This window comes from Caulobacter sp. GW821-FHT11A05, assembly GCF_058809015.1.
This window is the reverse complement of sequence record NZ_JBXASF010000001.1, coordinates 447,139-503,762: the sequence shown is the minus strand read 5'-3', so window position 1 is coordinate 503,762 and position 56,624 is coordinate 447,139. Positions and strand designations below refer to the sequence as shown.

General features: G+C 68.0%; 49 protein-coding genes and 1 tRNA gene (1 of these 50 running past the window's edge). 30 read left to right on the top strand and 20 right to left on the bottom strand.

Features of this window, described 5'->3' with window-relative positions; translation table 11 throughout:
- From AC1RSK_RS02280 to AC1RSK_RS02270, 3 genes are all read left to right on the top strand, one after another.
- Window positions 1-463 carry the end of a PAS domain-containing hybrid sensor histidine kinase/response regulator gene (locus AC1RSK_RS02280; RefSeq protein WP_492905141.1) on the top strand. Its footprint begins 1,508 nt before the window's first position, so only the last 463 of its 1,971 coding nucleotides appear in the window; its start codon lies beyond the left edge, outside the window; it ends in the stop codon at window positions 461-463.
- 573 nt (window positions 464-1,036) lie between these two features.
- Entirely contained in the window at window positions 1,037-1,288 is a 252-nt protein-coding gene (locus AC1RSK_RS02275) for an AbrB/MazE/SpoVT family DNA-binding domain-containing protein (RefSeq protein WP_492905140.1), read from the top strand.
- A complete protein-coding gene (locus AC1RSK_RS02270) occupies window positions 1,285-1,683 on the top strand; it encodes a type II toxin-antitoxin system VapC family toxin (protein ID WP_492905138.1) in 399 nt (132 codons plus the stop codon). Before AC1RSK_RS02275 ends, AC1RSK_RS02270 begins: the two co-directional genes overlap by 4 nt.
- A gap of 50 nt (window positions 1,684-1,733) precedes the next feature.
- On the opposite strand, the gene AC1RSK_RS02265 is transcribed toward AC1RSK_RS02270, so the two are convergent.
- Together AC1RSK_RS02265 and AC1RSK_RS02260 are read right to left on the bottom strand one after the other, a co-directional pair.
- Window positions 1,734-3,089 carry a hypothetical protein gene (locus AC1RSK_RS02265; protein ID WP_492905136.1) on the bottom strand — a complete coding sequence of 452 codons (1,356 nt, stop codon included), beginning with the start codon at window positions 3,087-3,089 and terminating at the stop codon, window positions 1,734-1,736.
- A gap of 103 nt (window positions 3,090-3,192) precedes the next feature.
- On the bottom strand, window positions 3,193-4,335 hold the full coding sequence (locus AC1RSK_RS02260; protein WP_492905134.1) for a diguanylate cyclase domain-containing protein: 1,143 nt from the start codon (window positions 4,333-4,335) through the stop codon (window positions 3,193-3,195).
- A 403-nt stretch (window positions 4,336-4,738) separates the two neighbouring features.
- On the opposite strand from AC1RSK_RS02260, the gene AC1RSK_RS02255 reads away from it, so the two are divergent.
- Entirely contained in the window at window positions 4,739-5,857 is a 1,119-nt protein-coding gene (locus AC1RSK_RS02255) for an NAD(P)/FAD-dependent oxidoreductase (RefSeq protein ID WP_492905132.1), read from the top strand.
- Between the two features lie 320 nt (window positions 5,858-6,177).
- Here AC1RSK_RS02255 and AC1RSK_RS02250 read toward each other — a convergent pair whose 3' ends face one another.
- From AC1RSK_RS02250 to AC1RSK_RS02240, 3 genes are read right to left on the bottom strand one after another with little or no spacing between them, the layout of a single operon-like run.
- Window positions 6,178-7,386 (bottom strand): PQQ-dependent sugar dehydrogenase, encoded by a 1,209-nt coding sequence (locus tag AC1RSK_RS02250; RefSeq protein WP_492905130.1) that lies wholly within the window; start codon window positions 7,384-7,386, stop codon window positions 6,178-6,180.
- A gap of 11 nt (window positions 7,387-7,397) precedes the next feature.
- Window positions 7,398-9,131: an asparagine synthase (glutamine-hydrolyzing) gene (asnB, locus tag AC1RSK_RS02245; RefSeq protein WP_492905128.1), complete on the bottom strand. Its 1,734-nt coding sequence runs from the start codon at window positions 9,129-9,131 to the stop codon at window positions 7,398-7,400.
- Entirely contained in the window at window positions 9,131-10,159 is a 1,029-nt protein-coding gene (locus AC1RSK_RS02240) for a glycosyltransferase (protein WP_492905127.1), read from the bottom strand. Before AC1RSK_RS02240 ends, asnB begins: the two co-directional genes overlap by 1 nt.
- Window positions 10,160-10,326: 167 nt before the next feature.
- Between AC1RSK_RS02240 and AC1RSK_RS02235 the strand changes: the two genes are divergently transcribed.
- Window positions 10,327-10,403 (top strand) — tRNA-Met (locus AC1RSK_RS02235).
- Between the two features lie 25 nt (window positions 10,404-10,428).
- Here AC1RSK_RS02235 and AC1RSK_RS02230 read toward each other — a convergent pair.
- Together AC1RSK_RS02230 and AC1RSK_RS02225 are read right to left on the bottom strand one after the other, a co-directional pair.
- Window positions 10,429-11,943: a response regulator gene (locus AC1RSK_RS02230; protein WP_492905125.1), complete on the bottom strand. Its 1,515-nt coding sequence runs from the start codon at window positions 11,941-11,943 to the stop codon at window positions 10,429-10,431.
- A 162-nt stretch (window positions 11,944-12,105) separates the two neighbouring features.
- Entirely contained in the window at window positions 12,106-14,970 is a 2,865-nt protein-coding gene (locus AC1RSK_RS02225; RefSeq protein WP_492905123.1) for a TonB-dependent receptor, read from the bottom strand.
- A 528-nt stretch (window positions 14,971-15,498) separates the two neighbouring features.
- On the opposite strand from AC1RSK_RS02225, the gene queE reads away from it, so the two are divergent.
- Both queE and AC1RSK_RS02215 read left to right on the top strand, forming a co-directional pair.
- A complete protein-coding gene (queE, locus tag AC1RSK_RS02220; protein WP_492905122.1) occupies window positions 15,499-16,131 on the top strand; it encodes a 7-carboxy-7-deazaguanine synthase in 633 nt (210 codons plus the stop codon).
- Window positions 16,132-16,166: 35 nt separating this feature from the next.
- A complete protein-coding gene (locus AC1RSK_RS02215; RefSeq protein WP_492905120.1) occupies window positions 16,167-16,538 on the top strand; it encodes a 6-pyruvoyl trahydropterin synthase family protein in 372 nt (123 codons plus the stop codon).
- Here AC1RSK_RS02215 and AC1RSK_RS02210 read toward each other — a convergent pair whose 3' ends face one another.
- The 3 genes from AC1RSK_RS02210 to AC1RSK_RS02200 form a co-directional block, all read right to left on the bottom strand.
- Window positions 16,539-17,042, bottom strand: a complete 504-nt coding sequence (locus AC1RSK_RS02210) for a response regulator (RefSeq protein ID WP_492905118.1) — start codon at window positions 17,040-17,042, stop codon at window positions 16,539-16,541.
- A gap of 121 nt (window positions 17,043-17,163) precedes the next feature.
- On the bottom strand, window positions 17,164-17,859 hold the full coding sequence (locus AC1RSK_RS02205) for a pirin family protein (RefSeq protein ID WP_492905117.1): 696 nt from the start codon (window positions 17,857-17,859) through the stop codon (window positions 17,164-17,166).
- Window positions 17,860-18,089: 230 nt separating this feature from the next.
- Window positions 18,090-19,016 carry a helix-turn-helix transcriptional regulator gene (locus AC1RSK_RS02200; protein WP_492905115.1) on the bottom strand — a complete coding sequence of 309 codons (927 nt, stop codon included), beginning with the start codon at window positions 19,014-19,016 and terminating at the stop codon, window positions 18,090-18,092.
- Between the two features lie 86 nt (window positions 19,017-19,102).
- On the opposite strand from AC1RSK_RS02200, the gene AC1RSK_RS02195 reads away from it, so the two are divergent.
- On the top strand, window positions 19,103-20,356 hold the full coding sequence (locus AC1RSK_RS02195; protein ID WP_492905113.1) for an NIPSNAP family protein: 1,254 nt from the start codon (window positions 19,103-19,105) through the stop codon (window positions 20,354-20,356).
- Between the two features lie 58 nt (window positions 20,357-20,414).
- Window positions 20,415-20,870, top strand: a complete 456-nt coding sequence (trxC, locus tag AC1RSK_RS02190; protein ID WP_492905111.1) for a thioredoxin TrxC — start codon at window positions 20,415-20,417, stop codon at window positions 20,868-20,870.
- Here the strand turns inward: trxC and AC1RSK_RS02185 are convergent.
- The gene (locus tag AC1RSK_RS02185; protein WP_492905109.1) at window positions 20,867-21,061 is read right to left on the bottom strand and encodes a hypothetical protein; all 195 of its coding nucleotides are present in this window, start codon (window positions 21,059-21,061) and stop codon (window positions 20,867-20,869) included. The genes trxC and AC1RSK_RS02185 overlap by 4 nt on opposite strands.
- 40 nt (window positions 21,062-21,101) lie before the next feature.
- Window positions 21,102-24,527, bottom strand: coding sequence for an indolepyruvate ferredoxin oxidoreductase family protein (locus AC1RSK_RS02180; protein WP_492905107.1), 3,426 nt, complete (start codon window positions 24,525-24,527; stop codon window positions 21,102-21,104).
- A 142-nt stretch (window positions 24,528-24,669) separates the two neighbouring features.
- Between AC1RSK_RS02180 and AC1RSK_RS02175 the strand changes: the two genes are divergently transcribed.
- Window positions 24,670-25,167, top strand: a complete 498-nt coding sequence (locus AC1RSK_RS02175) for an Lrp/AsnC family transcriptional regulator (RefSeq protein ID WP_271065916.1) — start codon at window positions 24,670-24,672, stop codon at window positions 25,165-25,167.
- Between the two features lie 42 nt (window positions 25,168-25,209).
- Here the strand turns inward: AC1RSK_RS02175 and AC1RSK_RS02170 are convergent, their stop codons facing one another.
- Window positions 25,210-25,431, bottom strand: coding sequence for a hypothetical protein (locus AC1RSK_RS02170; RefSeq protein ID WP_492905106.1), 222 nt, complete (start codon window positions 25,429-25,431; stop codon window positions 25,210-25,212).
- Between the two features lie 328 nt (window positions 25,432-25,759).
- Between AC1RSK_RS02170 and AC1RSK_RS02165 the strand changes: the two genes are divergently transcribed.
- The 4 genes from AC1RSK_RS02165 (at window position 25,760) to AC1RSK_RS02150 (ending at window position 28,866) form a co-directional block, all read left to right on the top strand.
- Window positions 25,760-27,058 (top strand): tetratricopeptide repeat protein, encoded by a 1,299-nt coding sequence (locus tag AC1RSK_RS02165; RefSeq protein WP_492905104.1) that lies wholly within the window; start codon window positions 25,760-25,762, stop codon window positions 27,056-27,058.
- A 49-nt stretch (window positions 27,059-27,107) separates the two neighbouring features.
- Window positions 27,108-27,677 (top strand): YbhB/YbcL family Raf kinase inhibitor-like protein, encoded by a 570-nt coding sequence (locus tag AC1RSK_RS02160; RefSeq protein ID WP_492905102.1) that lies wholly within the window; start codon window positions 27,108-27,110, stop codon window positions 27,675-27,677.
- Between the two features lie 46 nt (window positions 27,678-27,723).
- Window positions 27,724-28,617: a pirin family protein gene (locus tag AC1RSK_RS02155; protein ID WP_492905100.1), complete on the top strand. Its 894-nt coding sequence runs from the start codon at window positions 27,724-27,726 to the stop codon at window positions 28,615-28,617.
- 72 nt (window positions 28,618-28,689) lie between these two features.
- Window positions 28,690-28,866, top strand: a complete 177-nt coding sequence (locus AC1RSK_RS02150; RefSeq protein WP_492905099.1) for a hypothetical protein — start codon at window positions 28,690-28,692, stop codon at window positions 28,864-28,866.
- On the opposite strand, the gene pgsA is transcribed toward AC1RSK_RS02150, so the two are convergent.
- Window positions 28,867-29,436: a CDP-diacylglycerol--glycerol-3-phosphate 3-phosphatidyltransferase gene (gene pgsA, locus AC1RSK_RS02145; protein ID WP_492905098.1), complete on the bottom strand. Its 570-nt coding sequence runs from the start codon at window positions 29,434-29,436 to the stop codon at window positions 28,867-28,869.
- Between the two features lie 197 nt (window positions 29,437-29,633).
- Here pgsA and AC1RSK_RS02140 point away from each other — a divergent pair, with 197 nt between their 5' ends.
- The 6 genes from AC1RSK_RS02140 (at window position 29,634) to AC1RSK_RS02115 (ending at window position 36,150) form a co-directional block, all read left to right on the top strand.
- Complete coding sequence (locus AC1RSK_RS02140; RefSeq protein WP_492905096.1) at window positions 29,634-30,212, top strand: ANTAR domain-containing response regulator; 579 nt, start codon at window positions 29,634-29,636, stop codon at window positions 30,210-30,212.
- Window positions 30,213-30,217: 5 nt separating this feature from the next.
- Window positions 30,218-31,444, top strand: a complete 1,227-nt coding sequence (locus AC1RSK_RS02135; protein WP_492905389.1) for a CmpA/NrtA family ABC transporter substrate-binding protein — start codon at window positions 30,218-30,220, stop codon at window positions 31,442-31,444.
- A gap of 261 nt (window positions 31,445-31,705) precedes the next feature.
- Entirely contained in the window at window positions 31,706-33,103 is a 1,398-nt protein-coding gene (locus AC1RSK_RS02130; RefSeq protein WP_492905094.1) for an alginate export family protein, read from the top strand.
- 26 nt (window positions 33,104-33,129) lie between these two features.
- A complete protein-coding gene (locus AC1RSK_RS02125) occupies window positions 33,130-34,410 on the top strand; it encodes a CmpA/NrtA family ABC transporter substrate-binding protein (RefSeq protein WP_492905092.1) in 1,281 nt (426 codons plus the stop codon).
- Between the two features lie 26 nt (window positions 34,411-34,436).
- Window positions 34,437-35,342 (top strand): nitrate ABC transporter permease, encoded by a 906-nt coding sequence (gene ntrB, locus AC1RSK_RS02120; protein WP_492905090.1) that lies wholly within the window; start codon window positions 34,437-34,439, stop codon window positions 35,340-35,342.
- Between the two features lie 13 nt (window positions 35,343-35,355).
- Window positions 35,356-36,150, top strand: coding sequence for an ABC transporter ATP-binding protein (locus AC1RSK_RS02115; RefSeq protein ID WP_492905088.1), 795 nt, complete (start codon window positions 35,356-35,358; stop codon window positions 36,148-36,150).
- On the opposite strand, the gene AC1RSK_RS02110 is transcribed toward AC1RSK_RS02115, so the two are convergent.
- Complete coding sequence (locus tag AC1RSK_RS02110; protein WP_492905086.1) at window positions 36,151-36,816, bottom strand: TetR/AcrR family transcriptional regulator; 666 nt, start codon at window positions 36,814-36,816, stop codon at window positions 36,151-36,153.
- A gap of 118 nt (window positions 36,817-36,934) precedes the next feature.
- Here AC1RSK_RS02110 and AC1RSK_RS02105 point away from each other — a divergent pair, with 118 nt between their 5' ends.
- From AC1RSK_RS02105 to AC1RSK_RS02075, 7 genes are read left to right on the top strand one after another with little or no spacing between them, the layout of a single operon-like run.
- A complete protein-coding gene (locus tag AC1RSK_RS02105; protein WP_492905085.1) occupies window positions 36,935-38,464 on the top strand; it encodes an MBOAT family O-acyltransferase in 1,530 nt (509 codons plus the stop codon).
- A 2-nt stretch (window positions 38,465-38,466) separates the two neighbouring features.
- A complete protein-coding gene (locus tag AC1RSK_RS02100; RefSeq protein ID WP_492905083.1) occupies window positions 38,467-39,618 on the top strand; it encodes a hypothetical protein in 1,152 nt (383 codons plus the stop codon).
- Between the two features lie 50 nt (window positions 39,619-39,668).
- Window positions 39,669-40,547 carry a class I SAM-dependent methyltransferase gene (locus tag AC1RSK_RS02095; protein ID WP_492905081.1) on the top strand — a complete coding sequence of 293 codons (879 nt, stop codon included), beginning with the start codon at window positions 39,669-39,671 and terminating at the stop codon, window positions 40,545-40,547.
- Between the two features lie 9 nt (window positions 40,548-40,556).
- A complete protein-coding gene (locus AC1RSK_RS02090) occupies window positions 40,557-40,793 on the top strand; it encodes an acyl carrier protein (RefSeq protein WP_492905079.1) in 237 nt (78 codons plus the stop codon).
- Between the two features lie 2 nt (window positions 40,794-40,795).
- Window positions 40,796-41,230: a MaoC family dehydratase gene (locus tag AC1RSK_RS02085; RefSeq protein WP_492905077.1), complete on the top strand. Its 435-nt coding sequence runs from the start codon at window positions 40,796-40,798 to the stop codon at window positions 41,228-41,230.
- Window positions 41,227-43,137, top strand: a complete 1,911-nt coding sequence (locus AC1RSK_RS02080; protein ID WP_492905076.1) for an HAD-IIIC family phosphatase — start codon at window positions 41,227-41,229, stop codon at window positions 43,135-43,137. Before AC1RSK_RS02085 ends, AC1RSK_RS02080 begins: the two co-directional genes overlap by 4 nt.
- Before the next feature lie 44 nt (window positions 43,138-43,181).
- On the top strand, window positions 43,182-44,465 hold the full coding sequence (locus AC1RSK_RS02075) for an exo-alpha-sialidase (RefSeq protein ID WP_492905074.1): 1,284 nt from the start codon (window positions 43,182-43,184) through the stop codon (window positions 44,463-44,465).
- Here the strand turns inward: AC1RSK_RS02075 and AC1RSK_RS02070 are convergent.
- A complete protein-coding gene (locus AC1RSK_RS02070; protein WP_492905072.1) occupies window positions 44,413-45,432 on the bottom strand; it encodes a helix-turn-helix transcriptional regulator in 1,020 nt (339 codons plus the stop codon). The genes AC1RSK_RS02075 and AC1RSK_RS02070 overlap by 53 nt on opposite strands.
- Before the next feature lie 150 nt (window positions 45,433-45,582).
- On the opposite strand from AC1RSK_RS02070, the gene AC1RSK_RS02065 reads away from it, so the two are divergent.
- Complete coding sequence (locus AC1RSK_RS02065) at window positions 45,583-46,404, top strand: DUF2306 domain-containing protein (RefSeq protein WP_492905071.1); 822 nt, start codon at window positions 45,583-45,585, stop codon at window positions 46,402-46,404.
- Window positions 46,405-46,441: 37 nt separating this feature from the next.
- On the opposite strand, the gene AC1RSK_RS02060 is transcribed toward AC1RSK_RS02065, so the two are convergent.
- Both AC1RSK_RS02060 and AC1RSK_RS02055 read right to left on the bottom strand, forming a co-directional pair.
- Window positions 46,442-46,864, bottom strand: a complete 423-nt coding sequence (locus AC1RSK_RS02060; RefSeq protein ID WP_492905070.1) for a hypothetical protein — start codon at window positions 46,862-46,864, stop codon at window positions 46,442-46,444.
- A gap of 121 nt (window positions 46,865-46,985) precedes the next feature.
- Window positions 46,986-47,453 (bottom strand): OmpA family protein, encoded by a 468-nt coding sequence (locus AC1RSK_RS02055; RefSeq protein ID WP_492905068.1) that lies wholly within the window; start codon window positions 47,451-47,453, stop codon window positions 46,986-46,988.
- A 187-nt stretch (window positions 47,454-47,640) separates the two neighbouring features.
- Between AC1RSK_RS02055 and AC1RSK_RS02050 the strand changes: the two genes are divergently transcribed.
- Entirely contained in the window at window positions 47,641-48,147 is a 507-nt protein-coding gene (locus AC1RSK_RS02050) for a nuclear transport factor 2 family protein (RefSeq protein ID WP_492905387.1), read from the top strand.
- A 490-nt stretch (window positions 48,148-48,637) separates the two neighbouring features.
- The gene (locus AC1RSK_RS02045; protein ID WP_492905066.1) at window positions 48,638-49,249 is read left to right on the top strand and encodes a terminase small subunit; all 612 of its coding nucleotides are present in this window, start codon (window positions 48,638-48,640) and stop codon (window positions 49,247-49,249) included.
- A gap of 161 nt (window positions 49,250-49,410) precedes the next feature.
- On the opposite strand, the gene AC1RSK_RS02040 is transcribed toward AC1RSK_RS02045, so the two are convergent.
- Window positions 49,411-54,606, bottom strand: coding sequence for a M10 family metallopeptidase C-terminal domain-containing protein (locus AC1RSK_RS02040; RefSeq protein WP_492905064.1), 5,196 nt, complete (start codon window positions 54,604-54,606; stop codon window positions 49,411-49,413).
- 79 nt (window positions 54,607-54,685) lie between these two features.
- Window positions 54,686-56,572, bottom strand: a complete 1,887-nt coding sequence (gene uvrC, locus AC1RSK_RS02035) for an excinuclease ABC subunit UvrC (RefSeq protein WP_492905063.1) — start codon at window positions 56,570-56,572, stop codon at window positions 54,686-54,688.
- Window positions 56,573-56,624: the final 52 nt, after the last annotated feature.

The window sequence follows — 56,624 nt, the reverse complement described above, 5'->3', positions numbered from 1 at the left end:
GGCCGGTCAGGTCAGCGCGCCGGTCGAAGCGGCGGCCGGCGAGGCGGCGACCGAGGACCGCTGGCTGGAGGGCCTGCGGGTGCTGGTCGTCGAGGACAACCCGACCAATCGCCTGGTGGCCACGGGCCTGCTCGGCCAGCTGGGCGCGGTGGTCGAGACGGCCGAGGACGGGGCCCAGGGGGTGGAGGCGGTCGAGCGCGGCCACTTCGACCTGATCTTCATGGACATCCAGATGCCGGTGATGGACGGCATGGAAGCCACCCGCCGCATCCGCGCCATGGCGGCGCCGCGCTGCCACACTCCCATCGTCGCCACCACCGCCAACGTCATGCCGGCCCAGCTGGCCGCCTATCGGACCTGCGGCTGCAACGGCGTGGTCGCCAAGCCGATCTCGCCGGGGGCGCTGATCGCCGAGATCGCCCGCATCGCCGAGGACGGCGAGCCGGAGGCGGCGGTGGCGTGAGGCGGGCGGGCGCGAGGCGCGGCTCCTTGTCGGCTTATCGAAGCGGCCGACCATTATACCGCGCCGGGCTGGGCAGCGGGAAACCAACCAAAAATCCGGGCGATGCGTTCGCCGGCTCCGCTGGAGGGCTGAAACCCCGACCCGCGTGGGTTTTCCGGTGGGTCGGACGTGCTCGAAAGTGGGCTGGGGCGTTGGTCGGCAGGTTGGTCGAGGGTTGCCGAAAGTGGGCTTGTTTGTCTGCGCCGCGACCAACCGCGTTTGTCAGGGCGACGCGGCCCCTCGACGCCGCCGAAATGGATTTTTGAATCCAGGGTATGCTCGGGCCGTGATCACCGGCCGCTTGACTCCGTCACCACAAATGAGAACATTTCAGGAACATTGGAGCGCGCCATGTCGGCCCTGAACGACCCCGACCCCGAAACCCGCCGCCGCGTCCAACGCGCCGCCCTCGACGGCGGCGGTCGGGGCGTTGGGGGCGGTGGTGTGGATGATGGTGCGGGTGTGAGGGGGCGGCGGTGTCTTGAATGTAAGGGGATTTTGCCTTACATTGTGGGCGTTGAGGAAGGTTGTCCGATGAGCACGCTTACCGTTACGGCCAAGGGTCAGGTCACCCTCCGCAAGGATCTGCTCAAGCATCTCGGTGTCGAGCCGGGCGAGAAGATTACCCTGGACATGCTGCCCGGTGGCCGGCTCGAGGTGCGGGCTGCCCGCGCCACGGGCAAGATTTCGGACGCCTTCGATTTTCTCAAGCGCGAAGGCGGCCCGTCGCTGACTATCGAGCAGATGAATGAGGTCATCGCCGACGGCTGGGCCGGCCGTAGGTGAAGATAACCGCAGATACCAACGTCCTGGTTCGGGCCGTAACCGGCGACGACCCCCGACAAAGCCCTGTCGCCAAGGCCGAACTGGCGGGCGCCGAACTGGTCGCCCTGACGTCGCCGGCCCTCTGTGAACTGGTCTGGGTGCTGTCGAGGGGCTACGGCTTTGGGGCCGCAGACATCGCCGAGGCGCTTCGCCGGCTGATGGCGGCGGACAACGTGATCGTGGATCGGCCGGCGGCCGAGGCGGGACTGGCGCTGCTGGACGCGGGTGGAGACTTTGCCGACGGAGTCATCGCCTACGAGGGGGCGTGGCTGGGGGCAGAGACGTTTGTGTCGTTCGACCGCAAAGCGGTGACACTGCTGGATGGAAGCGGTGAGATGGCGCGGTTGTTGGGGTAAGGCAACCGGCTCCGCATTCGTCGCGGCAAGGCGGGGACGGATCGGGTCCGTCAACTTGTCGGCGAAGCTTCCAGCGCTTCCACCAGTCTCTGCGCCATCGTCCAGGGAGTTACGCCATCGTAGAACATCTCAACGAGATTGGGGTCCATCACGAACCGCCTTGTCCCGTTGGCGTGGATTAAAGGAAGCCGCCCCCGGACCAGGGAAGGACGTAACCTTGGGTGCATCGCTCGGGCTCTTCCAGCGTCTTTCTTGCTACCCCATCGGAGTTCGCCGCCCGCCTTGGCGATGAGCGCCCCGAACCGATCCCAATCCAGATACAGCAAGACATTGTCGTGGAGCGCCCCATAGGTGACCGATGCGATCTGACTTGGGTCCAGGTCCCTCAGGAACAATGGCTTTGCCATGGGGCGGTGCACCCCGCCGCTCAGGCTCGAAATCTTGTCCGCGTCCAGTCTCGCCAACCGCCCCTTCGCCGCTCCGTACCAGCCAGACCTCTGCGCCAGCAGTTCGTCGAAATTCTGGACTGTTAGAGGCGTGCCCTTGCGGCCTCTCGCGGCCGTGTAGATCCACAGGCAGCCGTCGATACACTCGAAGTCGCCAGTTTCCTTCCTTCCCGCTCGATCCAGCAAGTCGCGCAGGGGATCATCATAATGTTGAAGCGCTACATTCGTTTCGACGACTCGAATTTCATGACCGGTAACGGGGTCGGTCCCTCGCTCCTCCCTCAAAAGATGGAGGGCCTGTTCGGCCGTCTCCTTCTGCCTTTGCACCCGTTCCAGCTGCCTGACGGCCTTGTCGCCGTAGCGCTCCCGCAGCCCAGCCCTCGCCGCTTCCCGCTCTTGCGGGTTCTGCTCCAGTATTTCGGCAATCTCCGCGTTCAGCGCGCCCTCTTTCAGTTCGATAAACTCGGGAACGGGGCGGCGGCCATCTCGGATCAGCGTAATGTCGCCAATATCGACGCAGGAGGTGGCGTCGTTCCATAGCGCGAGCGCCATGGGGTCGGCATTGAGTTCTCTCAGGGTCGCCCTCACCGAGTCCGGATTGCATTCCAGAAGATTGTGCCTGGACCGATAGAGACAAAGGCGCTTGACCTTGTGCCGCTCCGCTCCGTGGATCGACCAAACAATCGCATCGTTCACGCGCCGCCAGACGGCTCGGTTGTACTCGGCGAAATCCTTGACCTGCGGGCCGATAGGATGCGTCTTCTCGCGCATCAGAAAGCCCTCATGGAAGAGCAGCCGCTTGATGGCCAGCTCATGCCAGTGCTTCCAGGTGCCGTGGCAGGCCCGAACGAAATCAGCGTGACTGGCTAGGACAGCCTGCCGGTTTGCGAACTTTGGGGAGTTCCCGGCCGGGAGCTTGAGCGCGCTTGCCGCCTCAGCAATTTCCTCTTCCGGACCCATCGTCGGAGCACCAACCTGTCCCTTGGCCCAAGCTGCGACGTTGGGACTTCCGCTGACTGTGCACTAATCCGACAAGGTAGGCAGCCATCGCGACGAGGCTTGCTCAGGCCGCAACCACCACCGGCCCCGCCTCCCGCAGCTCGCTCCAGAAGGCGATCGTCCCGCGGCCGCTGCTCTTGGCCTGGTACAGCGCCGTGTCCGCCCGCGCCGCCAGGGCGTCCAGGTCGACGCCGTCCTGCGGGGCCAGGGCGATGCCGATGCTGACGCCGATGCGCAGTTCGTGGCTGTCGATGCGGTAGGGGGCGCTCAGGGTGCGCAGGATGCGCATGGCCAGCATGCGGGCCTCGTCGGGGTGGGCGATGCCGGTCTGGATGATGACGAACTCGTCGCCGCCCAGGCGGGCCGCCGTGTCGGTGGCCCGCAGCATGTGGGTCAGGCGGCCGGCCACCGCCTTGAGCAGGGCGTCGCCGACCGGGTGGCCGTAGCGGTCGTTGACCGGCTTGAACTGGTCGAGATCGAGAAAATGCAGGGCCAGCAGCTTGCCGCCGGCGCCCAGGCCGAGGATCTCTTCGTCGAACCGCTCGCGCAGCTGCAGCCGGTTGGGCAGGCCGGTGAGGGCGTCCTGCCTCGCCAGGTCGGCGAAGTTGCGCTTGGTCAGAATCTGGCCGGTGGTGGTGCGGTAGGCGCCGATCAGGGTCTGCAGGCCGCCGGCCGTGAAGGCGGCGACCAGCAGGGCCTGGGCGGCATAGGCCAGGCGATGGTCGAGGTCGCCGTCCATGGCCTGGATGGCCAGGGCGCCGGCCGTCGGGAGGGTGGACAGCAGCAGGCTGGCGGCGCCGATCAGCGGCCGCACCGACTGGCGCGAGACCAGGCCCGAGCCGTAGCCGAAGATCAGGCCGGTCACCAGCATGTGGTCGAGGAAGTCACCGGCCAGCACGGCGCGGGCGTTGAAGGCGCCGAGGATCACGGCGAACAGCAGGCTCCAGGCCCCGTAGCGCCGCTCCCAGGCGGTGGCCATGGCCCGGCTGGGGCTGCGGTCGCGGGCGCGGCGGCGGTAGGCGAGGGAGACGACGATGCGGCCGAGCGCCACGACGACGCCGGCGCCGACCAGGCCGGCCAGGACGGGATCGCCGGTGCGGATGGCGATCAGCCCGCCGATGGCGGCGATCGACACGGCCATGATCAACAGCGAGGCGATGGCGGCGTACAGCAGGTCGACCAGTTCGACGAAGACCTCGTCGGGCAATCGCCGGCTTGAAAAGCGGGGAAATGGGAAACGCCGCATACGCAACTTCCGCATCTGTTGGGCGCCGGAATCCCCGGCCCGCGCCCTCGTAGCCCGCCTGCAGGATGGCCCATCGTCGTAAAGGAACGGTTCAGGATTGGCGGCATGGGATGCGGCCGATTGTCCGGCGCTTCCGATCTCCTCACTCACCGATCATGCTCGCGAAGGCGAGCATCCATTCGACGACGGCCGGATCCCGGAAGATCGGGGGCGCTGGGCGCCAAGCCCGTGAACGGCTCTGGATGCGCCGATCTCGCTTGGATGCTCGCCTTCGCGAGCATGATCGGTATGGGGTAGATGATGCCGGGCCTTTTCCGCAGCCTGCTGCTAGCCGCCAGCCCCACCGCCGGCTACCAATCGGCTGATGAGCCAATTTGATTTTGACGCCGTGGTGGTCGGCGCGGGCGCCGTCGGCCTCGCCTGCGGCTATGCGCTTGCCAAGCGCGGGCTGGTGGTCGCCGTGCTGGAGAAGGAGGCCGCCATCGGCCAGGGGGTCTCCTCGCGCAACAGCGAGGTGATCCACGGCGGGCTCTACTATCCGAGCGGTTCGCTGAAGGCGCGGCTGTGCGTCCAGGGGCGGCGGATGCTGTATGCCTTCCTCGACCTGCATCACGTCGACTATCGCCGCTGCGGCAAGCTGGTGGTGGCCACGACTCCGGAGGAGGTGGCGCGGCTGGGCGCCATCTGGGACCAGGCGATGGCCAACGATGTCGAGGGCATGGAACGGTTGACCGGCCAGCAGGCGCGGGCCCTGGAGCCGGGCCTCAAATGCGAGGCGGCGCTGCTGTCGCCGCAGTCGGGGGTGTTCGACAGCCACGGCTACATGCTGGCCCTGCAGGGGGAGATCGAGGCGGCGGGCGGGGCGGTGGTCGCTTCCACCCCGTTCGAGGGGGCCAGCCCCCTGCCAGGCGGCGGCTTCACCGTGCGGGCCGGCGGGGTCGAGGCGACCGATCTTACCTGTCGTTTCCTGGTCACCGCGCCCGGTCTGTCTGCGCAGGGGGTGGCGGGCCATATCGACGGCTTTCCGGCCGAGCAGATTCCGCCCGGCCACTTCGGCAAGGGCGTCTATTTCCGGCTGGCGGCCAAGGCGCCGTTCGAGCGGCTGATCTATCCGCCGCCGATCCCCGGGGCGCTGGGCACCCATTACCGCAAGGACCTGGGCGGCCAGGCGGTGTTCGGGCCCGACCTGCAGTTCGTGGGCGCCGAGGACTACAGCGTCGATCCGGCCAAGGCCGCCGAGTTCGCCGCCTATATCCGCAAGTTCTGGCCGGACCTGCCCGTGGAGGACCTGGCCCCCGACTACGCCGGCATCCGCCCCAAGCTGCACGGGCCGGGCGAGCCGCAGCCGGACTTCCAGATCCGCGGGGCGGAGACGCACGGGATCGAGGGGCTGGTGGCGCTGTTCGGGATCGAGAGCCCGGGCCTGACCAGTTCATTGGCGATTGGCGAAGAGGTGGCGGTCAGGCTTCATCCGCCTACGTAGGCCGCCAAGCGCTCCCTTCCCCCTGAGGCAGGGCAATCGCATATGAAAGCAGCTGGCCAAGACGGGGTCAGCCGCCGTGAGAGGTCCCTTCTCCCCTTGTGGGAGAAGGTGGCCCGAAGCGCCGGATGAGGGGTCGATAGGTCTTCAAGCTGCGCTGAGGCGGCGGCGACAGGCTGTGTCGGAGGGCGGGGAGCCCCCTCATCCGGCCCTTCGGGCCACCTTCTCCCACGAGGGGAGAAGGGAGACCAGAGGCGAACTCACAAGCATCCCGTCGCGGTCATATGCGATTGCCCTACCCCTAGAAGGGGGAAGGGTGAAGGTCAGGCTTTCGGCATCAGCTTCAGCAAGGACCCGCCGTCGGTCAGCACATAGACCGCACCGTCCGGGCCGACGCGCACGTCGCGGATGCGCTGCTTGAGGTCGGTCAGCAGCCGCTCCTCGCCGACCACCTTGTCGCCGTCGAGGGTCAGGCGGACGAGGTCGCGATCCTTCAAGCCGCCGATGAACAGGCTGCCCCGCCAGGCCGGGAACAGGGCGCCGTCGTAGAAGGCCATGCCCGAGGGCGCGATGACCGGGTCCCAGTAGTAGACCGGCTGTTCCATGCCGTCCTTCCGGGTGATGCCCTCGCCGACCGGCTGGCCGCTGTATTCCAGGCCATAGCCGATGGTCGGCCAGCCGTAGTCCTTGCCGGCCTGCGGAATGTTGACCTCGTCGCCGCCGCGCGGGCCGTGCTCGACGGTCCACAGCTGGCCGGTCGTCGGGTTGAAGGCCGCCGACTGGATGTTGCGGTGGCCGTAGGACCAGATCTGCGGCAGGGCGCCGACCACCGAGGTGAAGGGGTTGTCCTTGGGGATGACGCCGTCCGGATAGAGGCGGATCACCTTGCCGAAGGCAGCGTCCAGCTTCTGGGCCTGCATGCGGCCGGCCAGGTCCGAGCGCTCGCCGGTGGTGATGAACAGGAAGCCGTCGGGGGAGAAGGCCAGCCTGGAGCCGAAGTGTTTGTCGCCGTTGTAGGTCGGGGTCATGCGCCAGAGGATGGCGACGTCGGTCAGCGCCTCGCCGACCAGCTTGCCGCGCGCCACCGCCGTGCCGTTGCCGCCTTCGCGCGGTTCGGAGAAGCTCCAGTAGACCCAGCCATCATGCACGGCGACATCGAGCAGGCCGCCCTGCCCCCGGGCGTCGACCTTTGGCAGGCCGGCGACCGGGGCCGACAGCTTGCCGTCCGCGGTGACGACGCGCAGGGCGCCGCTGCGTTCGGTGACCAGCATGCGACCGTCCGGCAGGAAGGCCAGGCCCCAGGGCTTGTCGAGGCCCTGCGCCACCGTCACCAGGTTGAAGGCGACGCCGGCGCTCTTCAGTGGGGCGCGGGTCTGGCCGGGGAAGGCGGGCTTGTAGGGAGCGTTGGCCGGGCGGGTCTCCAGCGAGCCGCCGGACTTTCCAGGGGCCGGGGCGGGCGTCTGGGCCCCGCTCGGCTGGCCGCCACAGGCGGCGAGGACAGCGGCGGCGGCGATGAGGCTCAAGCTGCGCATGGAAAGCTCCGTCAGGGTTCACCGAGCAAAGAGGCCAGGGCGGCGGCCGGTTCCGCCCCCTCGGCGTGGATCAGCGACCATAGGGCGAAGAACAGCAGAGGCCAGCGGTTGGCCGCCTTGTCGTCGTCGCGGAACACTGCCCGCACGGCCTCCACGTCGCAGCTCTCGGCCACGGCCTTGACGGCGGCGATGCGCGGGCCGAGGTCGCCGGCGCGCGGCGCGATCCAGGCGGCGACGGGGACGGTGAAGCCCTTCTTTTTGCCCCAGGGGTCGGCGGCCGGGCAGTGCCGCTCCAGCCATTTGCGCAGCAGCCATTTGCCGTACCTGCCGCGCACCTTCATGCGATCGGGCAGGTTGAAGGCGAAACCGGCCACCTCCTTGTCGAGGAAGGGCGTGCGGCCCTCCAGGCCGTTGGCCATCAGGCAGCGGTCGAGCTTGAGCAGCAGGTCGCTGGGCAGCCAGGTGACGATGTCGTTCCACTGGGCCCGCTGCAGCGGCGTCAGGTTGGCCGGCGACGACACGGAGTAGGCTTCCTCGCGCCAGCAGGCCAAGGCTCCGGTCCCGCCGTCCTTGAGAAAGGGCGCGTCGACCTGAGGGTCGGCTGGCCGGCCGCCCAGCCATTGCGGGCGCAGGGCCCGGCGATAGCGGCCATAGCCGCCGAACAGCTCGTCGCCGCCCTCGCCGCTCAACACCACGGTCAGGTCCTTGCGGGCCGCCTCGGCCAGTTTGAAGGTCGGCAGGATGGCGTAGTCGGCGGTCGGGTCGTCCAGGGCCCAGGCGGCCTTGGGGGCGATCCGCCAGAAGTCCGCCTCGTCGAAAGTTGTCTCACGCCAGTCGAGGTTCAAGTCCCTGGCCACCCGCTCGGCCGCGCCACGCTCGTCGCGGGCCTCGGGTGCGTCGAAGCCGCAGGTGTAGGCCACGACCGGCCGCTCGTTCAGACGGCTCATCAGGGTGGCGATCGTGGCGCTGTCGATGCCGCCGGACAAGAAGAGGCCGTAAGGGACGTCGGAACGCTGGTGGACCTTGACGCTGTCCTCCAGCACCGCGTCGAGGCGGGCGAGCAGTTCGGCCTCGTCGCCGAGAGTCCGGTTGAAATGGGGGATCGGGCCGGCCGGCGCCGCGCCGCCGGTGATCTCGCCGCCGGAGACCGTCACCCGCTGCCCCGGGAGCAGGCGGCGGACCCGGTCGAAGGCGGTCTGGCGCTCGACGCTGTAGTTCAGCGCCAGCAGCTGGTCGCCGACCATCGCCGGATTGGCCGGGCCGCCGAACACCCTCGGCTCGGAAGCGAACTGCAGGCCGTCGAGGTTCTCGCGCACATAGAGCGGCTTGATACCGAACGGGTCGCGCACCAGCCAGGTGCGGCCGTCGCCGCCGATCAGGCAGAAGGCGTACATGCCGCGCAACCTGTCGAAGGCCTTCTTGCCTTCCTGGGCGTAGATGTGCAGCAGGGGTTCGAAGTCCGAGCCGGTGGCCAGCCTGCCCTTGAGCTGGAACTCCTCGGCCAGCTCCAGGTAGTTGTAGATCTCGCCATTGCCGATGATCGTCGAGCCGGCGGCGTGCAGCGGCTGCCAGCCGCCCTCCAGGTCGATGATCGACAGGCGGGCGTGGCCGATCGACCAGCCGGGGCCGTCCTCGGTGCGGATGCCGTTGGGGCCGCGGTGGGCGATCCGCCGGATCAGCGGCGCGGCCTTGCCGGCGGCCCCCTCTCCGACATCGTCAGCCAGCACCCCGGCGATGCCGCACATCAGCCAGCCCCGAACTGGGCGAAGAGGGCGTTCCACTGGTCGCGGACGGCGCCCAGGCTGAACTCGGCCTCGACCCGGGCGTGGCCGTTCTGGATCAGGCGGATGCGCTGCATCGGGTCGGCCAGCAGGGCGGCGGCGCGCTCGGCCAGGGCGGCCTCGTCGTCGATGGGGACCAGCAGGCCGTCCTGGCCGTCGCGGATCAGGGCCTTGGGCCCCTGGCTCTCGGCGGCGACGACGGGCAGGCCGTGGGCCCAGGCCTGGATGACCACATTGCCCAGCGGCTCGTAGCGCGAGGGGAACAGGCAGACGTCGGCGGTGCGGTAGAGGGCCGAGGCGTCGCCCCGCCAGCCGAGGAACCGCACCCGGTCGAGCACGCCCAGCGACACCGCCAGGGCCTTCAGCTGCTCCTCCAGCGGCCCAACGCCGGCGATCCACAGGTGGGCGTCTGGCAGGGCCTTGAGCGCCTTCAGCGAGACGTCATGCGCCTTGGCGGTGTGCAACCGGCCCATGCCCAGCAGCAGCGGCACGCCCTCGGGCGTGTCGAGGCTGGCGCGGTCGACGGGGGTGACCTCGTCGGGCGCGGCGGCGAAGTTGGGGATGTAGCGCACCTTGTCGGCCGGCCAGCCCTGGGCGACGACCCAGTCGACGATGTCCTGGGTGTTGCCGACCAGGTGGTCGAAGTCGCGGTAGTTCTTGAGCTTGTAATAGCCGCCCAGCCGCCCGACCCGGGCCCACGGGCCCCTGGGTGTATGACGGGCGGCGCGGTTCATCCAGGCGACCAGAAGCTTGGCATGGACGTCCTTGGCCATGGCCGAGACGCCGGGGCGGGTCAGAAAGTCGATCGGGCCGCCGAAGGTGAAGGTGCGGGCGGCCACGCCGGCGGCGGCCAGGGCCTTCTCGCGGCCGGGGTTCTTGCGGATGGCCGCGGCCTGGTCGGGGCCGCCGGCGCGCAGGGCGCTGACCAGGTCGACGAAGTAGAGCTCCGCCCCGCCCTCGCCACCGGATCCCAGAAGATGCAGCACGCTCATCGGGCGCGACCCTAGAGCGCGACGCCGCCAAACGGAACCTCCGTTGCGCCCAGGTACGCAAACTTTTGGAGGGCGCCTGTCAGCCCAGCGCCGCAGGCCGTCTAAGACGCTTGAAGAGCCGTTTCATCGCCACTATAAGGCCGCCTCCCTGAAGCTCACGCCTCTATGGCTGGGTAGCTCAGATGGTTAGAGCGGTGGATTCATAACCCACAGGTCGGCGGTTCGATCCCGCCCCCAGCTACCAGGGATTCTCTTCGAATTTCAGGTGTTTAGGCCGCGGCCGAGTTCTGCTGGGCGGCGGCCTCGCGGTCGCCGTTCAGCACCTTGTCGAAGACGGTCAGCAGGCGTTCGGCCTTGATCGGCTTTTCGACGACGTCGTTCATGCCGGCGGCGATGTAGTCGCGCACGTCGGAGGGGTCGGCGTTGGCGGTCAGGGCGACGATCGGCACGACACCGGCCGGGCCGGGCAAGGCGCGGATGGCGCGGGTGGCGGCGACGCCGTCCATGCGCGGCATCTTGATGTCCATCAGGATCAGATCGTAGTGGCCGATGGTGGCCATCTCGACGGCCTCGACCCCGTCGACGGCCTGTTCGCTGGTGCAGTCGAACATCTCGCACAGGGCCTCGGCGACCATGCGGTTGGTGGCGTTGTCATCGACGATCAGGATGTGGGCGGCGCTGGCCGCGATCATGCCGGCGGCCGGCGGCGCGACCTCTTCCACGGCCTCGGGGGCCAGCAGGCTGAAGACCACCGTGGCCCCGGACCCGGCATTGGCCTCAGCCCGGATCAGGCCGTTCATGGCCCCGGCCAGGCTGGCGGCATAGGCCATGCCAAAGCCGACGGCCAGCGGCGCCTCGCCGTCGATGGCCTGGAAGATGCGGGCCAGGCGAGCCGGGTCGAGCGTCTCGCCGGCGTCGCGGACCCGCGCCTCGAGCGCCAGGCCTTCGAGGGCCGGGCGGGCGCTGAGGGTGACCTCGACGGCGCCGCGGCGGGTGGCCGACAGGCCGCGTTCGACCAGGCCGTCCAGCAGGTCGGCCAGACGATCGGCGTCGAGCTCGGCGGCCAGTTCGGGCGCGCCGTCATAGGCGGTGAGCAGGGTGACGCCGGCGGTGACGGCGCGGGCGGCCCAGCGGGCCTCCAGCGAGTCGATCACTTCGCGCAGCAGGGTCGGGCGGGGCGTGAGGGTGGCGAGGCCGGCCTCGGTCGCCTGGATGGCGCGGGCCCGGTACATCAGCCGGTGCAGGTCGCCGAAACTGTCGGCCAGGGCCTGGGCGCAGCTCTTGCTGTCGGCCGGCAGCGGCTGGCGGATCAGGGCGTCAACGAAGGTCTTGGCGTCGTCCAGCTGGCGCAGGATTTCGGCGGCCAGCACCTGGGTGGTGGCGATGGTGGCGTCGCGCATGGCCCGCGAGCGGTCGCCGCGCGCCGCCAGCAGGTTCACCGCCGTGCCGACGCCGAGATAGAGGCCGCCCTCGGTGACGATGAAGCCCCCGCTGAGCGCCTGGCGGTTCTCGGCCAGCATCTCGTCGCGGAACTGTGAAGGATGCAGCCCGCCGTCGACGACGAGCGGGGCGAGGTCCATGACCGAGGCCAGCGGGGCCGTCCCGGACAGGGCGGCGGCCTCGAAGGCCTGGCGGCGCAGCAGGCCGACCGGGCGGCTGTCGGCGTCGACCACGGCCAGGACCTGGGCGTCCGGCTGGTCCTCGAAAGCCCGACTGGCCGCCGCCACGTCCGCGTCCAGGAACAGCGGCGCATGGCGATCGATCAGGCGGTCAAGGCGGTCCATGTCGGGTCGGTCTCGTGGGGCCTCAGATCCTGGGGACCTGCAAGCTTGGAGTGTGATCCTGCACCATCGCGCTTTCAGACAGGTTAAGCCTGCAACCGGGCAAAGAAAAAGCGGCGGAGACCGAGGTCTCCGCCGCCCATAGTTCAGATACCGCCGTTCGGCTTATTGGCCGAAGGTCTTGGTGACCGAGAAGCCGAAGGTCTGCGGTTCGGTGTAGAACGCGTTCCGGAACAGACCCGAGGAGTCGTCGGTCAGGTAGGTGTCGGTGATCGACTCTTCATCGGTCAGGTTCTTCACATACAGTTCGAAGTAGAGACCGATGTTGTCGTTGCCGACCGTCACCGTGGCGTTGAAGTTCTCCCAGCCTTTGATCTTGTCAGGCTCGGAGTTGTAGATTCGCGAGAAGCTGTCGTCCTGGCGGTAGTAGTCGCCGCGCAGGGTCGCGTCCCAGCTGCCCATGTGCCAGGTGTACTGCGCGCCCAGCGAGAAGGTGTACTTCGGCGCGTTGGGCAGCTCCTTGCCCTTCAGGTTGACCGCGACGCCGTCGCCGAGACCCGGCAGCAGGGCCGGGTTGGAGACGACGCCGAAGCCGGCCAGCGGGTTGAGCGGCGAGGCGAAGGCCCCGCTGCAGACACCGAGCATGGTGTAGGGCGAGACGATGCCGAGGTTGATCACATTGATCAGGGCCCCGACGCCGGCGCGGCTGGCGACGCAGTTGCTGGCGTTGCTGGCCTTCACCACCACCAGGCTGGTGTCGCCCTGGGTGCGGTCGAACACGTCGATCGACTCGCCATCGGTGATCTCCGAGTCGAGCATGCCGATGTTCATGTTGATGCGGAAGTCGTCGATCGGCTCCCAGATGGTCTCGAACTCGAGGCCTTGAACCTCGGCGTCGATGTTCTCGTTGACCGACTGGCGGTTGGTGATCTTCGAGACCTGGTAGCCGATGTAGTCGTAGTGGAAGTAGGTGGCGTTCAGCACCATCCGGCCGTCGAAGAGGGTGTTCTTGGTGCCGAACTCGATGGCGTCCACGAACTCCGGAGCGAAGGTCGGCGCGGCGCAGGCGACGCCAACGGCGCAGGGCGGGTTCATGCCGCCAGCCTTATAGCCGCGCGAGTAGAAGCCGTAGAGCAGGGTGTTGTCCCAGGGCTTCCAGTCGGCGCCGATACGGCCGGTGGTTTCCTTGAAGTCCGCCTGAAGGACCGGCGGGGTGGTCGGCAGGGTGCTGCCGCTGCCCGCCGTGGCGCCGGAGTTGGCCGCCAGCAGGGCCGTGGTGCGACCCACCTGCAGCTTGCGGTCATGGGTGTAACGCACGCCGGCAGTGATCTTGAAGTTTTCAAACAGCTGCCAGTAGACCTCACCGAAGACCGCGCGGGACTTCAGGTGGTAGGCGCCGGTGCTGTCGAAGTAGTTGCGGCCGTTGCCGGTCGGCGTCGACGCCGGGTCGATGAAGATACAGCCCGCGGTCGTCGCCGAGCAGTTCGGGTTGCCGGTGACCAGGGCGTTGGCGATCAGCGCCTGGCCGGTCAGGGTGTTGCCGAACACGTAGTAGTGGCCGTCGTCCGACTTCAGGTCGAGGTAGATGCCCCCGATGTTGAAGTTGAGCGGGCCATCGAAGTTCGAGGCCAGCCGCAGTTCCTGCGACCACTGCTCAACGTTGGCGTTGGAGATGTCGAAGGTGGTGAAGCTGTTGCGGGAGCCGAGCTGCGGGTCGTTGACCACGCCGCCCGGGAAGACGGCGCCGTACACCGCCGCATAGGTCGCCACCGGAACGCCAACCGTGCCGCAGGGGCCCGAGAAGTTGTTACAGGCGCCGGGCGTGGTGTTGAACGTCGTGATCGGGGTGACCCGGTTGTAGTCCTGCTGCGTGAACAGGTGGTTTTCGCTGTAGTTGGTCAGCGAGATGACCTGCAGCTCGTCGGTGATGTCCCAGGTGGCGCCGAACTGGATGATGTCGGTTTCGACCTGGTAGATCGGGTCCATGGCGGACTCGATGTTGCGGATGTCCGGATCCTGCATCTTGCCGGCGTAGGCGTCGCCGGTGATCAGGCCAGACAGGTTGCCGAGCAGGCCGCCCAGGGTGCCCTGGCTGTTGGGGGTGCCCAGGACGTTATCCGAGTACAGCGAGGTCGCCTGGCAGCCTTGGCTCAGCAGGCCGCGGGTCGCCTGCGCCCGCACCGGGTCGGCGGCGTAGGTGTAGAAGGACGGGCCCGGATCCTTGGTGCAGAACTGCTTGCCGATCCGCGAGCGCTTGTCGTCTTCCTCGAAGTGGTCCCACAGCAGGTAGGTGCTGAAGGTGTCGGACGGGTCGAAGCTGACCGTGATGCGGGTGTTCCACAGGTCGCGGTCATCAATCATGTTGCCGGTGACGAGGTTCTCGCCGTAGCCGTCGCGTTGCAGCACGTTGGCGGCGGCGCGGATGGCGATCATGTCGCCGACCGGGACGTTGATCATGCCGCGCAGCTTGTAGGTCTCGTAGTTGCCGATCTCGCCGCGGATCATGGCTTCGAAATTGTTGGTCGGCTTGGCGGTGATCACGTTGACCACGCCGCCCGTGGCGTTACGGCCGTACAGGGTGCCTTGCGGGCCGCGCAGCACTTCGACGCGCTCCAGGTCGAAGAATTCCGACTCGAAGAGGTTGTTGGCGGTCAGCGGGGCGTTGTTCAGGTGGATACCGGTGCCGGCGTCGCCCGAACCGGCCACCAGCTTGGAGCCGATGCCGCGGATCTGGAAGTTGTAGCCGGTGAAGTTCCCCTTGGAGAAGTTCACGTTCGGAATGGCCAGGACCAGGTTCGGACCACCGTCGATCTTCGCCTTTTCCAGGGTTTCCTGGTTGAAGGCGGACACCGCGATCGGCACGTCCTGGATGGCTTCCTCGCGCTTCTGCGCCGTGATGATCAGCTCACCGACGGTGTTGCCGCTCGGCGCTGGTTCATCCTGAGCGAAGGCCGGCGCGGCGATGGCCATGATGGCAAACGCGGACGCGCTGACAGCCAGCGTCCTCCGCAGGCGCAGAGAATTGTGCATTCTAACCCTCCCCGGGCGCCGCCGGCCCTCAGAGGGCCTGAACAGCGGTCGCCGTGTGTTTCCTCAATTGTCGCGTCTTGATTGCTGTCGGGGACGCGCGACACTCCCCCGCAGCTTCCATGGATTGCATACGCGCGTTTGAAGACTGTCAATGTCCCGCGGGTAGATGAACGCCGATAGGTTACGGCTTTTCACCTGACTGTGGCCCAATAAACGCGCCCTTTTCCTGCCCCCGGGCGACTTCCTCCACTGGCGGGAGAATTGACGCTGCGGAAGCTGACGCCGCGACAGTCAAAGCCGCTTCGAAAGTTGCCTGCCGCCCGACTCGGCGCTCGCCGCCATCTTTCCGCCGTGCGATTTTCGCTCAGCGTAACGCCTTGTAACGGGAGTTTCGGCCCCGGGCGGGCTCGTGTAGAGAACAGCCTCCTCCTCTCCGTTCCCGGCCATGCCTCCCTTCCCTCCCTCCGCGCGCGCGTCCACGACCGAAAGGCCGTCCCCCCGAGGGCTCGAACTCCGAGGGCTGGGTCGATGAGCTATGCGGTCAAGGAGATCTTCCTCACCCTGCAGGGTGAGGGCGGCCAGGCCGGCAGGGCGGCGGTGTTCTGCCGCTTCGCCGGCTGCAACCTGTGGTCCGGCCGCGAGAGGGATCGGGCCAGCGCCGTCTGCACCTTCTGCGACACCGATTTCGTCGGAACCAACGGGCCGGGCGGCGGCCGTTTCAGGAGCGCCGAAAAGCTGGCCGAGGCGGTCGAGGCGGCCTGGACCGGCGGCCCGGATGAGCGGCTGGTGGTCTGCACCGGCGGCGAGCCGCTGCTGCAGCTGGACGCGGCGGCCATCGAGGCCCTGCATGCGCGCGGCTTTTCCATCGCCGTGGAGACCAACGGCACCCTCGAAGCGCCGGCCGGCATCGACTGGGTCTGCGTCAGTCCCAAGGCAGACGCCCCGGTCGTGCAGACCCGGGGCCAGGAGCTGAAGCTGGTCTGGCCACAGGTCGGGGTCGATCCGGAGCGGTTCGCGGGCCTCGATTTCGAGCGATTCTACCTGCAGCCGATGGATGGGCCGGACCGCGAGGCGGCCACCGCCGCCTGCATCGCCTATTGCCTTTCCCACCCCAGGTGGCGTTTAAGCACCCAAACCCACAAATACCTCGGCATCGCCTGAGGCTTTGAGCCTCGGCCAGCCATTCTATTGCATCGATGACCACGCCCCAATTCGAGATCACGAAGGCCGCCACCTTCGACGCCGCCCACCATTTCCCCAACGGCCCGGTGGACAGCCCCTACACGCGCCTGCACGGCCACAGCTTCCGGGTCGAGGCGACGGTGCGCGGCGAGATCAGCGGCCCGATGGGCTGGGTGACGGACCTGGGCGAACTGGACGCCGAGCTGAAGGCGGTCGCCGCCCAGCTGGACCACGGCCTGCTCAACGACAAGCCGGGCCTCGAGACCCCGACCCTGGAACACCTCTGCCTGTATTTCGCCGGGGCCCTGAAGCCGCGCTTCCCGGGCCTGTGCCGGGTGGTCATCTCGCGCCCGACCATCAACGAGAGCTGCGCGCTTTCGGTTTAATCAGCCAAGGCGCTGCTTGTCCTCGTCGCTCCCCCGGCGCCAGGGGCCGGTGAACTGCGGGTCGGCGCGCCGGCGGCGATCGGGGCCGAAATAGTCCTCATTGCGGATGAAGGGCCGGGGAAACTCGACCACCCGGGTGATACGATCGATGACGCCGCGGGCCGTCACCGGCTTGGCGAGGAATTCGGTCACGCCGGCGTCGCGCGCCTCGGTGACGCGCTTCTGGGTCGAATGGCCGGTGATCATGATGACCGGGCACATCTGGTTGGGGCTGTCGGGCGAGTTGCGCAGCAGGCGCACGAAATCGATGCCATCCAGCGGCTGCATGGCCAGGTCGGTCATGACGATGTCGATGGCGTGTTTGCGCATGATCTGCAGCGCCTCGGCCCCGTCGGTGGCCTCGTGGACGATCTTGACGCCGATGGCTCGCAGGATTTCGCCGATCAGCATGCGCATGTGCTGGTTGTCGTCCACCAGCATAATCTTGATCAGGTCAAATCGCACGTGCTGCCCAAGATCCAATAACGCCGTTTCGCCGGAGCGTTACGAGGCTAACCCATTGGACGTCAACGAAAAAGGGCCGGTCGCACCGCGACCGGCCCGCAGCTACATGTTGCGCGATTGTCTAGTTGGAATCAACCAGAACGATTTCGGCGTCGCTGACGGCGGTTACCCTCAGGACACTTTCGTCACGAATGGCCGCGCCGTCCCGCGTCGCCAAGGCAACGCCGTTGACCTCGACCGCGCCGGCGGCGGCGACCAGATAGGCATGGCGTCCGTCGGCGAGATCATAGGTCGCGGTCTCGCCGGCCTTCAGCGTCGCCCCCAGCACCCGCGCCTTGGCCCGGATCGGCAGGGCGCCCTCGTCGTCGAGGCCGCTGGCCAGGGCCACGAACCGGCCGGAGCGGTCGCCCTTGGGGAAGGGCTTGGCGCCCCAGCTGGGCTCGCCGCCTTGGGTCTGCGGCTGGATCCACAGCTGGAACAGGGTCGTGGTCTCGTCTTCCAGATTGTACTCGGCGTGGCGGATGCCCGAGCCGGCGCTCATCACCTGCACATCGCCGGCCTCGGTGCGGCCGGTGTTGCCCAGGCTGTCCTGGTGGGTGATCGCCCCGCTGCGGACATAGGTGATGATTTCCATGTCGGCGTGCGGGTGCGGCGGAAAGCCCGACTTGGGCGCGATCTCGTCGTCGTTCCAGACACGCAGGTCGCCCCAGCCCATGCGGGTGGGCTCGTACCAGTTGGCGAAGGAAAAGTGGTGGCGGGCGTTGAGCCAGCCGTGGTTGGCATGGCCGAGCTGCTCGAAGGGGCGGCGGTCGATCATGTCTTGTCTCCCATCTGGCGGGTTGTTTGCGCCATCGAGAGCCTAGATAGGAACGCTCTTGCCATATGCAACAGCTATGGTGCCAGATTTTGAATCCGCTCATCCCGGCGAATGCCGGGACCCATTTCGTAGAGCTCGGTCACTCGAAGGATGCCTATGGATTTGCTTGCCCGGCCCGAGATCACGCGGCTGGGTCCCGGCATTCGCCGGGATGAGCGGAAGAAACGGGATCACCCGTACAGCGCCGCGATCTCCGCCGCCAGCTGGCCCATCCGCGCCCGCAGGACCGGTGGCTCCAGCACTTCGACGCCGGTCCCCAGCCGCAGCAGGTCGCGGGCGGTCCAGTCGGGGCTTTCCATCGGCGTCTCGACGATCCCTTCGCCCAGGTTCGTCACCTCCACCCCGTCACGTCGCAGGGCGTAGAGCGCCTCGGGGCTGACCTTCAGCCGGGCGACACCCTGTTTGAGGCTCTCCGCATAGTCGGCCTGGGCCCGTGTCCAGTGGGCGCCCAGGTCGAACCCGGCCGGCCGCTCGAAGCCCTCCTCCGTCACCTCTGCGGCGATCACCTGCGAGGCGCGGTAGGTGCGGACCTCACCTTTGGAGCGGGCAATGAGGTACCAGGCGCCGGCCTTGAGCACGAGGCCGAGGGGTTCGAGCAGCAGATCGACCGGCCGGCGCGGGCCGTAGCGCACGGCCAGCCGCCGGTCGCGCCACAGGCCGTCGGCCAGCACCGTCAGCCAGTCGCCGCCGTCGGCCTGGCGGAACCAGCCGACCGGATCGAGATGAATCCGCGCCTGAGCCCGCATCGCCGCCGCCCCCGGGCCCTCCGGCAGGGCGCTGAGCACCTTGAGCTGGGCGTCGGCCATGGCCTGGCCCAGCCCCAGCTGCGCCGCCGGCCCGGGCAGGCCGGCCAGAATCAGGGTGTGAGCCTCCTGGTCGGTCAGGCCGGTCAGCCGGGTGCGATAGCCGTCCAGCAGGGCGAAGCCGCCGCCTGGCCCGCGGTCGGCGTAGACCGGCACGCCGGCGGCGCTCAGGGCGTCGATGTCGCGATAGAGGGTGCGGACCGAGACCTCGAACTCGGCCGCCAGCTTCTCGGCGGTCATCCGGCCACGGGTCTGCAGCAGCATGAGGATGGAGAGGAGGCGGCTCGAACGCATTTTTCCACTCTGCCTGATAAATCCTGACAGGTCTTGTCAGGTAGGCGGGCTTAGTCCTCGCGCCTCGTTTTGCCAGGAGGCTTCCAATGACCCGCCGAGACATCCTCACCGCCGCCGCGGCGACCGCCGCCGGACTCGCCCTACCCGCCCAGGCTGCCGGCCAGCAGTGTATCGTCGAACTGCGCCAGTACGCCATGCAGCCGGGTCGCCGCGACGACCTGATCGCCCTGTTCGAGGAGAAATTCATCGAATCCCAGGAGGCGCTGGGCGCCGCGGTGCTGGGAACCTTCCGCGACCTCGACAACCCGGACCGGTTCGTCTGGCTGCGGGGTTTCGCGGATGCGCAGGCCCGCCACGACGCCCTCGACGGCTTCTACACCGGCCCCGTCTGGCAGGCGAACCGCACCGCCGCCAACGCCACCATCGTCGACTCCGACAATGTGCTGCAGCTGAACCCCATCGGCGCCGGCTTTGACCTCACCGGCCTGAGCCGCGCCGCCATCGGTTCGCAGGCCCGCTCCACGGCCGTGATCACCGCCACCGTCTGTCCGATCCGCAAGGGTGAGGAAACCGCCTTCGCCCAGGCCTTCGCCCGTGACGTGGCCCCGGCCCTGGCCGCCGCCGGCGCGCCCGTGCTCGCCGCCTTCGCCACCGATCCGGGCCCCAACAGCTATCCCCGCCTGCCGGTGCGGCAGGACCTCACCGTCTTCCTCTGGTTCCAGGCCTTCGAGAGCGAGCAGGCCCAGGCCCTGTTCGCCGCCGGGCCGGCCGGCGCCTTCTACCGCAGCCTCGCCCCGCGCCTGACCGGACCGATGGAGGTTCAGCGGCTGCAACCGACCGCCCGCTCGCTGATTCAGGGGCCGGCGCCGGCGGCGGACGGCCGCAAGGACTTCGACTTCCTGCTCGGCTCCTGGCGGGTCAGGCACCGGCGGCTGAAGGCCCGGCTGGCTGGCTCGACCGAATGGGTCCCGTTCGAGGGCTGGTGTCAGTGCCGCAAGACCATGGGGGGCCTGGGCAATTTCGACGACAACATCCTGAACATCCCGGGCGACGCCTATGGCGCCAGCGGGGTGCGTCGGTTCGATGCGAAGCTGAACCGCTGGTCGATCTGGTGGCTCGACGCCCGCTACCCCAGCATCGAACCGCCGGTGCACGGCGGTTTCAAGGACGGCGTCGGGACCTTCGTCGGCGAGGATGTGTTCGAGGGCAAGCCGATCCTGGTCCGCTTCACCTGGTCGAAGATCACTCCCGCCACCGCCCACTGGAGCCAGGCCTTCTCGCCGGACAACGGCAAGACCTGGGAGGTCAACTGGGACATGGACTTCGAGCGGGTCTCTTGAGGACCGCCCTCTCCGAAACCATCTCCGCTCCACCGGGTTCTCCCCGGCGGAGCGCCAGATGACCGACACCGCCACGACCGCCGACACGCTCGTCATCGCCTGCCCGGTCGACGCCGCCCTCAACCGCGTGCCGAAGGCCAGGCTCGCCGCCGGCCCTAAATGCGGCGTCTGCAAGAATCCCCTGTTCGTCGCCAAGCCCGTCGAACTCAGCGCCGCCAGCTTCGATCGCCACGCCAAGGCCTCCGACCTGCCGCTGCTGGTCGACTTCTGGGCCGCCTGGTGCGGTCCCTGCCAGGCCATGGCCCCGGCCTTCGCGAAAGCGGCCGGCCAGCTCGAGCCCAAGGTCCGCCTCGGCAAGCTCGACACCGAGGCGCAATCGGCCATCGCCGCCCGCTACAACATCCGCTCGATCCCGACGATGGTCCTGTTCCACAAGGGCCGCGAGCTCGCCCGCACCAGCGGGGCCATGCCGGCTGAGTCCATCGTCCAGTGGGCCAGCGCAAAGCTGCCCTAAACCCCAGCCACGCCATAGCGACCGCGCAGATCGGCGAACACGGTCTCAGCGTCGACATAGTCGTCAGCCGCCTTGGAGGCCTCAATCGAACGGCGGATGGCCTCGACATCGTCGCGGGTGTTGAACTCAAGCTGATCGGCGAAGGCGCCGGCCGCGACGAAGACGGCCTCAGGCTTCACCGGCTTGTTCATGTCGCCAGCCCAACACAGAGTCGGGAAACCGGCGAGAGCTTCAGGCCGCCGCCTTCTTCTCCCACTGGGCCCACAGCGCCGCTTCCTCGCGCTCGGCGACCTTGACGCTGGCCTCCTTCACATGGCCGTAGCCGCGGATCTTGTCCGGGATGGCGGCGATGCGGGCGGCGAGCGAAAGGTGGTCGGCGTCGAGACCGGCCAGCAGGCGGTCGAGGTTGGCCTCGTAAGCGGTGATCAGGCCGCGCTCCATGCGCCGCTCCTCGCTCATGCCGGCGACGTCGAAGGGACCACCGCGCAGGCCCTTCATCTTGGCCAGGATCGGGAACAGCACGGTCAGCGCCCAGCCCCCAACGGCGATCTTCTGCGGCTTGCCGTCCGGGCCCTTGGGGGCGATCCAAGGCGGCGACAGCCAAATCTTGGCCTTGCCGCCCTTGAACACCCCGGCCAGTTCCTTGGCGAAGCGGCCGTCGGTGTAGAGCCGGGCGACCTCGTACTCGTCCTTGTAGGCCATCAGCTTGTAGAGGTTGACGGCCACGGCCCGGGTCAGGCTGTCGCCGCCGCCCACGGCGGTTTCGGTGGCGCGGACCTGGGCCACCCGCTTCGCATAGCGGTCGGCGTAGGCCTGGTTCTGATAGCCGACCAGTTCGGCCGTGCGGTGGGCGATCAGCTCCTCCAGCGGCATGGTCTCGGGGGTCGGCACCTGGTCTTCCGGCAGGCCCTTGAAGGCCTCGTCGACGGCGGCTTTGCGGCCGACCTCGAAGGCCTGCATGTTGGCCTCGGCGTCGACGCCGTTCAGCTTGATGGCCCGGTACATGGCGCGGCTGGAAACCGGGATCACGCCCTTCTGCCAGGCGAAGCCCAGCATGATCATGTTGGCGTAGATCTCGTCGCCCAGCTTGTGCAGCGACAGGGCCTGCGACGGACAGGCGTTGTAGTCCTTCGTGGCGCCCTTGATGCGCCGGGCCATGCCGGCGGTGTCGTAGCGGACGTCGCGGTTGGTCACGAAGTCGGCGGTCGGCGAGAAGTCGGCGTTGCCGAACGCGACCGTCTTCTGCTTCGAGAACAGCGCCAGGGCTTCAGGCGAGGCGGCGACCAGCAGGTCGCAGGCGATCAGCACATCGGCGCTGGCCGCCGGCACCCGGCCGCCGACGATGGTGGTTTCGGTCTCGCCGATCTTCACATGGCTGAACACCGAGCCGCCCTTTTGGGCGAGACCGGTCATGTCGACGACGCTGGCGGCGCGGCCGTCGACATGGGCGGCCATGGCCAGGATGGAGGCGACGGTGGTCACCCCGGTGCCGCCGATGCCGGTGAACAGGATGCGGCGCACGCCCTCGACCGGCTCGAAGGTCGGCAGCGGCGTGGAATCCGCCGTCAGGGCCGGCATCTTCTTGGCGGCGGCGTTCTCTGCCCCATCGAGGGTGATGAAGCTGGGGCAGAAGCCGTCGACGCAGCTGTAGTCCTGGTTACAGGTCGACTGATTGATCGCCCGCTTGCGGCCGAACTCGGTGTTCAGCGGCTCGACCGAGACGCAGTTGGACTTCTTCGAGCAATCGCCGCAGCCCTCGCAGACCAGCGGGTTGATGAACACCCGGGTGGTCGCCTTGGGCATCAGGCCGCGCTTGCGCCGGCGGCGCTTCTCGGTGGCGCAGGTCTGGTCGTAGAGGAGGACGGTGACGCCTTCCGTCTCCCGCAGTTCCTCCTGGACCCTGTTGAGCTCCCGGCGCGGGAAGATCTGAACGTTCGGCGCCAAGTCGGTGACGCCCTGGTAGCGCTCGACCTCGTCGACCACGATGACCGTCCTGGTCACCCCCTCGGCGGCCAGCTGGCGGGTGATCTGGGCCGGGGTGAAGCCGCTCTCGGCGCTCTGCCCGCCGGTCATGGCGACGGCGTCATTGAACAGCAGCTTGTAGGTGATGTTGGCCTTGGCCGCGATCGCGCCGCGGATCGCCAGCGAGCCGGAGTGGTTGTAGGTGCCGTCGCCGAGGTTCTGGAAGACGTGCTTCTCGGTGGTGAAGGGCGAGGCCCCCACCCAGGTCAGGCCCTCGCCGCCCATGTGGGTGTTGAGGTCGGTCGAGGGGTCGTTGAAGCCGGCCATGTAGTGGCAGCCGATGCCGGCCAGGGCCCGGCTACCGTCCGGCACCCGGGTCGAGGTGTTGTGCGGGCAGCCCGAGCAGAAGAAGGGCTTGCGCTGCTGATCGGACGCCAAGCTGACGGCGGCGACGCCGGCCGCCGAGACGCGGTCGAGGTAGGCGCTGGCCCGCTGCTTGGCCGGGCCCTCGGGCAGGCGGCTGTAGAGGTCCAGGGCGATGGCGGCCACGGTCAGGCTGCCGGTGTCCTCCATCAGCACATCGCCCTGCTCGTTACGCTTGCCGATGACGTTGGGCCGGGCGTGGGCCGGGAGGTCGTAGAGGGCGGCCCGGGCCTGGGGCTCGATCAGGGCCCGCTTGTGCTCGATGACCATCAGGGTCTCGAGACCGGCGGCGAAGGCCCGCAGGCCCTGCGGCTCCAGTGGCCAGGGCATGCCGACCTTGTAGATCGAGATGCCCATGGCGGCCGCTTCGTCGAGCGTGATGTTCATCGCCTGGAAGGCTTCCAGCACATCCTTGTAGGCCTGGCCCTGGCAAACGATGCCGAGGCGTGGCTGACGCGCCGCCAGCACCACCTTGTCGATGCCGTTGGCGCGGGCGAAGGCCAGGGCGGCGGGGAGCTTGTGATTGCGGAGACGGGTCTCCTTCTCCAGCGGCTGGTCCTTGGTGCGGATGTGCAAGCCCCCAGGCGGCATGGGGAATTCGGGATAGACGTGGTGGTGGCGGTCCAGCGACACGTCGATGGTGACGCCGCTGTCCATGGTGTCGGCCAGGGCGATCATGCCGACCCAGAGGCCGCTGAAGCGCGACATCGAAATGCCGAGCAGGCCGTAGTCCAGCACCTCCTGCACGTCGGCCGGCGACAGCACCGGCATCTCGAAGTCCTGGAAGGCGAACTCCGACTGGCTGGGCAGGGTCGAGGACTTGCAATTGTGGTCGTCGCCGGCGATGGCCAGCACCCCGCCCTTGGGCATGACGCCGGCGAAGTTGGCGTGTTTGAAGACATCGCCAGTGCGATCTACCCCTGGCGCCTTGCCGTACCACAGGCCGTAGACGCCATCGAACTTGGCGCCGGGGAACAGGTTGGCCTGCTGGCTGCCCCAGACGGCGGTCGCCGCCAGGTCCTCGTTGAGGCCTTCCTGAAAGACGACTTCGTGCGCCGTAAGCAGCTTGCGGGCCCGCGCCGCCTGCTGATCCAGGCCCCCGAGGGGGCTGCCGCGATAGCCGGAAACATAGCCGGCGGTGTTCAGCCCATCGCGCAGATCGAGCCGCCGGCGGTCGAGCATGACCCTGATCAGGGCCTGCACGCCGGTGACGAAGGCACGACCGTCTTCTAGAAGATATTTGTCGTCCAACGTCACTTCTGAGTGGCGCATTGAAAAATCTTTCCTGCGGGAAGGGTCAGTCGGCTTGCAAGATCATACAAGTCCGGAGAAAATGTTTGCCAAAGCCATGCCCGTACAGGGGCGTGAGTCGGCACGAACGGGGCCGTTTTTGGCCTTCCCGGGGGAACAAAGTTTGTCTGAGCCTCTCGACGCAGTTGACGCAAAGATTCTGGATTTGATCCAGCACGACGCCGGGCTGTCGGTGGCCGAGATCGCCGAACGCGTCGGCCTGTCGTCCAGCCCCTGCTGGCGCCGCATCAAACGGCTAGAGGACGCCGGCGTCATCCAGCGTCGGGTGACCATCCTGGATCGCGAACTTCTGGGTCTGGCCTTCGAGGTGTACTGCACGGTCAAGCTCTCCCTGCCGACCAAGGAAAACCTTGAGCGCTTCGAAAGCTCCGTCCTCAAATGGCCGGAAGTGGTGCAGTGCGCCACGGTGACCGGCGCGGCCGACTACGAGATGCGCATCGTCACCCGCGACATGCACGCCTTCGACGACTTCCTGCGCGACAAGATCCTGTCGCTGGGCCTGGTCTCCAACATCGAAAGCCGCATCGTCATCCGCGGCGTCAAGAACAGCACCGCCGTGCCGCTGGGCCTGGTCAGCCCGTATGTGAGCCCGCACGGGTAGGGCTTGAGGCAGTTGGCCGACTCCTATGTCGGCCCACGCTGACTATTTTTTGCTTCCGCGGTCGTCGCCGCCGGAAAGAATGGTCTCGAAGAACCCGCGTGGTTCATAGGACGTGTTGGTCCCATCTCGATGGTGGTCCGTGACGTCAACACAGGTGTCGATCCCGTAGCTGAACCAGCTTCCCGCGTAGTAGGTATGGGACTGTCGACCATCGTCCGACGTGATCCGATAGTGATCAGCATCGATCCAGGATTTCTTGGACATGTGACCTCCTTGTCGATTCTGTGGACCGAAAGCCACAGAACCTCACGCCACGCCCAGCTCTCGAAGGTTAGAGGATTCGGTGCGCGGACGTTGCTCACATACCCAGGTTCATTTGACACAACTTCGTGTTGCCGCGTTGGCCCAAATGCTGGCGCCCCGCCGGGCGCCGGCCACGGCCTCACAGCGCCCGGCGGCGAATTGCTGGAGGCCTTCCTGACGCTCTGCCAATTCGCCGACCGCTGGGCCGAAGCGGGCGACATTACCAATCCTTAGTTTGCCGACCGCCGCTCCGTGACGCAGGCTCAGCCTCGAGCAAGGGGAGCCTACCATGATCCGCGCCGTCAGCCTGACCCTGGCCGCCGCCCTCTGCCTGGCCGCCAGCGCGCCCGAGAGCCGGCTAGAACAGTACTTCCGCCTGCGCAAGGAGGCCGGCGCGGCGGCCCAGGCCTCTGACCTGGCCAAGGCGGAGTCTCTGCTGGAGGAGGCCCTGGCCCTCTACCCGCACAGCCCCGGCTCCCTGATCCGCCTGGCCCGGGTCGAGGTCGCCGCCGGCAAGCCGACCGAGGCGGTGGCCCACATGGGCGCCTACGCCAACCTCGGCCTGATCTGGGACGTCGTCGGCGACAAGGCGCTCTCCACCCTGGCCGCCCGCCCGGATTTCGCCCCGGTCGCCGCCAGGCTGGCCACCAACGCCAAGCCGGCGGGGGTTCCGACCATCGCCGCCAGCCTGCCCAAGGCCGGACCGATCTATGAAGGTCTGGCGCGGCAGGGCGATGGCTGGCTGGTCAGCAGCGTCACCGAGCACATGATCTACAGGGTCGACGCCAAGGGCGTGGCCACTCCGTTCCTCAAGGCCGACGCCGAGACCGGCGGCATCTTCGGCCTGGCGGTCGATGGCCAGACGGTCTGGGCCGCCGAGGCCTCGGGCCCGGAAATCCCCGGCTCGGCCGGCGCGGCCCGCACCGCCCTCCTGAAGATCGACGGCCGGACCGGCGCCATCCTGGCCCGCTACCCGGTCGAAGGCGCGCCCGGCCCCGTGCAGCTGGGTGACGTGGTCGTCGCCACGAACGGGACGGTCTACGCCAGCGCCTCGGTCGGCGCCGCCATCTATCGGCTCACGCCGGGGGCCAAGGGGCTGGAGACCGCGCTGGCCAGCAACGAACTGGGCTCGCCTCAGGGCCTGGTCGCCTGCGAGGGCGAGGACGCCCTTCTGATCGCGGACTACCCGACCGGCCTGCACCGGCTGGACCTGAAGAGCGGCAAGCTGGAGCCGGTCGGCGGCATGCATGTCGCCATGGCCGGGACCGACGGGCTGTTCAAGGTCAGCTACGACTACCAGATGCGCAACGCCAGGCCCTATCCGATGGCCGTGGTCGCCACCCAGAACGGCGTCTCGCCGGCCCGGCTGATCATGCTGCGGATCAGCGTCAACTGCCGCGAGATCGAGGGCATGAAGGTGGCCGCCGCCAACCATCCGGCGCTCGACGACCTGACCCTGGGCGCGGCCATGCCGGGCGGCATGGCGGTGATCGGCCGCGGCGGCTGGGCCGGCTATGGCGGCGACGGCAAGCCGCTGACCGGCGCCAAGCCGCAGACGGCCCAGATCCTGACGCTCCCCTTCCCATAGGATTGAACCGGCCGGGGGTTCCACGGGTTTCCGCTGCAGGAGACTCCTGATGCTCGAGAAACTGCCGGCCATCCTCGGTCACGCCCTGCAGGGCGTTCGACCCGGCTTGGAGAAGGTGCTCTATCATGACCCAGCCCTCAAGGCCGTGCCCGAGACCCTGACCCTGGAGAGCGCCGCCTTCGACGCCCCCAATCTGCCCCGGCGGTTCACCGTCGACGGCGAGGGCCTGTCGCCGCCCTTCGCCTGGCATGGCGTGCCGGCCGGGGCGGCCTCGTTGCTGCTGGTCATCGAGGACGCCGACAGTCCCACCCTCGCGCCCCTGGTCCACGCCATTGTCTACGACCTGCCGGCCCATGACGGCATCCTCAAGGAAGGCGCCATCGCCACCCAGGACGACGAGGACCACCCCCACACCGGTCTCAACAGCTTCCTCGCCGCCGGCTACCTGCCGCCCGACCCGCCGCCGGGCCACGGGCCGCACCGCTACGTCGCCCAGATCTACGCCCTCGACGCCGCCAGCGGCTTCACCGGCGCGCCCGGCCGGCCGCAGGTGCGCGATCTGCTGCGCAAGCATGCCGTCGCCCGGGGCATGATCTGCGCAACCTACGTCCGCCATTGACCCGAACCTGAACCGCTGCAAGGTGACCCGAAATCAGGAGGTCACCATGATCGAACTCGTCATCGACCAGCGGCGCAAGGACCTGGGCGGCTTCGAGGTGGGGCGGGTGCTGCCCTATGCGCCGCACCGGATGGTCGGGCCCTTCATCTTCTTCGACCACATGGGTCCCGCCGAGTTCCAGCCGGGCTTTCCGCGAACCGTCGACGTGCGGCCCCATCCCCACATCGGCCTCTCCACCCTCAGCTACCTGTTCGAGGGGTCGATGACCCACCGCGACAGCGTCGGCAGCGAGATCGTCATCCGGCCGGGCGAGGTCAACTGGATGACCGCCGGCAGCGGCATCACCCACTCCGAACGCTTCGAGGAGCTGCGCGCCAGCGGCGGCCGCATGGACGGCATCCAGACCTGGCTCGCATTACCCACCGAGTCAGAAGAGGCCGCCCCCGCCTTCAGCCACCACGAAGGCAATGACGAACTGCCCTTCTACGAAGCCGGCGGCCTGAGCGCCCGCCTGGTGGCCGGCAAGGCCTTCGGGGCCGAGGCCAAGGTGCCGGTCTTCTCGCCCCTGTTCTACGTCCACTGGGAGCTGGCCGCCGGGGCCACGGCCGCCCTGCCGGCCGAGTATCCCGAACGCGCCGCCTATGTCGCCAAGGGCAGCGTCGAGATCGACGGCAGGACCCTGCACACCGGCCAGATGGCTGTCTTCCAACCCGGCGACACCATCCCGGTCACCGCCCTGGAGCCCAGCACCGTCATGCTGCTCGGCGGCGAGCCGGTGGGCCCGCGCTTCATCGACTGGAACTTCGTCTCCTCCAGCAAGGAGCGGATCGACCAGGCCAAGGCCGACTGGCGGGCCGGCCGCATGAAGCTGCCCGACCTCGACCACGACGAGTTCATCCCCCTGCCCGATCCGCCGCCCCCGCCACCGCCGATGTCCTAGGGCGCGCCGGGTCGCACCTTCACTTCTCGCCTTGCCATCGCCTCAGTTGCGAGTAATTCTCAATTTCATAAATTGAGTCCGGAGGCGATCATGGTGTTCCAGGCGATCGGCGCGTGCGTCCTGATGCGGCTGATGCGGGCAGACCGGCAGGCGGTGGAGACCGACTGGCTGCTGTTCGGGCCGACCGATCCCGAGGTGGTCGACGACGAGGCCGAGCGGGAGGCGCCCTTCCTGCTGGCCGCCGAATAGCTACCCCTTGAGGGCCTTGCGAGCAGCCAGGCCGTACTCGACGCCGGTCCAGACGGTGACGGCGGCGGCGGCCCAGAGGGCGATGTCGACGCCCAGGCTGATCTGGCCCGTCATCCACTGCGGCTCGGTCAGGCGCAGCAGGGCGGCGGCCAGGGCGACCAGCTGCAGGGTGGTCTTCCATTTGGCCAGCATGGTCACCGGCAGACGCAGGCCGCGCGGGGCCAGGACCTCGCGCAGGGCGCTGATCGAGAACTCGCGGAACAGGATCAGGCCGCCGGTCAGGGCGGCGATGGCGTCGCCGTGGATGGCCAGGCCGACGATGGCCCCGGCCACCAGCACCTTGTCGGCGATCGGGTCGAGGATGGCCCCGGTCAGGCTCTCGACCTGGTACTTGCGAGCCAGCCAGCCGTCGAAGAAGTCAGTGACGGCGGCGATCACGAAGCCCCAGAAGGCGAAATGCAGCAGCGGCGGCCCGGAGGTCGGCAGGGTGACACCGGCCAGCAGCGCCAGGAACACCAGCAGGGTGAGGACCAGTCGGCCGAGGGTGAGGATGTTCGGGACGTGCTTCATGATCCCAGTCTAACGCCCGACAACGCCGGTCGGATACCGGCGGATCGCCCCCGCGATACGTCGACGCAGTCGCCATCGGGCCCGGATGCGCGATTTGGCCCACCCCGGGCGCCCATATTTTAGGCGCTCGCGGCCGGCGCCCATGAAGAAGGCACGGCGGGCCTTGCCGCCGGGGCCTCGACACGAGCCTTGGCCCCATGCGCGTCCTCGTCATCGATTCCGATCTGGCCCGGACCGCCCTCGTCACTGAAGGACTGGAGGGCGTGCATCCGCTTGAGGTGCGCCAGGCCGCCGTCTTCGACGAGGCCGACATCACCCGCTTTGCCCCCCACGTCATCGTCATCGCCTGCGACAGCCCCGACCGCGACACGCTGGAGAGCCTGCGCGAGGCGACCGGCCATAACCCGCGCCCAGTGGTGATGTTCGTCGACCGCTCGACCCCCGGCCTGGCCGAGGCGGCCATCGACGCGGGGGTGGCGGCTTACGTCGTCGACGGGCTGTCGACCAACCGGGTGCGGTCGGTGCTCGAGGTGGCGATGAGCCGGTTCGAGTCGATGCAGAAGCTGCGGACCGACCTGGCCAAGGCCCAGGCCGACCTGTCGGCCCGCAAGACCATCGAGCGGGCCAAGGGCCTGCTCATGAAGGAGCGCGGCCTCGATGAGGACGCCGCCTTCCGGCTGCTGCGCAAGCTGGCCATGGATTCGGGACGGCCGATGGGCGCGGTGGCGGCGGATCTGATCGCCTTCGCGGGTGTGTTGAAAGGGACGGGCGGGTGAGCGGGATGGACGTGCGGCTTGGTTTCATCCCCCTGATCGACTGCGCGCCGCTGGTGGTCGCCGCCGAGCGCGGCTTCTTCGCCGACGAGGGCCTGTCGGTGACGCTCAGCCGCGAAGCCTCCTGGGCCAACATCCGCGACAAGGTGGCGGTCGGGGCCCTGGACGGAGCCCATATGCTGGGGGCCATGGCTCTGGCCACCACCCTGGGGCTGTCAGGCACGCAGTCGGCCACGGTCGCGCCCCTGGCCCTGAACGCCGGCGGCAGCGCCATCACCGTCTCGACGGCCCTGGCCGCCGCCCTGCGCGACATCGATCCCGAGGGCATGGCCGCCCCGGTGCGCACGGCCGCGCCGCTGGCCAAACTCATCGCCGCCCGCGCCGCCGCCGGCCAGCCGCAACTGACCTTCGCCGTGGTCTTCCCCCATTCGATCCATAGCCACCAGTTGCGCTACTGGCTGGCCCAGGCCGGTATCGACCCGGACGAGGATGTCCGCATCGTCGTCGTGCCGCCGCCGCGCATGGCCGCCCGGCTGCACGCCGGCGAGATCGACGGCTTCTGCGTCGGCGCGCCCTGGAACGCGGTGTCGGTGCTGCAGGGCGAGGGCGAGATCCTGATCCGCGGCGGCGACTTCTGGCGCGGCGCCCCGGACAAGGTGTTGGGCGTCACCCAAGCCTGGGCCGAGCGCAAGCCCGACGCCCTGCAGGCCATCCTGCGCGCCCTGCTGCGGGCCGGGGTCTGGGCCGATGCGCCGGACCATCGCCTGGAGCTGGCCGAGATGCTGGCCCAGCCGCGTTACGTGGACTCGCCGACCGAGACCCTGGCCGCCTCCCTGGTTCCGACCGCGCCGGCCGCGACAGGGCCGGTGTTCGACCAGATCGCCTTCCACCGCCATGCCGCCAGCTTCCCCTGGCGCAGCCATGCGCTCTGGTCGCTGAGCCAGATGCGGCGCTGGGGCCAGATCGGTCCGGAGATCGACCTGCCGGCCGTGGCCGAGGCGGTTTATCGGCCAGACCTGTTCCGCACCGCGGCAGCGGCGCTCAGCCTGGCCGCGCCGCTGGTCGACGAGAAATCCGAGGGGGCGCACGCCGGCCCCTGGACCCTGGAATCGGCCACCGCGCCGATCGCCATGGCCCCCGATCTGTTCTTCGATGGCCAGGTTTTCGACCCCGGCCAGCCCCTGGCCTACGCCCGGGGATTCGCCGTCGGACGGGTCGAACCGCTCGGAATCTGAGCGCGACCCCGGCAAATGCCGCCTATCCATTGTGCAGTTGCGAAGGGAACGGGCTGACAATCCTTTCGCAGTTGCGAAGAAAGCCGGGGACGATCCTAGTTCCCTTCGAACACGCGGAACAACGACGTTCCGCGAGGCCCTAGAGGGCCGCCGGCGGTCCTTCAGGCCGTACGGATTTGAACGAGGACAATGACGTCCGGTGCGGGGCTGCGGCCCCGGACCGGGCGTTTTTTTGTGCCTGCAAACAAGGGGATACGGGGCATGACGACGAGACATCTTTGGGGAGCCAGCACCGCGGCGGCGGCCTTGCTCATGGCCAGCGGCGCGATGGCGCAGGCGGTTCCGGCCGAACCCGCGCCGCCTGCCGAGGCAACCGAGGAGGCCGTTCCCGCCGAGGAACCGGCGGCCGAGGAACCCGCCGCCGAGGAGCCGGCCCCGCCGCCGGAGCCGCCGGCCGCCCCGCCGACCATCACCGAGGCCATCGGGGCCGGCAAGCTGATCTTCGAGAGCCGCGCCCGCTACGAGACGGTCGACCAGGACGGGATTGCCAACACCGCCGAGGCCCTGACCCTGCGCACCCGCCTTGGCTGGGAAACCGGCGACTGGAACGGCTTCAAGGGCCTGGTCGAGTTCGAGGACGTCCGCCAGATCGGCGACGAGGACTACAACGTCCAGGTCCCCGGCGTGGCCCCCAGCCTGAACGGCAAGCCGACCTATCCGATCATCAACGACCCGGACGTCACCGAGCTGAACCGCCTGCAGCTGACCTGGACTCCCAGCAGCGAACTGCAGGTCACCCTGGGCCGCCAGCGCATCCTGCTGGACGACCAGCGCTTCGTCGGCAACGTCGGCTGGCGCCAGGACGAGCAGACCTTCGACGCGGCCCGCATCGACGCCGCCTGGGGCAAGCTCAAAGGGACCTACGTCTATGTCGCCCACGTCAACCGCATCCTCGGCGAGATGCGCGACTGGAACTCCGACAGCCACCTGCTCAACGTCACCTGGTCGGTGGCCGAGCCGCTCAAGCTGCAGGGCTTCGTCTACGCCCTCGACTTCGACAACAGCCCGGCCAACTCCAACATCACCGTCGGCGGCAAGGCCTCGGGCAAGGTGTGGCTGAGCCTGGTGCAGCTGGCCTACAACGCCACCTACGCCCAGCAGAGCGACTACAAGGGCGCCACCGTCCCCTACGAGCTGGACTATTACAGCGGCGACCTGGCGGCGACCTTCGACATCTACACCGTCAAGGCCAGCTACGAGGTGCTGGAAGGCGACGGCGTGCGTGGCTTCACCACCCCGCTGGCCACCGTCCACGCCTTCCAGGGCTGGGCCGACGCCTGGGTCTCGCCGGGCGGCAACAAGAGCTTCCGGGACGGGCTGAAGGACTTCAACCTGACCGCGACCTTCCGGCCGCGCTTCAAGTTCACCTACCTGTTCAACACCGAGTTCACTGTCCGCTACCACGACTTCGACGACGAGCGGACCGGCGCGGACCTGGCCGACGAATGGGACCTGCAGGTCACCGCGGCGATCACGCCCAAGCTCAGCATCCTCTTCAAGTACGCCGACTTCGATCGCGAGAACACCGTGCCGCTGGGCACGGCCGCCCCGCCCGCCTCGCGGACCAAGGGCTGGATCAGCCTCGAATACCGCTTCTGAGCCCTCTCCTTCCAAGGACACCCATCATGACCAAAGACAGCAAAATCCAGCTGACCCGCCGCGGGGCGCTCACGGGCGCCGCCGCCACCCTGGCCGCCGTCCACGCCGCCTTCCCCGGCGGGGCCCACGCCGCCGGCCCCGGCCCCGAGGTCAGCAAGGCCAAGCTGGGCTTCATCGCCCTGACCGACGCCTCGCCGCTGATCATCGCCAAGGAACGCGGCCTGTTCACCAAGTACGGCATGCCCGACGTCGAGGTCCTCAAGCAGGCCTCCTGGGCGGCCACCCGCGACAACCTGGTGCTGGGCTCCGGCTCGGGCGGCATCGACGGGGCCCACATCCTGTCGCCGATGCCCTACCTGATGACCACCGGCTCGATCACCGGCGGCCGCATCGTGCCGATGAACATCCTGGCGCGGCTGAACCTCAACGGCCAGGCCATCTCGGTCGGCAATGACCTCAAAGCGGTCAAGGTCGGGCTCGACAGCTCCGGGGCCAAGGCCAAGTTCGCCCAGATGAAGGCGGCCGGCAACATCGCCAAGGTGGCCATGACCTTCCGGGGCGGCACCCACGACCTGTGGGTCCGCTACTGGCTGGCGGCCGGCGGCATCAACCCCGACACCGACATCTCGACCATCGTCATCCCGCCGCCCCAGATGGTCGCCAACATGAAGGCCGGCACGCAGGACGTGTTCTGCGTCGGCGAGCCCTGGAACGGCCAGCTGGTCAACCAGAAGGTCGGCTACACCGCCGCCACCACGAGCGAGATCTGGAAGGACCATCCCGAGAAATGTCTGGGGATGCGCGCCGACTGGGTGGCCAAATACCCCCGCGCCGCCAAGGCCATCACCATGGCCGTCATGGAAGCCCAGATGTGGTGTGACAAGATGGCCAACCGGCCGGCCATGTGCTCGGTGGTCTCCGGCCGCCAGTACATCAACGTGCCGATCGGCGACATCCTGCCCCGCCTGCAGGGCACGATCACCTATGGCGACGGCCGCGTGGTCAAGGGTTCGCCCCACTACATGAAGTTCTGGGCCAACAACGCCTCCTTCCCCTTCAAGTCGCACGACCTGTGGTTCCTGACCGAGGACGTCCGCTGGGGCGTGCTGCCGGCCAAGACCAACAAGCAGGCCCTGGTCGCCAAGGTGAACCGCGCCGACATCTGGCGGGCCGCCGCCAAGGACCTGGGCGTCGCCGCCCCGGCCTCCGACAGCCGCGGCGTCGAGCGCTTCTTCGACGGCAAGGTCTTCGACCCGAACAACCCGTCCGCCTACCTGGCCAGCCAGCCGATCAAGAAGCTGGTCTGACCCGACCTTTGACAATGGAGGCCGCGATGAGCGTACCGAAAGTCACCATCGAGACCGTCGAGCCCGTTCCGGCCCCGCCGGACGTCGCGGCCGTCGCCCAACCCCCAGCTCCGCCCCGCAAATCCAGTCCGGCCCTGCGCCGGCTGGGCGCCGGGGCGGTGCGGTTCGCCAGCATCGTCATCCCCCCGGTGGCGGTGCTGGCGGTCATCCTGATCGCCTGGGAGCTCCTGACCATCGGCCAGACCGGCGGCCTGCCGGCCCCGTCGATGGTCTGGCTGGAGTCCAAGGACCTGATCATGGACCCCTTCTTCGACCGGGGCGGGGTCGACAAGGGCCTGTTCTGGCACGTGCTGACCAGCCTCAGCCGGGTCGGCATCGGCTTCTCACTGGCCGCCGTGGTCGGCATCGCGCTGGGCGTGCTGGTCGGGGTCAACCTCTGGGCCCACCGGGGCCTGGACCCGATCTTCCAGGTGCTGCGGACCGTGCCGCCTCTGGCCTGGCTGCCGATCAGCCTGGCGACTTTCCGCGAGGCCCAGCCCTCGGCCCTGTTCGTGATCTTCATCACCGCCATCTGGCCGATCATCATCAACACCGCCGCCGGGGTGCGAAACCTGCCGACCGACTATGTCAACGTCGCCAGGGTGCTGCGCCTCTCACCCATCGAGTTCTTCCTGCGCATCCTGATGCCGGCCACCACGCCGCACGTCTTCACCGGCCTGCGCATCGGGGTGGGCATGAGCTGGCTGGGCATCATCGCCTCGGAGATGCTGCTCGGCGGGGTCGGCGTCGGCTTCTTCATCTGGGACCAGTACAACTCGTCCCGTATCTCCGACATCGTCGTCGCCCTGCTGTGGGTGGGACTGGTCGGCTACATGCTCGACCGGGCGGTCGCGCTGGTCGGCCGCATCGTCTCGCGCGGCTCGGCGGCTTGAGGGAGCACCAACCATGACCAGCTATCTTTCCATCGAAGCGGTGGGCGTCAGCTTCGCCTCGCGCGGCGCCCCGCCCGTCGAGGTGTTGCAGGGCATCGACCTGAAGGTCGACCGGGGCGAGTTCGTCTCGATCATCGGCCACTCCGGCTGTGGCAAGTCGACCCTGCTCAACGTCGTCGCCGGCCTGGTGCCGGCCACGACGGGGGCGGTGATCCTCGACGGCGACGCGGTCTCCGCCCCGGGACCCGACCGGGCGGTGGTGTTCCAGAACCACTCCCTGCTGCCCTGGCTGTCGGTCTACGAGAACGTCGCCCTGGCGGTGGACAAGGTGTTCGCCGGCAAGAAGAGCCGGGCCGAGCGCCGCGACTGGGTGATGCACAACCTGGCCCTGGTGCAGATGACCCACGCCAAGGACCGCCGCCCCGGCGAGGTCAGCGGCGGCATGAAGCAGCGGGTCGGCATCGCCCGGGCCCTGGCCATGGAACCCAAGGTGCTGCTGCTCGACGAGCCGTTCGGGGCCCTCGACGCCCTGACCCGCGCTCACCTGCAGGACAGCGTCATGGAGATCCACGGCCAGCTCAAGAACACCGTGCTGATGGTCACCCACGACGTCGACGAGGCGGCCCTGCTGTCGGACCGCATCGTCATGATGACCAACGGCCCGGCCGCCCGCATCGGCCAGATCCAGCCGATCGACCTGCCAAGGCCACGCATCCGCCTCGAGATCGACCGCGAGCCGGCCTACCTCGACGCCCGCCACCAGGTGATCGCCTTCCTGCACGGCGGCCGCCAGCGCAGCGCCGCCTAGCTACCAGCGGCGGACCGGCGAAGCGGAGACCGCATGGCCGCCCGGCCATGCGGGGGCCGCCGGCCCACCGGCCAGGACTTCGAAGGCGGCGACGAAGTCGGCTTCGTCGATCAGGTCGGGAGCCTGGAAGTAGCTGACCGTCAGGCCGGCGGTCAGGGCGTCGATGACCTTGACGAAGCGCTCGGCCGGCATCGGCAGGGACCCCGGCGGCACGAGGCGGGCAAAGCCATTGGCCATGCTGCGCCAGCCGCCGGCCGTCGCCTCGGCCCGCTGGCTGAGCAGGTCCGGCCGGGTCATCAGGTGCAGCTGGATGGCGGCGGTCAGGGCCCGCCGCTCCAGCCGCGCCTTGGCATGGGCGAACACCGCCTGGCCCAGCAACCGCATCTGAACTTTAAGCGACGCGCCGGGCTGGAACTGCACCGACACCGGCGCGGTCTCCTGCTCCATGACCGCCATGAACAGGGCGTCGCGGCTCTCGAAGTTGCCATGGAAGGCGCCACGGGTCATGCCGGCCCGGGCGCAGATCTCGTCCAGCGACGTCCGCTCGAACCCCTTCTCGGCGATCAGTCCGGCGGCGGCCGTGACCAGGGCGCGTCTCGTGCGGAGGCGCTTGTCGCCCTTCGGCCTGGGCGGAGCGGCGGGAACGGAATCGGCGACGGCGGTCATCGAACGGGAATACGAAGCGGTATCTTTCGGCGCAACCGGGTTTTCGGCATTCCTGAAAACCTGACAGGCGACCGAGCGGCTGCTTGTTGGAGGTCGCGCCATCGGGCAAATCTGCCAGGTGGCGTTCACCGAACCGTTTTTCCTGCTTTGCTTTGTCCCTGTCGCCCTCCTGGGCTTCTGGGCGGCCGCGCGTCTGTGGGGGAAGGAAGCGGCGCTTGGCGTCGTGCTCGTCGTGTCCTGCCTGTTCTATGCGGCCTACGGCGTCAGAGTCTTTGCCCTGATGGCCGCCGGCACACTGATCAACGGCGCCATCTGCCTGGCCCTGATGCGACTGCCCGCGTCGCGGCGCGGGCTGCGGGGGGTTCTGTTCTGGACAGGCCAGGCCTGGAATTTCGGGACCTTGGCGCTGTTCAAGTATCTCGCGCCGATTGTCGGCCAGGCCCAGGGCGCCGAGGTGAGCGCCATTCCGGTCGGCATCTCCTTCTACACCTTCCAGCAGGCCGTGCTGCTGTTCGACGCCTTCAACCTCGATCGGCGGGTTGTCGAGTACCTGCCCGGCCGGCGGCCGGCTCTGGGCATGGTAAGGTTCGGCGCCTTCCACACCTTCTTTCCGCAGCTGGTGGTCGGCCCCATCACCTATCTGTCGGAATTCGGGCCTCAGGCGCTGTCTCGCCGGTTCGGTCGCTTCAACCGGATCGACCTGGAGGCCGGGTTGACGCTGATCGCCATCGGCCTGTTCAAGAAGGTGGTGATCGCGGACTCGCTGGGCCGGATCACCGCCCCCGTTTTCGATGGCCTGGCCCAGGGCATGCCGGCCAACAGCGTTCAGGCCTGGCTGGCGGTGACCGGCTATTTCGCCCAGCTCTATTTCGACTTCTCCGGCTACAGCGACATGGCTCTGGGGCTGGCGCGGCTGTTTGGCATACGCTTGCCGTTCAACTTCGACAGCCCTTTGCGCGCCAGCGGCATCGCCGACTTCTACCGCCGCTGGCACATCACCCTGACCCGGATCATCGGCCGCTTCCTGTTCACGCCGCTGTCGCTGTGGGGCGCGCGGACGGCCGCGCGCCATGACCTCCCGGCCCCTGTCGGCAGGGCGCTGTCGGCCTGGGGACCGATGCTGGCGAACTTCCAGGTCATCGCCCTGTGGCACGCCGCCCTGCCGACCTTCATGCTGTTCGGCCTGATCCACGGCCTGTGGTTCATCTTGGAGACCGAGGCCAAGGCCACGAAGCTCTGGCGGCGCTTCAAGAAGGGGACCGGTGAAGATTTCCGACTGCGTGCGGGTCAGGCGCTGACCATCCTGCCCTTGATGCTGACCTTCGCCCTGTTCCGCTCCGCCGACCTCGGCGTCTTTCGCGAGTTGCTTGGAGCCCTGGCGCCGACCCGCCCGGGTCCAATGAACTGGACCGGCGCGGCGCAGGTCGCCGGGGCCTTCGCCCTGATATGGCTGGCGCCCAACTCGCAGGAACTGCTGCGCCGATACCGGCCCGGCATCCGCACCTGGAACACCCCCTCGACCACCCCGGGGGCGCTGCGGATCGAATGGCGCCCCACCCTGCTGTGGGGCGCGTTCACCGCGGTGCTGCTGCTGAGCGCCTTGGCGATGATCGCCTACCGCTCGCCCTTTATCTACATGGGGTACTGAAGGTGACCGGCTGGACGCGCCTGCTTCGGAGCCGCCATCCGGCCCTGCGCTGGCCGGGGCGGTGGCCGTTCCTGGCCGCGACGGGCGCAGCCCTGTTCGTGGCGTCCGCCACGGCGCTGTTCGTCACTCTGATCGATCCGCACGATCTCTATCCCTGGGGCGCGCGCCCCCATCTCTCAGGAAAGATGCTGGCCGGTCCCGCCCAGGCCCAGGTGCTGAACGTGGCGACCAATGGGGATTTCGACACCCTGCTGATCGGCTCTTCCTCGGCGCAGCAGTTCGAGGGACCAGACCTGTCGCGTCATCTGTCGGGCACGAAGCGCGGCTACGCCATCGTCTACCTGGGCGCCCAACCCGCGGACCTGGCCATCGTCATGGACCGGGTGGCCCGGGCGCCGAACCTGCGGCGGGTCCTGCTGAGCTACGACCTGGGCTTCCTGGCGCCGGCCGATCGCATGCAGGCGAGTTTTCCCAAGGCTCTTTACGACGATAGCCCACTGAACGACCTGGGCGCGATGAGCGCGACGTCGCTGGAGCTGGCGTGGCGGCTGGCCGCGGGTGGGGACTATGACAATCGTCGATGGGACATGGCGCCGCTGCGGGCCGGCTGGGCGACCCGCTACCGCCTGAGCCAGACGCCGCGGACGGTCGCCATCTATCGCGGCTTCATGGCGCGGCAGAAGGCGCGGCTGGACGCGCCGACAGGCCTGACCTGCGCCGACTTCAGCGCCAACGCACAGATCGCCGCCTTTGCGCGGCGGCTGGAGGCCCGAGGCGTGCGCCTCGACATCATCATTCCGGCCTACAGCTACGCCGCCTACTCCGACTTCAACCGGCCCGAGCGGAACGAGCGGGTGCTGGGCCAGCCGGCGTTGGCGACGTTCCTGCAGTCGCGGCGCTGCATGATCGCGGCCGTCGCGCCCTTCGCCAATACGCGCGTCCACGGTTTCGACCTGGAGCGGGACCTCGTCGAGGACATGGCCAACTACTGGGATACCACCCACATCTATGGCCCGGCGAACGGACGCCGGATGCTGGATGCCATCGACCGGGGCGAGCACGTCTTGACCGTACGCAACTTCGAGCCCTACGCGCTGGAACTGCGTCGGCGGGTGGTCGCCTGGAAATACTACAACTCGAAGGCGGAACCATGAACCCGGCGCCGACAGAGACCCAAGGCGTCGCATCCGGCGCGGGGCCGTCGTTGCAGCGGCTCATCGCCGATCAACTGCGCGTCTTTCCCGAGCACGAGGGTTTCCTGCGCCGCCGGTTCGCGGAGGGGTCCGATCCGTTCTGCGAGAGCCTGGCCGCGACCATCGCCGACATCGCGGGCGCGGCGCTTTCGGCGCTTTGCGAAGACTACCGCTGGTTAGCGGGGGCCGTGCTGGAGGAAGAGCTGTTCTTCCGCCGGGAGGGCCGATACCGCCTGGCGAGCTTCGCCGAGGCCGAGGCGCTGGTCTATGCCGACCCCGCCTACATGACCCGCTACATGAACGGCCTCTTGCTGTCGCAGCTCTGGTGGCCGAACCATACCGCCGTGCTGGCCTGGTTCCGTGACCGCTACCTGCCTGGCAACACGCCGGGCGCCCGCCACCTGGAGATCGGGCCGGGCCACGGGCTGTTCCTGCTGCTGGCGGAGCAGGACCCGCGGACGGCCTCCTGCGTTGGATGGGACGTCAGTCCGGCGAGCCTGGCTCTGGTCGAGAAGACCTTTGCCGCGCTCGGACGATCCTGCCCGGCGCTGCTGCTGGCCAATCTCTTCGAGCCCCGGAGGGAACAGTTCGAGTCCATCGCCTTCTCAGAGGTGCTGGAGCATCTCGAGCAGCCGGCCGAGGCGTTGGATCGAATCTTCGATCTTCTGGCGCCAGGCGGCCGGGCCTTCATCAATGCGCCGGTCAACTCTCCCGCACCGGACCACATCACCCTGTTCGAGACTCCCGAGGCGATCGTCGATCTGGTCCGCGCGGCCGGCCTGGAGGTCGAGGAAGTGCTGCTGGCGCCGGCCGCCGGCGCCAGCATCGAGCGGGCGCGCCGGCTGCAATTGGCCATCTCCACGGTCGTCATCGCGCGCCGGCCGTTCTAGAGAAACCCTATGAGCCAGATTCAACCCGAGCTGGAAGACATCCTCCGCACCCTGTTCGACGAATATGAGGGGCCCGTGACCGGCGCCCTGACCGCCGCGCAGGTTGAACAGTGGGACAGTCTGGCGAACGTCCAGCTGGTGGTGCTGGCCGAGCGGACCTTCGGCGTGCGCTTCACCACCGCCGAAATCGCGGGCCTGGCCAATCTTGGCGCGCTGGCTGACCTGATACGAACCAAGCAGGGCTAGAGGTGGCCGACCCGGACCACAGGTTTGCGCTCATCGCTCCCGGCCTGACCGCCGAGCGGGTCTTCACGATCGACGCCGACGCCATGGCCGCTTTCGCCCGCATTTCGGGGGACACAAGCGCGGTCCACACCGATCCGGTCTTCGCCGAAAGCCGGGGGTTCAAGGACGTTATCGTCTACGGCGGGTTGATGCTTGCGCAACTGTCGGGCGCGCTGGGCAGCCTGCTGCCGGGCGACGAGGGGGTTTCGACCCGCTGGAGCATCGATTTCCGTAGCCCGTTGTACGTTGGCGAGCCCGCCGCCCTCAGCCTGGAGGTAGCGCACGTCTCGGGCGCCGTGGGGCTGGTGGACCTGCGGTTCAGCATACGGGCCGGGGAACGGCTGGTGGCCAGCGGCACGGCCCAGAGTCTGGTTCCGCCCGGGCGGATCGCGCCATGAGCCCGGCAGGCCTCGACGTCACCGGTTTTTTCTGGCGCCCGCCGCGCCAGGCGAACTGGGACGCGGCCTGCAAGGCGTTAGCCGCCGAGATCGCCGCCACGCCGGAAGAGCAGCCGGTTTCCGCCGACCTCTGCCAGGTCTTGCGCAGTCTGGCGGGCCAACAGCCGCAGCCGCTCGACGGGATCAAGCTTGGGCGACTGGCCAGGCGCCTGGCCGAGCGGCCGGGCGGGGTTCAGGGCCTGCGCCCGTTCCGGCTGGCCATCGTCGGAGAGCAGACGCTGGCCCTGTTGGCCTCCGATCTGGCGGCGGCGGGGCTGGCCCGGGGACTGCTGATCGAGACGGTGGTCGCGCCGTTCGGGGTCAGCGGCGCCGTCGCCTCGGGCCAGGTGAAGTTGCAGCAGGCCGAGGGCTTCGACGCGGTGCTGTTCATGCCCGACGCTCGCCACGACGGCGTCCTGGCGCTGGACCGGGACAGCGAGCAGGCCCGGATGGCGGAGCAGCGCGAGGCGCTGGAGCGGATGGTGGCCGGCCTGCGCGCCGAACTCGGCGCCCCGGTGATCCTGGCCAGCGCGCCGGTCCCCGCGCCGCTGGCGGCCGCGGACCTGGGTGTGCTGTCGAGCCCGACGCGGTTCGCCCAGGCCTTCAACCTGATGCTGGCCGACGGCATGGCCGACGGACACTGGGCCCTGTGGGACCTGGCGGGTCTGGCGGCCGAGATCGGCGGCGGACGGTTTCGCGACCCGGCGCGCTGGCATGCCGCGAAGCTGCCGTTCGATCCGGCCCTGGGACCGCTGGTCGCCGACCATCTGTGCCGGTTGCTGGCGGCGATGGCGGGTCTGTCGGGCCGGGCGCTGGTGCTTGATCTCGACAACACGCTGTGGGGCGGGGTGATCGGCGACGACGGGCTGGAGGGCATCCGGCTTGGTCAGGGCTCGGCCGAAGGCGAGGCGTTCGTGGCCGTGCAGACCCTGGCCCTGGCGCTGCGTGAGCGCGGCATCGTCCTGGCCGTCTGTTCGAAGAATACGGAGGCCACGGCCCGGCTGCCCTTCGAGCAGCATCCGGAGATGCGGCTGAAGCCCTGGCACATCACCGTCTTCCATGCCGACTGGACCGACAAGGCCAGCGCCCTGACCGCCATCGCCAGGTCGCTGGGCCTGACGACGGAATCCCTGGTGTTGCTGGACGACAACCCCGTCGAGCGCGCCTGGGTGCGGGCCGCCCTGCCCGGCCTGATGGTTCCCGAGTTGCCGGAAGACCCGGCCGGCTTTCCGGCCACGCTCATCGCCAGCGGCGTTTTCGAACACCTGCCGTTGGGCGGTGAGGATGTGGGGCGTGCTCAGGCCTATGCCGCGCGGGCGGCCGCGCAGCAGGCGCTGGACCTGTCGGGCGACTACCAGACGTGGCTAAGCGACCTGCAGATGCGCCTGACCATCGCCCCGTTCGACGCCATCGGCCGCAGCCGCATCGCCCAGCTGATCGCCAAGTCCAACCAGTTCAACCTGACCGGCCGGCGATACACCGAACCGCAGGTGGACGCCCTGGCCGCCGACCCGGATGTCCTGACCTGGCAGGCGCGGCTGTCGGATCGTTTCGGCGACCACGGGATGATCGGGGTTGTCGTGGTGCGGGGGCTGGCCGGTCCCGACTGGGAGATCGACAGCTGGCTGATGTCGTGCCGCGTGCTCGAGCGGGGCGTCGAACAGGCCCTGATGAACCAGCTGGTCGAAACGGCCCGCGCGGCGGGCGCCGGGACCTTGAGCGGTCGCTGGATCGACAGCGGTCGCAATGGCCTGGTCAGGGACTTCTATGACCGCATGGGGTTTGAACGCGCGGAGCCTGGCCAATGGCGATTGCGGATCGGGCAGGCCCGGCCGCTGCCGACCACCCTCTTGGCCGAAGGACTTTAGTCATGACGCCAAAGGGAGGACGGAGGTCCTGTCGATCCGTTCTGGTGGGGCTGGCGCTGCTCGGACTGTCGCTGACGGCATGCGGCCGATCGGTCCCTCCCCTCCTGGACCCCGCCATCGCCATTCACAGCGCCGATAAGGCCGACTGGGCAGGGTTGCCCAGGCTTCCGGTCAAGCAAGGTGTCGTGTTCCGGGGTCAGGCCGAGGTGTCGGCGTTCAACATCCACAACTACCTGGCGCACGACGGCGCCCAGTTCGAGATCATGTGGACCTCCAATCCGGTCAACGAGGGCGAGGCCGGATCCCGTGTCATGCGGGCCGTCAGCGTCGACGGCCTGACCTGGTCCCCGCCCAGCTTCATCACCCCCATGCCACCCCCAGGGCAGCGCTACTTTGCACGCGGGTTCTGGCGGCGCGGCGCCCAGACACTGGCCTTGGTCTCGCAGGATCGCGCCGGCGGCTATTTCGGCCCCGACTTGCGAATGCTGGCGTTTGAGCAGCAGGGACCGGCGGACCAGCTTTGGACCCCCCTGGGCGTCATGGCGCCCGATGTGATCACCAATTTCACACCGTCCCGGCTTTCGGATGGCGCCTGGCTGGAATCCGGCCGCGACAGCGCCAAGCGGATCAGCTTTCTCAAGGGCGGCGTGGCCGGATGGGACCGCTGGACCAAGCACCCCGTGCAACAACCCTCCGCCCGCTGGGACTGGCGCACATGGCCCGCCACCGCCCCGGAAAGGCGTTCACCGGGTGAGCGTTGGAAGTCATGGGTGCGAATTCCCCTGCTGGTTCGCGTCCAGCCCAGTCTGGACGAGCCCATCTGGTGGACCTTGCCGGACGGACGCCTGATGGCCCTGTTCCGCGACAACATCGGTCGGCGGCTCTACCAGTCGGTCGGCACGCCCGACGGCCAAAGCTGGACAAGGCCAGAGCGGACAAACTTCCCGGACGCCACGTCCAAGATCGCGGGTCAGCGTCTGACAAACGGCCTCTATGTTCTGGTCTCGAATGCGCGCCCTCAACTGGAGGAACGCAACCCGCTGGTGCTTTCGGTCTCGCGCGATGGCCTCACCTTCACAGCGATGGGCATCCTGCTGGACGCCCCGACCCGCCGCCGTGTTCTCGGCGAGCGCAAGACGCCGGGCTATCAGTATCCTCAGATTCTGGAGCGGAATGGGACGCTCTACGTGGCCTATTCCAGGAACAAGGAAGACATCGAGGTCGTCAGCGTCCCGATCGCCGCCATCGAGGCGCTGGCGGCGGGCGTCGGACGCCTCAGGGGCCCCGCCCCTCCGCCAGAGCCCGGCCCCGGTAAGCCCGCGGCGTGACGCCCGTCTCCGCCTTGAAGGCGCGGTTGAAGGGACCGAGCGAGGCGAAACCGCAGTCGAAGGCGATCACCAGGATGGGCCGGTCGGCCAGCGCCGGGTCGGCGAGCACCCGCCTGGCCCGTTCGATCCGGTAGTGATTGATCAGACGGTTGAAGTTGGCGAAGCCCAGGGCCGCGGTGATGCTCTGGGTCACCCGGTGCTCTGGCTCGGCAAGCCTGGCGGCGAGATCGGCGACCTTGAGGTCCGGCGAGACGCAGAGGGCGCCGTCGCGCACCACCTCGACGATCCGTTCGGCCAGCCGCCGGTCTTCAGGCGTCGCCGGGCGCCGGGCCGGCGCCCGGGCGCGCGGCAGCGGGCGCCGCAGCCGGAACCAGACGGCGCCGGCGCCGGCCGCCAGACCGGCCAGGGCGCAGGCGGCCTTGATGATCGCCGGGTCGGCGAAATCCGCGATCCCGTCGAGCAGCAGGGTCGAGACCGCCACCAGCAGGGCGTAGACGCCGAGGAAGGCGATGCGGAACCGCCTCTCGGCTCTGGGCAAGGCGCGTCGGAAACCCAGCAGCGGCTCCACGAAGATCATCAGAAGCGCGGCCGAGCCGCTGAGCGCGTAGGCGTTGTCGGCCGCCGTCGCGACAAGGCCCTGGGCCGGACCGGCGAGGATCGACACGGCGCCGGTCAGCCAGAGGATGGCGACGACGACGCGGGGCCAACGGGCGTCATGCTCGGCCGGGTCGAACAGCGCCCGCGTCAGCAGCCAGGCCCAGCCGCAGCTGCCCACCCCGACCAGGGCCAGCAGTGTCGGCAGGGCCCCGCCGTCGCCGGCCATCGCCTGTCCCAGGATGTAGCAGACGAAGGCGGCGGCGGTGATCAGGCCGTGGACCAGCAGCCGGCCCGGCCGGCGCGGGCGCCATAGGGCCTGGGTCGGCGCTTGCGGAACGCGGGCCGGGGCGGTCGCCGTGAGCCTGAGCATGCGGGAACTCCAACAGCTGGCGCGAGGGTGCGGCCAACACCCGGGAGACTGCAGAATCTCTCGCCGAATTCCAAATCGGCGAGACGGGCGGGCGCGGCTTTTCGGAGATGGAGCCCGCAGCCGCCCGTTGGGGCGGCATCAGGAGACCCCATGTCGAGCTTCAATCCCCCGGTCCGTCCGGCTTCGTCCCTCGCCGACCAGGCGCTGCGTTGGGCGGGCGTCGCCTGGTTCGCCGTCGCCGCCTTCGGCCAGGCGGCCTTCATCTACTTCATCCTGGCCTTCTATGGCGTTCGCACCCTGTCGGGCGACTACGCCCGCTGGAACGACAAGCCCCTGATCGACGGCTATGTGGCCGGGGACACGGCCGGCAACGCGGTGTTCGCCGCCCATGTGCTGCTGGCCGCGGTGGTGACCCTGGGCGGGCTGATGCAGCTGGTCCCGGCCCTGCGACGACGGTGGCCGAGGCTGCACCGGTGGACGGGCCGTGTCTTCCTGACCGTCGCCGGCTTCATGGCGCTCAGCGGCGTCTGGCTGGCGGTCGTTCGCGGCACCTACCTGTCGGTGGTGTCCGCCGTGGCCATCCTGATCAACGCCGTCCTGATCCTGGCCTTCGCGGCCCTGGCCTGGCGGGCGGCGATCCAGCGGCGCTTCGACCAGCACCGCGCCTGGGCCATGCGCGCCTTCATGGTGGTCAGCGGTGTCTGGTTCCTCCGGGTCGGGTTGATGGGCTGGATGGTCCTCAACCAGGGTCCGGTGGGCATGACCCGGGACATGTCCGGGCCGGCGGACGTGGTTCTGACGTTTGGCAGCTATCTGATCCCGCTGGCCCTGCTGGAGGTCTATTTCGCCGCCCAGCGCAGCGCCCGTCCGGCCCTGAAGCTGGCGGTGGCCGCCCTGGTCCTGGCCGCGTCGGTGTTCACGGCCGCGGGCGTGTTCGGAACCATCACCATGATGTGGGTCCCCCACCTGTGACGCCCGGCGAGGCGCGGGACGGCTGGCCGTGGGCCGGCTACAGCGTCGTCTCCGCCAGGTTTGAGCGGTACTTCGTCCCCGTCTGGCGGTCGTTGATCTCGATGTAGACGTAGCTGGGCGGCACGACCCCCTCCTCGAGCGAGAACCACAGCTTGTCGAGGTCGGCGGGCGAGCCCAGGGCGCAGAAGCCGTAGAGCCGCTTGCCGCGGGAATCGAAGATGTCGACCCAGGACCGCGCCGAATTGGCGTTGCTGCCGCAGGGCGGCAGGCCGGGGGCCGGGGCGAACATCTCGGCCGGATAGGCGCCGTTGTTGAGCACCGCGAAGCGATAGCGGATGAAGGCCTTGCCGCTCACGGTGTAGGGCTCGGAGCCGGTCAGGTAGAGGACGGGATTGGGCGAAGCGGCCAGGGCCGGTCCGGCGAGCAACAGGACGATCAGGCCGAGCAGGAACGCACGCATGGTCACCTCCCTGGCGCCGAGGCGGCGGTCGGCGCGACGCGTTGGTTGAACAGCATTATCCGAAACGGGGCAAGGGCGGGCCGGGCGGCCCTCCCCGCCCGCCACCCTTCCAGCCGCCGCCCTACCAGCCCGAGCCCGGCCCGAGGGTGACCTCCACCCGGCGATCGGCGGCGACGCCCTGGCCCGGCTTGGCGGAGCCGTCGGCCGGGCGGCTGGCGCCGAAGGCCTCGGTGGTCATCACCCCGTCCGGCACGCCCCGGCCGGCCAGGTAGCCGCGCACGTTGGCGGCGCGCCGCTGCGACAGGCCGACGGCGAAGCTCTCGGCCCATTTCTCCGCTTCCGCCGGCGTGCCGCCCTCGGCCACGATGGCGGCCTTGGCCTCGGCCAGGGTGGCGTGGCCGGCGATGCTCACCTGCATCTCCTGGCCGGCGTAGGCCCTGGCGAAGGCGTCGAGCCTGGCCCCGGCGGCCGGCGAGACCTCGTCCGAAGCGCTGGCGAAGGTGACGACGGCCGGCCCCTGCCCGACCTGCGCCACCGCCGGCGCGGCCAGCATGACCGCCGACAGCACCGCGCACACAATCCAACGCATGGGCCTTCCCCTCCCGAACTGAGCTCCGGCCCCTTCTCTGCCACGGCCAGGCGGCGGCGGGCAATCGGATGGCTCCCGCCGGAATGGTTCACCCCCAGGTCCCGCCGGCTGCTGATTGCCCGCCATTCGGCGGTCTGGCACGGTTGCGGGGAGGGCTGGCGGACGGCCGGCGGGCGGAGTGAGCGCGATGCATGCGGCGGCGGCGATGATCGGCCTGGCGGCGATCAGCCTGTTCTCGGGACTGGCGCCTCTGCCCCACGCGGCGACGACGGCCAACGCGGCGCAGGCCGCCGTCGAGCCGGCGGTCGCCGAGGCCCCCATCGTCGCGGAGGCCCCCGTTGTCACTGAAGCCAAGGCCTTCATGACCGCCTACGGCGCGGCCCTGCTGGCCGGCGACCGGGCCGGGGTGGCGGCGCGCTACAGCCGGGACGGCAGCCATATGGTCGGGGGCGACAGCAGCGGGCTGCTGCCCTACGCGGCCATCGTCGACCGCTACGCCGGCCCGGCCTGGAACCCGCCGGAGGCCTTCACCTGGAACGACCTGAAGTATGAGGCCCTCGGACCGGACGCGGTCGTCGTGACCGGCAGCTTCACCTGGGACCCCAAGGGCGCGAAGCCCGCCGTCACCATCGCCTACACCGCCCTGCTGCGGCGCGAGGAGGGGGTGCTGCGGATACGGCTGGAGCATGAGTAGGGGGCGGTAGGCGGGGCGGTACATCGGCTTTGGGCGGGTCCTGGCCATGCTGCAGCTGGAGGTGGCCAGCTGCCCGATCTGACGGGGCGCCGCTATCGAAGCGGCAGACCATTATACCAGCCTGGCGTCCCGCCAGGGTGTCAACGGCCCATCCGGGGTTCTGAGGGGCCCGCGCCGGGCGGCGGGCAAGGCGCTTGAAATCGTTGAGGTTTGCGTAGCGGAGGGCGCGGGGAATGTGGGCGCCGGCGTAGGCGCGGTGTTGGCGCCGGGGCGGGGAATGTAGGCGCCGGGCGTGGCGCCGGCGCCTACGCCGGGGCCGGCGGCGGCGATTTGCGGCTTCCGGGGCGCAAAACCAAGATGAATATGTCTAGACATATTGCTCAGGGCCTTGGCGGGGCTGGTTTTTTCGCTGGCGCCAGGGCGGCGTGGGATAATGGTCTGCCGCTTCGATAAGGCGGCCCCCTCCCCTCTTCGCGCCTCCGGAGCCGCCATGACCGCGACAAACGCACCCTCGTCCCAGCCGCGCGCGCTGAGCCCCCAACAGCTCCGGTTCGTGCAGGAACTGCGGCGCGACGGCCAGGCCACGGCGGCGGCGCGGCGCGCCGGCTACAGCCAGCGGTCCGCCCGCTGGGCCGCCTACCGGCTCATGCGCGATCCCCGCGTCCAGGCCCTGCTGGCGCCGCATCCCGCCCCGGCCCCGCGCCCCGACCCGGACGGCCACGTCCCGCCCGACAAGGCGACCGGCGCCTGGGCCCTGGCCGAGCTGAAGGCGGTGGCCGCCGGCAACATCCTCGACTTCGCCATCGTGCGCCCGGACGGCGCCCTGGAGGTCGACCTGGCCCGTCTGGAGCGCGGCCGCACCGCCGCCGTGCGCGAGGTCACCGTCCTCGAGAAGACCGCCCCCGACGGCGCCGTCACCCGCCTCACCCGCCTGAAACTGGCCGACAAGTCCCTGGCCCTGGCGCGGCTGCTGCGCGCTACCAACCTGCGGCTGGAGGGCCACCTGGAGGGCGTGCGCCTGGGCCAGAACGTGGTGGCGCGGCTGGACGAGAAGATGCTCCTGCGGTGGGCGAAGCGCAGGCGGGAGGAGGAGGGGCTGTGACGGGGGGCTCAGAGAGGGACGAGGCGGCGCGCGGCGTCGACGACCCGGATGGGGAGGGCTTCCCGGCGCGGGAGCGGGCGGCTATCTCCTTCGCCGGTGTGAGGGGTGACGTGTCGCGCCCCGCTGACGCAACCGCGCCAGCGGGTTTTCCACCTCCAGAGCTAAAACAGCCAGCCGGCGTCACCCTTCGGGGGATCAGCTGGCATCGGGCTGGGCAAGCCGATGAAGTCTGCGGCGCTCAGAGATGAGGCCTGCACACCGGTCAGGCTGACATAGCCGCCGTCGGCGAAGATCACTTTGGCCCCGCCAGCCAGTTGCACGATCGAGCTATAGCCGCCGTAACCGCTGACATCGATGCGATCCACCCCGTCCTGGAAATCAGCGATCGTGTTCGCGCCATCGCCGGCCGCCAGGACGAAAACATCCGCACCAGCTCCGCCAGTCAGGGTGTCTTGGCCAGCGCCGCCGATGAGAACGTCGTTGCCGTCGCCTCCGTTCAGCTTGTCGTTGCCGATGCCACCTTCGAGACGGTCCGATCCGCCCAGGCCATTCAGCGTATCGTTCCCGTCCAATCCTCTGATCCGCTCGGCGCGGCCATCGCCAGATAACGAGTCTGCGCTGGGCACGCCCGTCAGGACACGTTCATAGGCGACAGTCGTAAAGCTGGAGGAGGACAAGCTGCCAGCCTGAACGCCGGATAGCGTGACATAGCTGCCATCGGTGAAGTTCACCTTCGCGCCGCCCGCCAATTGGGTGATTGAGACATAGGAGCTGAAGGCAGAGATATCGATCAAATCCTCTCCCTGAACGAAGTCGGCGATGGTGTTGGCGCCATCCCCAAGGCCGATGACGAAGATGTCGGCTCCAGCTCCACCCGTCAGGGTGTCCTGTCCGACGCCACCTACCAGGATGTCGTCTCCGTCGCCGCCGAACAGCTTGTCGGCGCCGTCACCGCCTTCCAGCCGGTCATTGCCGCCCAAGCCATTGAGCGTGTCGTTTCCGCCAAGCCCTTGGAGCAGTTCCAATCGGCCGTCACCGTTGAGAGTGTCAGCGCCAATCGTACCAACCAGAGATCGCGTCTCTGACGGCGGGGGAGGCGGCGGAGGAGGAGGAGGAGGAGGAGGAGGAGGAGGAGGTGGTGGTGCGGAGAGGCCGATGAAATCCGCGTTGGTCAGGTTGGCCGCCTGCACTCCGGTCAGAGTGACATAGGAACCATCGGAGAAGGTGAGCTTTGCCCCGGCCGCCAGTTGTGACTTTGCCGTCCAACCGCCGAAAGCGCTCAGATCGATGCGATCCTGGCCCTGAACGAAGTCGGCGATGGTGTTGGCGCCATCCCCAAGGCCGATGACGAAGATGTCGGCTCCAGCTCCACCCGTCAGGGTGTCCTGTCCAACGCCACCTACCAGGATGTCGTCTCCGTCTCCGCCGAACAGCTTGTCGGCGCCGTCACCGCCTTCCAGCCGGTCATTGCCGCCCAAGCCATTGAGCGTGTCGTTTCCGCCAAGCCCTTGGAGCAGTTCCAATCGGCCGTCACCGTTGAGAGTGTCAGCGCCAATCGTACCAACCAGAGATCGCGTCTCTGACGGCGGGGGAGGCGGCGGAGGAGGAGGAGGAGGAGGAGGTGGTGGTGGTGGTGCGGAGAGGCCGATGAAATCCGCGTTGGTCAGGTTGGCCGCCTGCACTCCGGTCAGAGTGACATAGGAACCATCGGAGAAGGTGAGCTTTGCCCCGCCCGCCAGTTGTGACTTTGCCGTCCAACCGCCGAAAGCGCTCAGATCGATGCGATCCTGGCCCTGAACGAAGTCGGCGATGGTGTTGGCGCCATCCCCAAGGCCGATGACGAAGATGTCGGCTCCAGCTCCACCCGTCAGGGTGTCCTGTCCAACGCCACCTACCAGGATGTCGTCTCCGTCTCCGCCGAACAGCTTGTCGGCGCCATCAGCGCCTTCCAGCCGATCATTGCCGCCTAGACCGTTAAGCGTGTCGTTTCCTCCAAGCCCTTGGAGTAGTTCCACTCGGCCATCACCGTTGAGAGTGTCAGCGCCGATCGTGCCAACCAGAGACCGCGTCTCTGACGGCGGCGGAGGAGGCGGCGGAGGTGGCGGTGGCGGCGGTGGCGGCGGCGGAGGAGGCGGCGGCGGCGGTGGCGGCGGTGGCGGCGGCGGAGGCGGCGGCGGCGGCGGCGGTGCGGAAAGGCCGATGAAATTGCTGGTCGCAATACTTGAGGCCGTCACGCCGACCAGACGCATCGTCACGCCATTGGTGACAGTTACTACGACATCCGCCCCAACTTGCGCGATCGACTGGTAACCACCGAAGTCAGACAAATCTATCTTGTCTGCGGCCGCTACGAAATCGCTGATGACATCCGCGCCGCCGCCGACTGTCGCTTTAAAGGTGTCGGCACCCGCACCCCCGGCCAAGGTATCGTCACCCAGCCCGCCCTGGAGAAAATCTGCCCCAGACGTACCAGAAATGACATCTGCTCCGGCACCTCCCAGTATGGCAACCGAGTTGACCCCCAGAATCCGTATCTTGTCTGACGCGACGTCAAAACTCCCGCCCGCCGAAACCAGATAATAATCCGGATTTCCTGCGTATATTCCGAACTGCGCCAACAATGTGGTGCTTTCTTCACTGTGGTCGATCAACACTCGGTCGTCACCACCCGACAGCGAGATACTGTTGAAGCCGACGTCAATTTCGGTAGCAACGAAATCCGCACCGGATCCCAGATCAATATCGAACCAACGCTCTACGTTTTTAATATACGTGCCGTCAGCCAGCCATTGGCCAGCGCCTGTTTTTGACAGGCGGGTATCGATATTGAATCCTATCGATGAATCGCTCCTATCCATACTGATCGTGTCATGGCCGGCGCCACCGTCGACCCAGTCGACCCCCGCGCCCAAGCTCAGGTCGTCGTCGCCCGCGCCGCCATCCAGATGGTCGTTCCCACCTCGACCGGTCAAATCGTCACCGCCATCGTTGCCGACCAAGATTGAATCGCCGACTCCGGCGCTCAGCCTGTCGTCCCCGCTGCCGCCGCGAAACACGACCTCTTCGATATTCGAGGCGTGTAGCTTGTGTGTTGATGAAAGATACTGTGTGCCAGTGTAGATCTCGAAGTCGTCATCGCTGGAGCTGTAGGTCACCCTCAGGCGAGCGCTAGTACCACTCAGATCAACTTCCAACCGATCCGTGCCTGCGCCACCATCGACGATATCTTTCGCAATCAGGGTAGAAAAGATGACATCGTCGCCGTCGCGGGTCTCGACATCATCGACATCCGCTCCGAGCCAAACGCGGTCATCCCCACTCCCTGTAATCAGATCGATACGTTCGATATTTCTGAGGTGCGTCCCGCTTTCAAACGTGAATCCGCCGTCGGACGCCGCTTGGGCGGCCACGTAAGAAAGGTCGCGACTTTCACCGCTCAGATCAACGTCGGCATGATCGTTGCCGGTGCCGCCATCCAGCCAATCATCTCCAGTACCACCATCTAGGCGATCGTCGCCGTCACCACCGTAGAGGGTGTCGTCGCGGTTCTCTGATGTCAGTTGATCGTCGCCACCCCCACCCTTGAAATAAGTCTCCTGATTGTCGCTGTGTGCAGTGTCGTCGCCTGAACCAAAGAGGACAGCAATCGCCTCAAAGTTCTCAAGTCGAATTTCGCCTTCGTTAGCCCCCGATTTGAGTGCGATCTTGATGTCACCGTCGTCTTCGGTCAGACGCCAATCACTGGATCGACTCGACAGGTCCACATACGCTAGGTCATGGCCTGACCCGCCGTCACCGAAGTCATACTGACCGGAAGGCGCGCCATAGAAGACAAGGCTGTCGTCGCCGTCCTCGCCGTACAAGCGATCTCCGCCGGAGAGTGCGAAATCATCGTCGATCAGTAGATCGTCGCCGTCCTCGCCGTGCAGTACGTCAGCGTCGGTTCCACCAAGAATTTGATCGTCACCGCCTTCTCCTGAAACGCCGTCAATCCCGCCCTTGGCGTAGAGGACATCCTTGCCATTTCCCGCGACATAGGTGTCGGAGCCGTTGGTCCCGGTCCAGGTAAAGCTATTTGGTGCTGTGATCGGCGGGGATGAACTGGACGGAGAAGTTGGATTCGGGGGTGGCGGAGCAGGGAGTTTATTTTTCTCTTGCCACAAGGCGGGTAGATTCCAAGGCTCTCCCGTGGACTGTGTGCCCTCCCCTCCCCATATCTCTACAGTTTCGATCCGCCCTGCCGATGACCCCATATTCTTTATTCTAATATTGATCGCTAACCCCGAGCCTGAGGAATTCGGAATCTGGACAAGAAAATCGGCACCATCGACGACAAACCATTCGGCCTTCAACTTATTCGCTATACTGCCCGTATATAAAACCAACGTGTCTGTTCCTGTGGAATCACCGCCATCATCAATAACGTCGTAACCTTGAAATAATCCCACAGAATATCGATCACCGTCCAGCCCACCCCGGAGTGTGTCAGCCCCCTTTCCCCCCTCAATAAAATCACGGCCCGCGCCTCCAGAAATCACATCATTTCCCAAGCCCCCCCAAATTGAGTCCGAGCCGCCGCCACCCTCAATCCGATCATTGCCAGCTCCACCTGACAGTAAGTCCCTGAGCATCCCGCCAAAAATTTGGTCATCGCCGCCACCTCCCTCAACTCTGAGAAAGAATGACATGTTTGCTCCGTCGATGACGTCAGAGCCATTCCCCCCGAAGACTGCCGGTCGGCCGGATATCGCCGCTTGTCCGGCGTAGTTCGACGCGTTCGCGGCCAATAGCAGGCTCGACGACAACTCGCCGGAACTCACCCCGTCCGATATGGGGGATTGATAAACAAAGTTATTTTGGCCGTGTTGAGAATCGTAAATCTGGCGAAGTTTCTGGAGAACTAACGCCTCGCCGCCGTAGTTATTATAAGCGATATCTCCCACTATAGAGGCTGCGATAACAGAGACGCCTCCGACAGGACCACCTAACGTAAACGCCACTCCCGTAACAATGGTGCCAGCGGCGTCTGCCGCTATTTGCAGAAGAAATTCCAGTACTCTAGCGTACATCTCTCTCTGAAAATTTTCAGGACCGGCTTGATGAACGGCGTTAGATATCTCAATAATATCTAACGCATAGCCAAATAACGACAGCTGCCCTTTAAGTCCTTCAAGGAACGGATCGATATCATTTACCGTCTTAACTGCTGACTTTAATTTGGAAGCAGCTTCGCCTAAATTTAACGCGTAGCCAAAATTTTGCGCCACACTGGCGAAGTAGGAGATTTCCGCGTCATAGTTGGCCATCGTCTGGCTCCGAATGCGCCCACCTAGAGTTTGGTTAATGGGCCAGAACAACCTCCCATAACGTCGGTCAGCTTACAACCAGTGCCTCCTTGACTGATAGTCGCAGGCCGAGGCGGCTTCCGCCGCCCCCTCACTTCCTGAAGAAATCAAACACCCGCTGCGCCAGCTGGGCGCTCACCCCCTCCACCTTCGCCAGGTCCTCCACGCTCGCCCGCCCCACCTCCCGCGCGCTGCCAAACGCATGCAGCAGCGCCTTCTTCCGCCCCGGGCCGACGCCCTCGATCTCGTCCAGCGGGTTCTTGACCATCTCCTTGCTGCGCTTGGCCCGGTGCGTCCCGATCGCGAACCGGTGCGCCTCGTCCCGCAGGCGCTGGAGGAAGTACAGAACCGGGCTCTTGGGTTCGAGCATGAACGGCGCCGCCGCGCCGGGGAGGAAGAAGCGTTCCAGGCCGGCGTCGCGGTCGGGGCCCTTGGCGACGCCGACGACCGGGATGTCGTCGACGCCGAGGTCGGCCATCACCTCCAGGACGACGCCGATCTGGCCGGCGCCGCCGTCGATCAGCACCAGGTCGGGGCGTGGGGTGGAGACCTCGCCGCCGGCTTCCTCCTCCTTGACCAGGCGGGAGAAGCGGCGGCGCAGGACCTCCTTCATCATGCCGAAGTCGTCGCCGGGGGTGAGGTCCGTGCCCTTGATGTTGAACTTGCGGTACTGGTTCTTCTGGAAGCCCTCGGGGCCGGCGACGATCATGCCGCCGACGGCGTTGGTGCCCATGATGTGGCTGTTGTCGTAGACCTCGATGCGCTCGGGCGGGGCGTCGAGCTGGAAGGCTTCGGCCAGGCCGGCCAAAAGCTTGGCCTGGGCGCCGCCCTCGGCCATTCGCCTGCCTAAGGCTTCGCGGGCGTTGCTCAGGGCCTCGTCGACCAGGCCCTTCTTCTCGCCGCGGCGGGGGCGGGCGATCTCGACCTTGCGGCCGGACTTCATCGAGAAGGCCTCGGCCAGGAGTTCGGTTTCGAAGGGGTCGTGGGAGACGAGGATCAGCTTGGGGATCGGCTTGTCGTCATAGAACTGGCCGATGAAGGCGCCCATGATCTCGGCATCGCTGTCGGACTTGTCGATGCGCGGGAAGTAGGCGCGGTTGCCCCAGTTCTGGCCGGCCCGGAAGAAGAAGACCTGGACGCAGGCCTGGCCGCCCTCGCTGTGCAGGGCGAAGACGTCGGCCTCGTCGACGGTCTCGGGGTTGACGGTGGTCTCCTGGGCGACGGAGGCCAGGGCGCGGATGCGGTCCCTCAGGCGGGCGGCGAGCTCGAACTCCATGTCGTCGGAGGCGGCCTGCATCTGCTCGGACATGCGGGCCATGACCAGCCGGCTCTTGCCGCGCAGGAAGGCCTCGGCCTCCTCGACCAGCAGGGCGTAGTCGTCCGGCGCGATCAGACCAGTGCAGGGGGCGGCGCAGCGGCGGATCTGGTGCAGCATGCAGGGGCGGGTGCGGCTGTCGTAGACGCTGTCGCTGCAGGAGCGGAGCAGGAAGGCCTTCTGCAGGGTGTTCAGGGTGCGGTTGACGGCGCCGGCGCTGGCGAAGGGGCCGTAGTAGTCGCCCTTGATCGTGTGGGCGCCGCGGTGCTTGCGCAGCTGGGGGGCGATGTGGTCGCGGCGGATGACGATCTCGGGGAAGGACTTGTCGTCGCGCAAGAGGACGTTGAAGCGGGGCTTCAGCTGCTTGATCAGGTTGATCTCGAGCAGCAGGGCGTCGGTCTCGGTGCGGGTGGAGGCGAACTCCATCGAGCGGGTGAGATCGACCATGGTGGCGATGCGGTTGGTGTGGAAGCGGCCCTGGGCGTACTGGACGACGCGCTTCTTCAGGGAGCGGGCCTTGCCGACGTAGAGGCATTCGCCGTCCTCGCCGTACATGCGGTAGACGCCGGGGGCGTCGGGCAGGCGGTCGGCGTGGAACTTGATCAGCGCGGCCGAGCGCAGGCTGGCGGCTTCGGTAGTCGGTTGGTCGATGGGTTCGCTCACGGGGAGCTATATAGGACGAGTCCCGGGCGTTGGCGCGGGGGGCTGGCGCCAC

Excerpts from the sequence above, each read along its gene's own strand:
- AC1RSK_RS02250 (WP_492905130.1), bottom strand. The coding sequence starts at position 7,386 with ATGCGCAGCTTGAGCCTCATCGCCGCCGCCGCTGTCCTCGCCGCCTGT.
- AC1RSK_RS02130 (WP_492905094.1), top strand. The coding sequence starts at position 31,706 with ATGACGACGAGACATCTTTGGGGAGCCAGCACCGCGGCGGCGGCCTTG.
- AC1RSK_RS02225 (WP_492905123.1), bottom strand. The coding sequence starts at position 14,970 with ATGCACAATTCTCTGCGCCTGCGGAGGACGCTGGCTGTCAGCGCGTCC.
- AC1RSK_RS02055 (WP_492905068.1), bottom strand. The coding sequence starts at position 47,453 with ATGCGTTGGATTGTGTGCGCGGTGCTGTCGGCGGTCATGCTGGCCGCG.
- AC1RSK_RS02180 (WP_492905107.1), bottom strand. The coding sequence starts at position 24,527 with ATGCGCCACTCAGAAGTGACGTTGGACGACAAATATCTTCTAGAAGAC.
- AC1RSK_RS02205 (WP_492905117.1), bottom strand. The coding sequence starts at position 17,859 with ATGATCGACCGCCGCCCCTTCGAGCAGCTCGGCCATGCCAACCACGGC.
- AC1RSK_RS02090 (WP_492905079.1), top strand. The coding sequence starts at position 40,557 with ATGAGCCAGATTCAACCCGAGCTGGAAGACATCCTCCGCACCCTGTTC.
- AC1RSK_RS02170 (WP_492905106.1), bottom strand. The coding sequence starts at position 25,431 with ATGTCCAAGAAATCCTGGATCGATGCTGATCACTATCGGATCACGTCG.
- AC1RSK_RS02200 (WP_492905115.1), bottom strand. The coding sequence starts at position 19,016 with ATGCGTTCGAGCCGCCTCCTCTCCATCCTCATGCTGCTGCAGACCCGT.
- AC1RSK_RS02160 (WP_492905102.1), top strand. The coding sequence starts at position 27,108 with ATGCTCGAGAAACTGCCGGCCATCCTCGGTCACGCCCTGCAGGGCGTT.
- AC1RSK_RS02070 (WP_492905072.1), bottom strand. The coding sequence starts at position 45,432 with ATGCTCAGGCTCACGGCGACCGCCCCGGCCCGCGTTCCGCAAGCGCCG.
- AC1RSK_RS02080 (WP_492905076.1), top strand. The coding sequence starts at position 41,227 with ATGAGCCCGGCAGGCCTCGACGTCACCGGTTTTTTCTGGCGCCCGCCG.
- pgsA (WP_492905098.1), bottom strand. The coding sequence starts at position 29,436 with ATGAAGCACGTCCCGAACATCCTCACCCTCGGCCGACTGGTCCTCACC.
- AC1RSK_RS02195 (WP_492905113.1), top strand. The coding sequence starts at position 19,103 with ATGACCCGCCGAGACATCCTCACCGCCGCCGCGGCGACCGCCGCCGGA.
- AC1RSK_RS02155 (WP_492905100.1), top strand. The coding sequence starts at position 27,724 with ATGATCGAACTCGTCATCGACCAGCGGCGCAAGGACCTGGGCGGCTTC.
- queE (WP_492905122.1), top strand. The coding sequence starts at position 15,499 with ATGAGCTATGCGGTCAAGGAGATCTTCCTCACCCTGCAGGGTGAGGGC.
- AC1RSK_RS02045 (WP_492905066.1), top strand. The coding sequence starts at position 48,638 with ATGACCGCGACAAACGCACCCTCGTCCCAGCCGCGCGCGCTGAGCCCC.
- asnB (WP_492905128.1), bottom strand. The coding sequence starts at position 9,131 with ATGTGCGGCATCGCCGGGGTGCTGGCTGACGATGTCGGAGAGGGGGCC.
- AC1RSK_RS02215 (WP_492905120.1), top strand. The coding sequence starts at position 16,167 with ATGACCACGCCCCAATTCGAGATCACGAAGGCCGCCACCTTCGACGCC.
- AC1RSK_RS02050 (WP_492905387.1), top strand. The coding sequence starts at position 47,641 with ATGCATGCGGCGGCGGCGATGATCGGCCTGGCGGCGATCAGCCTGTTC.
- AC1RSK_RS02135 (WP_492905389.1), top strand. The coding sequence starts at position 30,218 with ATGGACGTGCGGCTTGGTTTCATCCCCCTGATCGACTGCGCGCCGCTG.
- AC1RSK_RS02230 (WP_492905125.1), bottom strand. The coding sequence starts at position 11,943 with ATGGACCGCCTTGACCGCCTGATCGATCGCCATGCGCCGCTGTTCCTG.
- trxC (WP_492905111.1), top strand. The coding sequence starts at position 20,415 with ATGACCGACACCGCCACGACCGCCGACACGCTCGTCATCGCCTGCCCG.
- AC1RSK_RS02240 (WP_492905127.1), bottom strand. The coding sequence starts at position 10,159 with ATGAGCGTGCTGCATCTTCTGGGATCCGGTGGCGAGGGCGGGGCGGAG.
- AC1RSK_RS02255 (WP_492905132.1), top strand. The coding sequence starts at position 4,739 with ATGAGCCAATTTGATTTTGACGCCGTGGTGGTCGGCGCGGGCGCCGTC.
- AC1RSK_RS02140 (WP_492905096.1), top strand. The coding sequence starts at position 29,634 with ATGCGCGTCCTCGTCATCGATTCCGATCTGGCCCGGACCGCCCTCGTC.
- AC1RSK_RS02125 (WP_492905092.1), top strand. The coding sequence starts at position 33,130 with ATGACCAAAGACAGCAAAATCCAGCTGACCCGCCGCGGGGCGCTCACG.
- ntrB (WP_492905090.1), top strand. The coding sequence starts at position 34,437 with ATGAGCGTACCGAAAGTCACCATCGAGACCGTCGAGCCCGTTCCGGCC.
- AC1RSK_RS02185 (WP_492905109.1), bottom strand. The coding sequence starts at position 21,061 with ATGAACAAGCCGGTGAAGCCTGAGGCCGTCTTCGTCGCGGCCGGCGCC.
- AC1RSK_RS02265 (WP_492905136.1), bottom strand. The coding sequence starts at position 3,089 with ATGGGTCCGGAAGAGGAAATTGCTGAGGCGGCAAGCGCGCTCAAGCTC.
- AC1RSK_RS02065 (WP_492905071.1), top strand. The coding sequence starts at position 45,583 with ATGTCGAGCTTCAATCCCCCGGTCCGTCCGGCTTCGTCCCTCGCCGAC.
- AC1RSK_RS02060 (WP_492905070.1), bottom strand. The coding sequence starts at position 46,864 with ATGCGTGCGTTCCTGCTCGGCCTGATCGTCCTGTTGCTCGCCGGACCG.
- AC1RSK_RS02115 (WP_492905088.1), top strand. The coding sequence starts at position 35,356 with ATGACCAGCTATCTTTCCATCGAAGCGGTGGGCGTCAGCTTCGCCTCG.
- AC1RSK_RS02110 (WP_492905086.1), bottom strand. The coding sequence starts at position 36,816 with ATGACCGCCGTCGCCGATTCCGTTCCCGCCGCTCCGCCCAGGCCGAAG.
- AC1RSK_RS02275 (WP_492905140.1), top strand. The coding sequence starts at position 1,037 with ATGAGCACGCTTACCGTTACGGCCAAGGGTCAGGTCACCCTCCGCAAG.
- AC1RSK_RS02165 (WP_492905104.1), top strand. The coding sequence starts at position 25,760 with ATGATCCGCGCCGTCAGCCTGACCCTGGCCGCCGCCCTCTGCCTGGCC.